Genomic DNA, 54720 nt, shown 5'->3' with positions numbered 1-54720 from the left:
CGCCGAGAACGCGGGATCGGCGCCCGTGAGGACGACGAGCCGGGTCTCCGCGTCGGCGTCGGCCGCCCGCACCGCCTCGATCAGCCCTCGGCGCATCGCGATCGTCATCGCGTTGCGCGCCTGTGGCCGGGCGAGTGTCAGCCACAGCACGCCGTCCGTCCAGTGACAGTCCAGTCCCTCGGCCCCGACCGCGATCATCGGCCGTCAGACCGTCAGGACCATGGCCGAGCCCATGCCGCCGCCCGCGCACATGGCCGCGACCGCCGTCCCGCCGCCCCGGCGGCGCAGCTCGTGCGCCAGGGTCACGACCATGCGGGTTCCGGTGGTCGCGATCGGGTGGCCGAGGCTGCACCCGCTGCCGAACGGGTTGACCCGCTCCGGGTCGAGGCCCAGTTCGCGGGTGGTGGCGACGGCCACCGCGGCGAAGGCCTCGTTGACCTCGAACAGGTCGACGTCGTCGATGCCGAGCCCGGCCCTGGTCAGCGCCTTGCGGATCGCGGCGATCGGCGCGAGTCCCGTCTCGACGGGGTCGACGCCCACGCTCGCCCAGGACCGCACGGTCGCCAGCGGACGTAGTCCGTGCGCGGCGGCCACGTCCGAGCCGGCGACCACCACCGCCGCCGCGCCGTCGTTCACCCCGCTGGAGTTGCCGGCCGTGATGGAGAAGCCCTCGATCTCGGGGTGCAGCACCTTCAGCGCCGCCAGTTTCTCCATGGTGGTGTCGCGCCGGGGATGCTCGTCGGTGTGGAAGACCGAGGTCGCTCCGTCCCGGCCGATGACCTTCACGGGCACGATCTCGTCGGCGAACCGGCCTTCGTCGGTGGCGCGTACGGCCCGCTCGTGGGAACGCAGTGCCCAGGCGTCCATCTCCTCGCGGGTGAGGCCGGCCAGCCGGGCCGTGTTCCAGCCGACGAGGACCCCCATGTCGTTGTTGGGGGCCTCGGGCGTCGGGACATGGGTCGGCGCCATCCAGGGGTCCTGCCAGTCGTCGGTGCCCGGAATCCGCCGCCGGGCCACCGGCGCCGTGGACGACGAGTGCGTCCCGCCCGCGATGACCACCCGGTCCATTCCGGCCCGTACGCTCCCGGCGGCGGTCGCCACGCTGGCCAGCCCGGAGGCGCAGTGCCGGTTGTGCGCCAGTCCCGGGGCGTGGGTCAGCCCGGCCTGAAGCGCCGCGTACCGGGCGATGTCCCCGCCTCCGGCGAGGGATTCACCGAGGACGACGTCATCGATCGACTCCAGGGGCAGACCGCTGCGGTACGCGGCCTCGCGCACGACGAGGGTGGCGAGATCGAAAGCGCTGGTGTCCCGCAGGGTGCCGCGTCGGGCGGTTCCGATCGCGGTGCGGCACGCGGAGAGAAGTACGGCATCAACCATGCAATTAAGAGTACTTAAATAGGCAGGAGTTCGACAGGATTCCGCGATATCCGCCGATCATCTCGACCTGATCCAGAATAGAGGATACCTTGTTCGGGTGAACTTCGAGCTCAGCGAGGAGCAGGGCATGTTGCGCGAGGCCTCGCGCGACCTGCTGTCGGACCGGGCCCCGATCGCGCATGTACGGGCGTGGATGGAACGCGACGAGGATGTCGACCCGGAGGTGTGGCGGCTGACCGCCGACCTCGGCTGGCCGGGCCTCGGTCTGCCCGAGGAGTACGGCGGCAGTGGCCAGGGCCTGGTGGAACTCGCGCTCGTCGCCGAGGAGATGGGGCGCGCGCTCGGACGGGGTCCGTTCGCGCCCACCGCGATCGTCGGCCGGGCACTCGCCGACGCGGGCTCGCCAGGACTGCGGGCCGAGGTGCTGCCCGCCCTGGCCGCCGGATCCTCCTGGGCCACCTGGGCGTTCGCCGAACCGCGGGCCCCCTGGTCCCTCGACGGCGTCCGCGCCGCCGCCCGCGCCGACGGGGACGCATTCGTCCTCGACGGGGTGAAGACGGCGGTGCAGGATGCCGGCGGCGCCCGCTGGCTGCTCGTCACGGCACGGCAGGACGGCGTACCGGCATCCTTCGTAGTCGACCGCGACGCCTCCGGGGTCACCGTCCGGCGTCAGCGCGTCCTCGATCCGACCCGCGCGTTCCACGAGGTCCTCCTCGACGGCGTACGCGTCCCGCACGACCGGCGCCTCGCCGCCGGGCCCGAGGAGATCCAGCGGCTGCTCGACGACGCGTCGGTGCTGCGGTGCGCCGACGCGCTCGGGGCGATGCGACGCATGCTGGAGCTGACGGTCGAACACACCACGACCCGCGTGCAGTTCGGGCAGCCGATCGGCACCTTCCAGGCCGTCAAACACGCGGCCGCCGACATGGCGCTCCTCGTCCACGGCACCCACGCGGCCACCTCCTACGCGGCGATGGCCGCCGACGCGGGCGCCGACGACGCGGCCCGGGCGGCCTGTGCCGCTGCCTCGTACGTCGCGGCGGGGGCCGGCGAGGTCGCGGGCCGGGCGCTCCAGCTGCACGGCGGTGTCGGTTTCACCTGGGAGCACGACCTGCACCTCTACCTGCGCCGCGCCAGGGCGGACAGCGTGCTGTACGGCGACGCCGCCGTCCACCGCGACCGGCTGTGCACCCTCCTGCGGTCCTCCCCCGCGTCCGCCTGAGTCACCCCACGTTCCGAAAGGTTCCCCATGGAGATCAAGGGCAAGAAGGCCGTGGTGTTCGGCGGCGCCTCCGGCATGGGCCGGGCCACCGCCGAGCTGCTCGCGGCGCGCGGCGCCGAGGTCGCCGTACTCGACCGTCCCGCTTCGGCGGGAGCCGAGATCGCCACGGCGATCGGCGGCAGCTTCCACCCTGTCGACGTGACCGACTTCGAGGCGACTCAGAGCGCGCTGGCCGCCGCCGTGGACGCCCTCGGCGGACTGCATGTGTCGGTCACCACGGCGGGCGGCGGCAGCGTACGGCGCACGCTCGGCAGGGACGGGCCGCACGACCTGGAGACCTTCCGCCGGATCCTCGACCTCAACGCCGTCGCCACCTTCAACGTCAGCCGGCTGGCCGCCGCGCACATGAGCCGCAACGAGCCCGAGGACCCCGAGTCCACCGGCGAACGCGGCGTCATCATCAACACCTCGTCGAGCGCCGCCTTCGAGGGACAGATCGGCCAGGTCGCCTATTCGGCCGCCAAGGCCGCCATCGCCGGGATGTGCCTCACCATGGCGCGCGACCTCGGCTCCCTCGGCATCCGCGTCCTCGCCATCGCCCCCAGCCTGTTCGAGACGGGCGCCACCGAGAAGATCCCCGCCGACGTACGGGCCGCGCTCGTCAAGGACGCCGCGTTCCCCCGGCGCCTGGGCCGCCCGGAGGAGTACGCCAAGCTCGCCCTCGCCATCGTCGACAACCCCATGCTGAACGGCCAGTGCCTCCGTCTGGACGCCGGCCAGCGATTCGCACCGAAGTGAGTGAGGTTCTGATGCCGGACCACGCACAGCAGAGCAGCGAGTACGAGGGCAGGGTGGCGCTCGTCACCGGAGGCGGGCGCGGCTTCGGCAAGGCGTTCGGGGCGGCGCTGTCGGCCCGCGGCGCACACGTCGTGCTCGCCGACATCGACGGCGCCGCGGCGGCCGAGGCCGCGGCGGAGCTCACGGCCCTGGGCCGAGGTGCGACCGGGGTCGCCTGCGACGTGGCCGACGAGGACGCGGTCGGCGCGGTGGTGGACGCGGTCGCCGAACGCCACGGCGGACTCGACATCCTCGTCAACAACGCGGGCCTGCACGCCGCCTACAACAAGCCGTTCACCGAACTGGGCCTCGCCGCCGTACGGCGGGTGCTCGACGTCAACGTCATGGGCGTCGTCATCTGCTCACTCGCCGCCCGGGAGGCCATGAAGGGCCGCCCCGGTGCCTCCATCGTCAACATCTCGTCGTCGGCGGCCTACGCGAACCGCAGCATCTACGGCGTCTCCAAGCTCGCCGTGCGAGGCCTGACCGTGTCGTTCGCGCGCGAGTTCGCCGCCGACGGCATCCGGGTCAACGCGATCGCGCCGGGCCTGATCTTCACCGACGCCGTACGGGCCCAGCTGTCCCGCGCCGAGGCGGAGCGCGTCCTCGGGGAGCAGATCCTCGGCCAGGAGGGCACGGAGCAGGACATCGTCGAGGCGCTGCTCTACCTGGCCTCGTCGAAGGCCTCCTTCGTCACCGGCGAGACGCTGCGCGTGACGGGCGGGTTCGCACTCTCGGTCTAGCCGTCCAGCCGCCGAGGAGAGGACAAACACAGCTGTGGCCCCGCGACTTTCGTCCTGGGGCCACAGCTGTTCCGGCGGTCCTACACGGTCACGGGTTCGTTCGCCGGCTTGTCGGCCAGCTCCTTCTCCTCGTTCGTGATCGCCTTCAGCAGCACGTACGGCGTGGCGATCTTCCACAGGGCGTACGCGACCGAGGGGATGATGTTCGCGAGAAGCCCGTTCCAGGCGAGCGGCCCGTCCTGGTTGAGGAAGACGAAGGCGCCCGGGATGAGCGTCACTCCCAGCACGATGCTGAGCCAGCCGTACCAGCGCGGGAAGAGCGGCTTCTCCCGGGTGTGGTCGATGAACGCGGCGTATCCGATCGACCAGACCTGGAGGACGAAGATGCAGGCGTTGCCCACGAACATGAGCCAGAAGGTGTCGACCATCGCGGTCAGGACGTCGACGGAGTGGAGCTCCGGCCGGTAGGCCGCGGCGGCGAGGATCGCGAGCGGGAAGAAGAACCCGAGCGGGGCCACCACGCCCGTGGTGAGCTGGATCATGGACAGCAGCCCCCAGCCGCCCTCGACCCGGCGCAGCTGCATGCTCGTCACGACCACGTACGGGTACTCGAACGGGACGAGCAGAACCATCAGGGCGACACAGGTGAGGATTCCCGTGCGGTTGTCCTTGAGGAACGCGACGACGTCCTCGGGGCTTTCCGTCGGGCTCATCGGCGGGGTGAGGTGCCCCACGGCGAACGCGGCGAGGAATCCCACGAAGAGGAGGACGCCACACCACGCCGACACTCTTTGCAGTCTTATGTAAAGGTCCTTCTTCACTGCGGCTCCTTTGTCGCTTGCTGCTATCGACCGATCTCGTCCCAGCCGACGAGCCTGTCGAGCAGCAGCGCCGCACTCGACAGGTAGTCGCCGTATCCACCCCTGAAGAACAGCAGCGGGGTCTTCATCGACTCGACGAGCAGGCCGTGGACCCGCCCGACGACGAGCAGGTGGTCACCGATCTCCACGATCTGCTCCACCGTGCAGTCCACCCACGCGACGATTCCGTCCAGAACCGGGTTGCCCAGCGGGGATGTCTGCCAGGGCGTGTCCGCGAACCGCTGCCGGGCCGGGCCGGTGGCCAGCTTCCGGGACAGCCGTTCCTGGTTGCCCGCGAGCGCGTTGGCGCAGAAGCGGCCGGCGGTCCTGATCGTCCCCAGGGTCGTGGAGGAGCGGCCGACCAGGAAGGACACCAGGGGCGGGTCCAGGGACACGGACGTGAAGGTGCCGACGATCATCCCGTGCGGCCGCTCCTCGGCGTCCGTGGTGGTGATCGCGACCACGCTCGTGGGGAAGTTGCCCAGTACGTCACGGAATTGACGCCCGTCGATCGCGTCCGTCGTCCGGGGACACGCCACGCCGTCGCTCATACGGCCTCCCAGCCTCTCCAACCTCGCCGACCGCTCCTCACCGACGCCGCGTCAGATCAAAATGCGCATGGCCTCGGGCAGTTCGAGCCCCATCTGGGCCAGGGCGTTCGCGTGGTACGCCGAGCCGGGGACGTGGATCATGTGTCCCAGCCCCGCGTGCGCGTCCCGCCAGAACCGCTGCATCGGGTTGCTGCGCCGCATCGCGTTCCCGCCGGACCGCGCGAAGATCTCGTCCAGCGCGGAGACGGCCCGCCACGCGCAACGGACCTGGTTGCGCCGTACGTTGGCCCGGTCCTCGATGCTGATGGGCTTGCCGGCCTCGACCTGGTCGTACAACCGGCTGATGCCGTCGATCAGTTGGACCCGGGAGGCGGCGATCTCCGCCGCGGCCTCGCCGGCGGCGTAGAGGACGTACGGGTCGTCGCGCACCTGGACGCCGGTCACGGCGACCCGGTCGCGCTGCTGGGACAGGTGAAGGGCTAGCGCGCCCTCGCAGATGCCGATGACCGCGGAGGTGATCCCGAGCGGGAACATCGAACTGAAGGGCAGCTTGTACAGGGTGTCGGTGAGCCCGACGGCCTCGGCGGCGGCGCCGTCCTGGACCGCTTCCTGCCGGATGACGCGGTGTTCGGGGATGAACGCCTTGTCGACGACGACGTCCTTGCTGCCGGTGCCCGAGAGCCCGACCACGTCCCAGGTGCCGTCGACGATCTCGTAGTCCGAGCGGGGCAGTACGACGTGCAGCACCGTGATGGGACCGGCGGGCTTGCCCTTGCCGTCCCCGAGGAGCGCGCCGAGGAAGTCCCAGCCGCAGTGGTCGCTGCCCGAGGAGAACGGCCAGCGCCCGCTGAGGACATAGCCGCCCTCCACCGGGTCGGCGATGCCGTTGGGCATGTAGGGCGAGGCGATCCAGGTGTCCGGGTTGTCGTCCCACACCTCGTGTGCGAGCCGGGGGTCCATCTGGGCCAGCTCCCAGGGGTGCACCCCGACGACTCCGCACACCCAGCCGGCGGCCCCGTCGTGCCGGGCGACCTCCATCACCGCTTCCGCGAAGTCCCTGGGATGAGCACCGAATCCGCCGAACTCCTTGGGCTGCAGAAGGCGGATGACCCCTGCGGAGCGGAGCAGTTCGACGGTCCGGTCACTCAGCTTGCCGAGTGACTCGTTCTCGTCGGCGAGGGCGGCCAGTTCGGCACCCAGCTCCTCGACACGGCCGACCACTTCATGCGTCACGCCGCACACCTCCTGGTGACTGATCCATCGCATGTGCCGCGCGTCGCCGGCGGCGGGATGACCTCAGTGTCATGACCCGGTTCGACGCCCGCTGAGCGCTTTCCGCTGACCGGGACAGGACGGCGTCAGCGCGTGACGCGGGGCCGCAGCGCGGCGGTGGAGCGGCCCTTGAGGGCGGAGAACCACACGCCGGCCCCGTAGGCGAGGTCGTCGAGACGGCGGGCGACTCCGTAGCGGAGGGGATCGAGCGAGTCGTCACCACGCCGGTACTCAAGTGCGATGTCGGCCAAAGCGGCGACGGCCACGGCCCGGCGCATCCGGCGGGACACCGTGCAGCCGACGGCCGCGAGCGGCCACCAGTGCCGGGTCAGCAGCGCGGAGCTCTGCGCCAGGGTGGCGACGGCCCCGTTGCCCGCGAGTGGCACGGCCAGCCGGTACGGGTGCCGAGTGCCGTCGAACTTACGGGCGATCCGCACGGTGACGACCCCGAGGACGCTTCCCGCGACCGGCACCGACCAGCGCCGCTGGGCGAGCAGCGCGGCGGCGAACACCGTGCTCCACGGGGCGAACACGGCCGGTGCGATGTACTCGGGGTGCCGCAGGGCGAGCGGATGCGCCCCGGTCCCGTACACGGCCTTGCGCAGGAACCAGTCGCCCATCCGCGTCCGGTGCTCGTGGGCGGCCCGGACGGCGGGCTCGTACCGCACCCGCAGCCCCGCCCCGACCAGCCGCCAGCACAGGTCGACGTCCTCCCCCACCCGCATCCCCTCGTCGAACCCGTGCCCGTCCCGCAGAGCGTCCACCCGTGCCACCGCACAGGCCGTCGGCGCCCAGGAGACAGGCGTGCCGGGGCGCACCGGCGCCGGGTGGGCGCCGAGGTCGAGGGAGGACCGGGTGTTCTCGTACCGCTCGATCCAGGTCGGGGCGGCACCGGTCAGTCCGGTGATGCGGGGTACGGCCATGGCGACCCAGGGGTCGGCGAAGTGCCGGAGCAGGGTCGGGACCGTGTCGGGGTCCAGCACGATGTCGGAGTCGGCGAAGACCACGTACGGCGTGGTGACGAGGCGCAGCCCGGCGTTGCGCGCGCCGCCGGGGCCGGTGTTCGTGTCGAGGGCGACCAGTCGGGCGCCGTGCCGGTCGGCGACGGCCGCCACGGCCGCCGGGCGGTGCGAGGCGTCGTCGACCACGATCACGGGCGGGCCGGTGCCGATGCTGCGCAGCAGCCGGTCCAGTTGCCGTGGGCGGTCGCGGACCGGGATCACCACCGTGTACCGGGAGTCGGGCGGTGCCGGGAGCGAGGCGACGACGGGATGGGCCATGCCGCAAGCGAGCAGCCGGTCAGCGAGGAGCGCGCTCGCCGCGTCCCGCACGGGAACCGTCCGGCCGACGAGGAGCTTCCGGGCTCGCGGGGTCAGCCGCAGCAGCCGGGTCGGGAACCCGCCGACGAGGGCGCGGCCTCCGTCGACGACCCGGGTGTGCCGGTCGAACTCGACGACGATGCCGGCACCGACGGGAAGCGTCATCGGCGTGCGGTCCCGGGTCGGCGGGCCGGGGCCGAGGCCATCACGCGCATCGTCGTCGGAAAACCACCGACCAGGACACCCCGTCCGTCGATCATCCCGGTCTGCGTGTCAAACGCGACAACCGTGCTGGCGGGAAGCGTCATTGGTGCACCGGCCCAGGCCGCCGGGCCGGATCTACGAGGCGGCCCCGGCTGTCGACCGTCCACGCGGTGATCCGGCGGACCGTGGCCGACACCATCGCGTCCAGCGTCCGCCGGCCCTCCTCGGCCGAGGCCCCGGCGGGGTCGCCGAGGACACCGGAGGGCGAGACCGCGCGCACTCCGTGGGCCATCAGGTCCGGCAGAAGGGCGGCCAGGGGGCGCGTGTCACCGGCGACGGCCGCGTCGAGCCGTACCCGCTCCGGTGTCAGGTGCAGCAGCAGGGAGGTTTCCGTGCGGCCGGCGTGCGCGTCGCCGCCGGGTGCCTCGCAGCCGGTCCAGGCGATGTCGTGGCCCTCGGCGCGGAGTTGGCCGAGGGCCGTGTCGAGGGTGGCGGTGTTGCCGCCGTGGCCGTTGACGAACGCGATGCGGCCCGCCCACAAGGAGAGGGAGCGGGTCAGCTCCACGATCACCGCGCACAGCGCCTCGTGGCCGATCGAGACGGTTCCCGGGAAGTGCGCGTGTTCGCCGCTGGCGCCGTACGCGAGCGCTGGTGCCACCCACGACGCGGGCAGGGCGTCCGCCGTGCGCTGTGCGACGGCGCGGGCGACGACGGTGTCGGTGTCGAGCGGCAGATGCGGGCCGTGCTGCTCGGTGGACCCGACCGGGACGAGGACCAGCGCATCGGACGGTACGGCCGGCCAGACGGCGTCGGCCAGGACGCGCGCCGCCACGGTCAGGCGACCGGGTCGGGACGGGTCGCCGGGATGTCCCCGCCGCCCAGGGTGAGCGGGAAGCCGGGCGGTATCACCAGGTCCTCGGGCGACAGTTCATGGACAGAGGAGTGGCCGAGGCCCAGTACGGCCGAGTCGAGCCCGCCGCGCAGGATGTCCAGCACGTTCTCGACGCCGGCCTGCCCGTTGGCTGCCAGGCCCCACAGATAGGCACGCCCGATCAGGACGGCACGGGCGCCGAGGGCGAGGGCCTTCGCCACGTCGCTGCCGCGCCGGACGCCTCCGTCCAGGAGGACTTCGATCTGGTCGCCGACCGCGTGGGCGATGGAGGGGAGCACCCGGATCGTGGCCGGGGTGGTGTCCAGGTTGTTCCCGCCGTGGTTGGACACGGACAGGGCCGACACCCCGGCGTCGACCGCCCGCCTCGCGTCGTCGACCCGGGTCACCCCCTTGAGCAGGAAGGGGCCACCCCACTCCCCGCGCAGCCACTTGACGTCCTCCCAGGTCGGCGGCGCGGTCTGCATCCACTCGCCGTAGGCGCCGAAGAAGGTGGGCGCCGCGCCGCCGGGTGCCGTCAGGTTGGGCACGGTGAGGTCGGGGATGCCACCGGATCTGGCGTACCGCCACAGCCAACCGGGCCGGGGCAGCACGTCGGGGGCGAACTTCAGCATGGCCCTCAGGTCCAGCTTCTCCGGGATCGAGGGGCTGCCCCAGTCGCGGCCGTGGGAGAAGGACCAGTCGAGGGTGACGATGAGCGCCTTGGCGCCGGCCGCCCTGGCCCGGTCCATGCGCTGGACCATCGTGTCGCGCGTGCCGCTCCAGTACAGCTGGTAGAAGAAGTCCGGCTGGGCGTCAGCGACCTCCTCGACCGGCTTGCCGGCGAACGAGCTGAGGCCCATGATGACGCCCCGGTTCGCGGCGGCCCGGGCGACGGCCACCTCCCCGTCCGGGTCGACCGCCTGCACCCCGGTCGGTGAGATGAGCGCGGGAAACGCGGTGGGCACGCCCAGGACCGTCGTGGACAGGTCGCGCTGTGCGTGGTGGCCGACGACGCGTGGGGCGAAGCCCAGTTCGGAGAAGGCCGCGAGGTTGTCGTCGATGGTGCGACCGCGCTCGGAACCCGCGACGAGCGCGCCGTACACCGAACTCGGCAGCCGCCTCTTCGCCCGGCGCTGGGCCTCGGCGACCGTCTCGAACCAGGGGTTCCTAGGCATGTGTCGCGTCCTTCGTTCCGGTGGGCGTCAGGTCGAGCCCGGCCAGCGGGTGTTCGTCGCAGTCACTGACAGGTGGCCTCACCGGTGGCCCGACCGGTTCTCGACGGGTGAGGACAAGGTCCACCGTCGTCCTGGTCGTCCTGGTCGTACTGGTCGTCCTGCGGGAGTGGTCCCCGGACGGTTTGGGCACCCCGGTTCCGTCGCGGCGGGCCAGCAGTTCCTCGCCGTATCCCTGGACGCATTCGGGGTCGGGGCCGTCCAGCGGCAGCCCGGTGAAGAACTTCGCGGCCATGCAGCCGCCCTTGCAGGTGTCGTAGAACGCGCAGGACGCGCAGGCTCCGCCGTGCTGCGGGGCCCTCAGCCGCCGGAACAACTCGGAATCGCGCCACACCCCACGGAAGCCGCCCGGTTCACGGACGTTGCCCGCGAGGAACTCGTCGTGGATGGCGAACGGGCAGGCGTACACATCGCCGACCGGGTCGATCAGGCAGACGACACGTCCGGCACCGCACAGGTTGAGGCCGGGCAGTGCCTCGCCGTACGCGGAGAGGTGGAAGAAGGAGTCCCCGGTCAGCACGTTGTCGCCGTGGGCCAACAGCCAGTCGTACAGCTCGCGTTGCTGCCCGGCCGTCGGATGCAGCTCGTCCCAGACGTCGGCGCCGCGTCCGGAGGGTCGCAGCCGGGTCAGGCGCAGTTGGGCGCCGAAGCGGTCGGCGAGTGCCTTGAAGTCGTCCAGCTGCGGGATGTTGTGCCGGGTGCAGACCACGGAGATCTTGAAGTTCCGCATCCCGGCGGCGGCGAGGTTCTCCAGCGCCCGCAGAGCTGTGGCGAACGAACCCGCCCCGCGCACCGCGTCGTTGACCTCGGCGGTCGCACCGTCGAGGGAGATCTGGACGTCCACGTAGTCGTTGCCGGCCAGTCGCGCGGCGGCGTCGGGGGTGATGCGGACGCCGTTGGTGGAGAACTTCACGCCCACGTGATGTGCCGTGGCGTAGTCGAGGAGTTCCCAGAAGTCGGCGCGGACGGTGGGTTCGCCGCCGCCGATGTTGACGTAGAAGACCTGCATGGCCTCCAGTTCGTCGATGACGGCCTTGGCCTCCTCGGTGCTCAGCTCACGGGGGTCGCGCCGCCCGGAGCTGGACAGACAGTGGGAGCAGGCCAGGTTGCAGGCGTACGTCAGCTCCCAGGTGAGGCAGATCGGCGCGTCGAGCCCGAGCTCGAACAGGTCGACCAGCCGTGACGGGGCAGTGACGGCAGCGGTCATGGAGCCGGTCATGGGGTCCTTCCGACGACCATCGACGACTGGACGAGAACGGCCAACGCCCGCCCGTAGCGCGGGAGTTCGTCATCACCGAGGCCCGCGGCCCGGCAGGCCGCGCGGGCCGTGGGCGCGTCGGCGAGGGCCTGGACGACGGCCAGCAGGCGGCGGTCCTTGAGGAACGAGAGCTTGCGGGTCCCGAAGTGGTAGAGCAGCGCGCCGAAGGGTTCCGGGCGCACGGAGACCTGCGGATGGAGGTCCCAGGCCTGGTCGAGGTCCATCGGGCGGCCTAGTAGACGCCGCACATGCCGTCGATGGAGACCTCTTCGACCAGGTCGTCGGCCTCGATCAGCGACTCCAGCGACTCCTCGACGGGGGTCTCCCCGTGCCGGATCTCGCTGGCCGGGACGGGCTGGGTGACGTGCGGCTCGTTCATGCGACTCTCCCTTGGCATCGCTCCCACAGGACATCCGGAGAATAATGGCACCGGGTGCCGAAAGTGAAGAGGCCCGACGGTACGAGAACTGCGAGGAACCTAGGAGAAGGTCAACTCCCCATGAACCAGGCGCACATGAGGCCCGATGTCATCGTCATAGGGGCCGGCGGCAGCGGCGCGGTGCTCGCGGCCCGCCTGACCGAGAACCCCGATCGGACCGTGCTGGTACTGGAGTCGGGGCCGGTGCCACGCCAACTCTCGGCGTTCCCGCCGGAGTTGCTGGACGCGCGGCTCGTGCCCGGCGCGCAGCCCGGGAACCCCGCCGTCCACCCGTACCCGGCGCACCTCACACCGCGGCGGCCGTACACGGTCGTCCGGGGGCGTTTCCTCGGCGGCTCGACCACCGTCAACGGCGGGTACTTCGTCCGGGCCCGGCGCGAGGACTTCGAACGGTGGTCGGCGGCGGGCGGTGCCGTCTGGTCGTACGACGGAGTGCTGCCGTTTTTGCGGGCCCTGGAGACGGACCTCGACCACGGCGCCGACCACGTGCACGGGACAGCGGGCCCGGTCCGGCTCCGGCGCACCGACCTGCGGCACCCCGCCGCCACCGCGTTCCGGGAGGCGGCGTACCACCTGGGCTTTCCCCCGGAGCCCGACAAGAACGCCCAACAGGCACCGGGGTTCGGGCCGGTCCCGTGCAACACGGTCGACGGAGTGCGCCTGAACACCGGAGTCAGCTATCTGCTGCCCGCGCTCGACCGGCCCAACCTGACGGTGAGGGGCGGTAGTACGGTCCACCGGATCATCGTCGAGCACGGTCGCGCGACCGGCGTGGTCGTCGAGCGCGACGGCCACCGCGAGACCCTGGAGTGCGGCGAAGTCGTCCTGTCCGCAGGGGCGTTGCACTCGCCCCACCTGCTGCACCTGTCGGGCATCGGACCGCGCGACGACCTGCACCGGCTCGGCATCCCGCTCGTCCGGGACGCTCCCGCCGTCGGCGTCCGCTTCAGCGACCACCCCCAGGTCGTACTGGAGTGGACACCCCGCTCACCGCCGCCCGCATCGACCGGCTCCTGGCTCGGCGGCGCGCTCCATCTGCCGTCGTCGGACGGCGCCCACCCCGGCGGCGACCTGGAGATCCTTCAGTCACTCGTCCCCCTGGCCGGCCTGGCCGCCGGGACGGTGACCGTCCCCGGCGCGCCCCTCCCGTTCCTGGTGTCCGACCAGTCACCGCACCTCCGGGGCCGTATGCACACCCGGTCCGCCGACCCCGCCGTACCCCCGGATCTCGACTACGGCTACCTCAAGACGCCCGAGGACAGACGCCGGATGCGCGAGGCGATCCGGACCACCGCCGCACTGCTCGCCGACCCAGCCTACGACGAGGTGTCCGGCGGTCTCATCGAGCCCGGCCCCAAGACCCTGAACGACGACCGGTCCCTCGACGCGTGGATCCACGCCCACCTCGGCACCTCCCACCACACCTGCGCGACGGTCCCCATGGGCCCCGCCGTCGACCCCTACGGCAGGGTCCACGGCATCCACGCCCTACGCGTCGCGGACACCTCGATCCTCCCGACGGCCCCCTTGCGCGGCCCGGCGGCAACCGCCGTCCTCATCGGCGAGCTGATCGCCGACGCGATGCGGTGAGCTCCGCCGGTTGCGCGGTTCGTTGTCTACAGGCCTGTGGGGGTTGGTCGCGCAGTTCCCCGCGCCCCTTTGGGGCGCTTCCGAACCCCGGTGCAGTACAGCGCCCCGATAGGGGCGCGGGGAACTGCGCGACAAGCCACGACGGCGGAGCAGCAGAAAACCCAGCGCACCCGGGTCATGAACCGAGCGTTCCGACTCCGTCAAACCCCACCGCAATCTGCCGCATCGCCTGATCCAACAACGCGCCGATGCTCGCGTCCTCGTCCGTCAGCCAGTGCTCGTACGCCGCGATGCACGCCGCCAGTGCAGCGTGGCCGACCAGCCGCGGCAGCATGTCGGACACCGACCGCCCCGTGCGCCTCGCGGCGAACTCCGTCACGTGCGCCCGCCACGTGGTGTACCGCACCGTCGAGTCGGCCTGCAGCGTCGGCACCCGCAGGATGAGCGTCATCCGCTGCCGGTGCCAGGGCACCACCGCCGGGTCGAACCGGTTGAACTCGACCACCGCGCCCCGCAGCGCGTCCATCATCGGGGCGGCCGGATCGGTCGCCGCCAGCAGGTCCTCCAGCCTCAGCAACTGGTCTTCGAAGTCGCCCCACACCAAGTCGTTCTTGGACGCGAAATAGCGGAAGAAGGTACGTCGGCCGATGCCGGCGGCGGCCGCGATGTCGTCGACCGTCGTGGCGTCGAAGCCCTGTCGGGCGAACAGTTCGAAACCCAGCCGTTCGAGCGCGGCCCGCGAGGTCACCCTCGGCCGCCCTGTCCGGTTCGGCCCCTCCTGGGTGTCGGCGCCCGGCCGGTACTCCGCCGACCGAACCCCCGCCGCTCCACCCGCCACGCTCTCTCGCCGTCCCACGTCAGCCACCACACCGCACATCATGCATCGGTCCGCGAGGAATCACCGCGCCCCGTCCGCTGTTGTCCCGCACAGCAGCCTGCTCGAACCCCAAGGAGCCCGACCATGTACGGCGATCCGGACACGATCCGCAAGATCCTCACCCAGAGCGGCGACACCTGGGCGGTCGTCGGCCTGTCGTCGAACCCGAAGCGCGCCGCATACAGAGTCGCCGATGTCCTCCAGCGCTACGGCAAGCGGGTCGTCCCCGTCCATCCCAAGGCCGAGACGGTCCACGGCGAGCAGGGCTACGCCTCCCTGGCCGACATCCCCTTCGACGTCGACGTCGTGGACGTCTTCGTGAACAGCGACCTCGCCGGTCCGGTCGCCGACGAGGCCACCGCCATCGGCGCCAAAGCCGTCTGGTTCCAGCTCGACGTCATCGACGAGGCCGCATACGACCGGACCCGCGCCGCCGGGCTCGACATGGTCATGGACTACTGCCCGGCCATCGAGTTCCCCCTGCTCGGCTGACCCCGAGCGGCGCCCTCAGTGTGCCGCGCCCCCGGACCGCCCGCGTCGGCGCAGCAGCAGGAGCCCGCCCGCGAGCGCGGTGACACCGGTCGCGGCGGTCCAGGCGACGACGTCCGTCGTACCGGTCGCGGCCAGGTCCTCTTCCTTGCCGCCCTGGGGAGTCGCACCGGCTGCCGGTGACGCGCCCGCCCCACTGGCACTCTCACTCGGGCTGACACTCTCACTGGGACTCGGACTGGAACTCGAACTCGGACTCGCGCTCACACTCGCCCTGTCCCGCGTGAACGCGAGGGTGCCGAAGCCGAGTTGGTCGTATCCACCGCTGTTGGGGCCGTAGTCCCCGCCGCCGCCCTCGGGGGACGCCTGGGCGGCGATGCGGGTCAGGTAGGTCGCCGACAGGCCACGGCGCTTGGTGTAGTGGTTGGCGATCATGGCCCAGATCGGGCGCGTCATCGCCGGGTCCACGGCGGCGGCCTCGGTCGCGGTCTCCTTCCCCGACCAGCCGTTGATCGCGCCCTTCTGGCGGGTGTTCGCCGTGTAGGGCACCTCGCCACCCATGCTCCACCTGGCCACGTACTGGGCGCCCTTGAGGAAGCGGCTGTCGTCGTAGCCGTACAGGTCGATGCCCTGGTTCCACGCCATCTCGCAGATCGTGCCCATCAGGCCCACGCCGAGCAGCGCGTGCCCCTGGTCCCGGCCGGCCTCGACCCATTCGGCGAGGCCTTCGCCCTCGTGGACGACCGGGATGGCGTTCTTGACGGAGCCCATGCCGGCGCCGTGCTTGAAGTACTCGACGGCCCGGTCGATCTTGGCGCGGTCGTCACAGAGGATGCCGACGGCCAGGACGCAGGCGATGGCTGTCAGGTCCCAGTTGGCCCAGTAGTTGGTGATGACGGCGCCGTTGTGGTTCGCCAGGAAGTCCTCGCTGAGCGGGTGGAAGACGTCCAGCATCATCTTCTGGAAGCGGGCGAGGTCGAAGTCGGCGTGGTCGCGGACGAGTTCGGCCGCGTTGGCGAACTGGTAGCCGTACAGTCCGGCCGCGAGGAACCGGTCGGCGGAGCCCGCCAGCTCGGTCAGCTTCGCCGACCAGGCGTTCAGGATCGCGACGGCGGTGTCCCCGTAGGCGCTCTCACCGGTGACATGCCAGCGCAGGGCGTTCTGGTAGGCGGCGTGGATGTCGTTGTAGAGGATCGCGTAGTTCTGCGGCGAGCCCGCACCCCGGTAGACCGTGGCCTGCGGGTTGGCCGTCCAGCCGCTCTGCGCATGGCGGTTGGCGGTCAGCCGCGTGAAGCCCGCCGTGTACGGCGCCGCGTTGGCCTTCACCTGCTTCGCCATCCGGTCCAGATCCGTCCGGGTGTGCAGCAGGCCCGGGTGTACGAGACTCGCGCCGACCGCCGCGGCCTGCGGGGCGGCGAGGGACGTACCGATGGCGACGGCACCCGCCGTCGCGCCGGTGAACTTCAGCATGCCGCGACGGCTGATCTGTGTGTTCAAAGCTGCGGTCCTTGAGTCTGGGGGGTGAGGTGCATACGGACGCGACAGGCGCGTACGAAGGCGTTCGGAGAGGAGACGCGGCCCAGGACCGCCGATAACGAAAAGTGATGCGCGGTCGCCATAATGCTCGGGTGACCTTCGCCTCCCCTCCCCCCGGCTCCGCGCCCAACTCCCCTTCCGTGCAGCACTTCCCGGTCGTGATCGTGGGCGCCGGACCCGCCGGACTCACCGTGGGGAACATCCTGCGGGCCGCCGGCATCGACTGTGTGGTGCTGGAGACCGAGAGCCGGGAGTTCATCGAGCAGCATCCCCGGGCGGGGTTCATCGAGGAGTGGGCGGTACGCGGGCTCCAACAGCGGGGCCTGGCCGACACGTTGCTGGAGCGGGCCGGTACGCACACGCGGTGCGAGTTCCGGTTCGGCGGTATACGGCATCGCTTCGAGTACGCCGAGCTGTCCGGCCACCGCCACTTCGCCTATCCCCAGCCGCTGTTGGTGACGGACCTGGTGCGCGAGTACGCGGACGTACGCGGCGGCGACATCCGGTTCGGCGTACGGGACGTACTGGTGCACGACCTCGACACCGACCGTCCCGCGGTGTCCTACGTCTCCCCGGAGACAGGCCAACGGGAGTATGTGCAGGGCGAGTTCGTCGCCGGATGCGACGGTGCACGCGGGGTGACCCGGACGGCGATTCCGTCGGAGCACACGCGCGTCGCGCGGCACGACTACGGCATCGGCTGGCTGGCGCTGCTCGCCGAGGCGCCGCCGTCCAACGACTGCGTGATGTTCGGCATCCATCCACGTGGCTTCGCCGGGCACATGGCCCGTGGCCCCGAGGTCACCCGCTACTACCTCGAATGCCCGCCCGGCGACGACCCGGAGAACTGGCCGGACGACCGCGTCTGGGCCGAACTGCACGAACGGCTGGGCGCATTGGGGGCGCCGCCGCTCAACGAGGGCCGCCTGATAGAGAAGCGTGTGCTCGACATGCACAACTACGTGGTGGAACCCATGCAGTTCGGGCGGCTGTTCCTGGCCGGCGACGCGGCCCATCTCACCGCGCCCATCGCCGCCAAGGGCATGAACCTCGCCCTGCACGACGCCTTCCTGCTCGGCGACGGACTCGTCGACTACCTCACGAAGGGCGACCCCGACGCCCTGAACGGCTACTCACAGGCGTGTCTGCGGCGCGTCTGGCAGTACCAGGAGTTCTCCCTGTGGCTGTCGGACATCTACCACGGGGCGTCGTCGGGCGATCCCTTCCGCTCCGGCACGACCCTGGCCCGCCTGCGCCGCATCCTCAACTCCCCTGCCGCAGCAGCCGCGTTCGCCGACGTGTACATCGGCAGGGACGCCGACCACTGAGACAGATCAGCCGACGCCCAGCCCCCTGAACCGGGCGGCTCAGCTCACCCCCGGCACCGACACCGACATCATCATCTCCAGCGGTACGGCGCCGTCATTGCCGTACGTATGGGGGACGTTGGCCTCGAAGGTGGCGCTCGCGCCCGTCGGGACACGGTGTTCGACCCCGTCGACGGTGAGCGTCAGTTCGCCCGCCGTGACGTGGAGAATCTCGAAGGTGCCCGTGGGATGCGGGTCGGACGGACTGCTGTCGCCGGGCATGAGGTGCCAGTCCCACAACTCCAGCGGGCCCGGCGCCTCGGTGCCCGCGAGGAGCCGGTTGAAGCTGCCGGCGTCGGTGTGCCACAGCCGTACGGCCTGGTCGGCGGGGACGATACGGACCTTCGGGCCCTGCTCCTGGTCGAGCAGGGTGGTGATGCTGACGCCGAGCGCGTCACCGATCTTCACGACCGTGCCGAGGCTGGGGTTGGTACGGGCCTGCTCGATCTGGATGAGCATCCCGCGGCTGACGCCGGCACGGGCGGCGAGCGTCTCCAGGGTGAAGCCGCGCTCGGCACGCCAGCGTTTGACGCTGCGCGCCAGCGACTGGGTCAGCAGGTCGAGATCCGACAACGTTCCACCCTGAGGACAAGATTCCGAGGTGCCAAGATACCGAGTGCAAAATACCGAATGACAGAGTTCACTCCACTGCACTACGGTGTGGTGAACCGAATCGTTCACTCCACTGTACTGCGAGGCGTCCCGATGACCGCATTCTTCGCCCTGGCCACCAGCCTCCTCTGGGGGCTGGCCGACTTCGGCGGCGGACTGCTGACCCGGCGCATGTCCGCGTTGACGGTGGTCGTGGTCTCGCAGTCGATCGCGGCGGTCGTGCTCGGCGCGATCGTGATCCTCACCGGCGGCTGGAGCGAAGCCGGTCCCCGGCTGTGGTTCGCGCTCGCCGCAGGCCTCGTCGGACCGGTGGCCCTGCTCTCCTTCTACAAGGCGCTCGCCCTGGGTCCGATGGGCGTCGTCTCCCCGCTCGGCTCCCTCGGCGTGGCCGTCCCCATCAGCGTCGGGCTGTTCCTCGGTGAACGTCCCGGGCTGATCCAGTTCGCGGGGATCGCGGTCGCCGTCTTCGGGGTCGTCCTCGCGGGCGGACCCCAGCTCAGGGGCGCGCCCGTGCAACGGCAGGCGATCCTCCTCACCCTGCTCGCGGCGTTCGGCTTCGGCACGGTGTTCGCCCTGATCGCGGAAGCGTCGACCACCCTCACCGGCCTGTTCCTCGCGCTCTTCGTGCAGCGCGTGACGAACGTCGCCGTCGGAGGCGCCGCACTGTACGTCTCGGTCCGCCGGGGCGGCGCGGCCCTCCCGCCGGGCGGCTTCCCCTGGCGCATGCTCCCGGCACTCGGCTTCGTCGGCCTCGCCGATGTCGCCGCCAACGGCACCTACTCGATCGCGGCCCAACACGGCCCGGTCACAGTGGCCGCCGTACTCGCGTCCCTCTACCCGGTGGTCACCGCCCTGGCGGCACGCGGCTTCCTGAGCGAACGCCTACGCGCGATCCAGGCATCGGGCGCGGCCCTGGCCCTGGTGGGAACACTCATGCTGGCAACGGGCTGAACAGGCGCCCCTGGAGAGGCAGCCCTGCAGGAGCGCCTCTCCAGGGGCGCGGGGAACTGCGCGACCAGCCCCCACCGAACCCGCAGCTTCACACCGGACCGAGTCAGTACTCCCCGGCATCCAGCTCCGCAAGCCGCGCCGCCGCCCCCGCATCGAGTTCCGCCAACGCCCGCAACTGCTCCGGAGTGATCCCGTCAGGAATCGGAATCGGCGCCGGCGTCCGCAACGGCGGCCGCCAGCCACCGTCGGGTGTCCACCGGCGTACGATCTTGGCCGGAGCCCCCGCCACCACCGCGTGATCCGGCACCGTCCCGCGCACCACCGCACCGGCCGCCACCACCACGTTCCGCCCGATCCGCGCCCCCGGCAGGATCACCGCGCCGGTTCCGATCCAGCAGCCCGGACCGATCTCCACCGGTTCCATACGCGGCCACTGCTTGCCGATGGGCTCGTGCGGATCGTCGTACGAATGGTTGGTGGACGTCACATACACATAGGGCCCGAAGTAACAGTCGCTGCCGATGGTCACCGTCGTGTCGGCGATGACATGGCTGCCGCGGCCGAGGACGACACCGTCGCCGATCCTCAGTATGGGATCGGGCCCCATGTCGAGGCCGGGCATCAGTCCCGCCGTCAGGGTCACCTGCTCACCGACGATGCAGTGCGAGCCCATCTCGATCCAGGGTTCACCGAAGACCGTGCCCAGCGGGAAGGCGAGCCTGGTACCTGTTCCCATCGCCCTGAAGTTCAGCCGCCCGGGGTTCTCGACGGTGACGGAACCCGTGCGCTGCACCCAGGCCCAGCCCGCGTGCACCGCGCGCTGCGCCAGCCGACGCCGCCATGACGAGAACGTGTTCTTGGGCTTGGACACCCGCACACCGTACTCACGGCGGGGCGGGCCGGCATGCCGTACACCTGTGATCTTCGCCCCACAGAGGTGGCGTACGGTCTGGGTATCCAGGACCCAGGAGGCGAGATGACGCACAAGGCGTTGATCACCGGCATCGGCGGCAGGGAACCGAAGGTGGACGAGGAGGCGTTCGTGGCGCCCACGTCCTCGGTGATCGGGGACGTGACCCTTCAGGCCGGTGCGAGCGTCTGGTACGGCGCGGTGCTGCGCGGCGACGTCGAGCGGATCTCCGTCGGCGCCCGGAGCAACATCCAGGACAACTGCACCCTGCACGCCGACCCTGGCTTCCCCGTGACCATCGGCGAGCGCGTCTCCGTCGGCCACAACGCGGTGGTGCACGGCGCGACGGTGGAGGACGACTGCCTCATCGGCATGGGCGCGACGGTCCTGAACGGCGCGGTGATCGGCGCGGGATCCCTGGTGGCGGCCCAGGCACTGGTACCGCAGGGCATGCAGATCCCGCCGGGCTCACTGGTCGCAGGCGTACCGGCAAAGGTACGCCGGGAGCTGACGGAGGAAGAACGCCAGGGCGTCACGCTAAACGGCACGCACTACGCGGAACTGGCGAAGGCCCACCAGCAAATCCACGGTTAGAGCAGCCCACCCAGGGGCGCGGGGCTGTGTCAATTTGCGGCTCCGCCGCGTGGGCGCGACAAGCCACGCACGGCCCGCGCCCAAACTCACTCCCCAGCCCCTACGGTCTCCACCTCACGCACAGCACCCTGCGACTTCTTGGCCTTGCGCTTCAACACCAGCATCGACCCCACACCGAACAGCACCGCCAACACCAGCCCCAGCCAAGAGAACCGCTTCAGCCACGACTCCGCGACGACACCCACGTAGTAGATGACCGCCGTCGTACCGCCCGCCCAGAGAATCCCGCCCAGCACGTTGGCGATCAGGAACTTCCAGTAGGGCATCTGCAGCACACCCGCCAACGGCCCCGCGAAGATCCGCAGCAGCGCGACGAAGCGGCCGAAGAAGACGGCCCACATGCCCCACTTCTCGAAGGACCGCTCGGCGGTCGCGATATGTCCCTCACCGAAGTGCTTGGGGAACTTCCCGCCGAGCCAGGCCAGCAGTGGCCGACCGCCCTTGCGGCCGATGGCGTATCCGATGGAGTCACCGATGATCGCGCCGGCGGTCGCGCAGGCGCCGAGGATGAACGGGTCGATCTCACCGTGCTGGGAGGCGAGCAGCGCGGCCGAGACCAGAATGATCTCGCCCGGCAGCGGAATGCCGAGACTCTCCAGCCCGATGACCAGTCCCACCAGTGCGTAGATACTGACCGCGGGGACCGTCTCCAGCCATTCCTGCACGTGCAACGCCGGTTTCCTTCCGATCTCGCCGTACGCCCGGTACGTCTGCGTTCCCGGCGTGCGCCCGGCCCCGGGCGCACGCCGGGAAGCCTACCGGGTCACGGTGACACCGAGGATGCCTCCGAGCCCCACAGGTCGCACTGGTGTTCGTGCCCGGTGGATGCGCTCAGGGCGTTCCCGCCCGCGGACCGGGTCCGCAGCGACAGCACCAGGCCGGGGCGGTCGGGCATCGCGGGCTGCCCGTCGGCGCGCGGGACGCCACCGTGCAGGAACGACCCCCAGTACTCGACCATCTGCCGGGACAGGACCCGCTGCTCGGCGTCGAGCGGTGACGTCAGACCGAAGTGCTCGAAGAGGTACTGCACCTCGTTCACATGGGTCGCCCCGAAGTCGAAGTCCGTGTCCAGATTCCGCAGCGAGGCGAAGGGCGGCGAGGTGCGGTCGGCGAACTCGTACGCGTAGACCGGACCGCGCGCCGCGAGCACCGTGTCGAGCCGCAGCGCGGGACAGGCGAACCGCTGGTCGCCCTGGGCGGTGCCGTACGCGACGGTCGGCGAGGGGTACGCAGACAGCGGGTAGCGCGCCAGGACACGGTCGCCGTAGGCCGCCCGCATCACCGAGGGGTACTGCTCGGCGGTGAGCGGAGTGCCGTTCACGTCGAACGCGGCGAAGGCGAAGAGCCTGCCCTCGTCCTGGTTGGCGCCGTTGAGCACCGGGACGTTTGCGGCGGCGCCGTTCTCGAACGCCTCGAAGGGCTGCACGGGCAGGAAGGCACCGCCGGTCACCGGGCCCCACTCGAAGCCGCTCTGGGCGGCCAGGATCTCGGCGGCGGACCTGCTCCGCAGGCAGCCGACACGGTCGGCACCGGTGCAGCCGAGCTTCTCGACGAAGGCCGCGCCCTGGGCCGTCGCCGACGCGTGCGTGCGGGCCGAGCAGTTGTTGTACGCGCCGCTCTGCACGATTCCCGCCCGGTACAGGCCCGTTGAGGTCGGCGAGGCCAGCTGCGTGCACACCGAACGGCCACCGGCGGACTCGCCCGCGATGGTCACCCGGCCCGGATCGCCCCCGAACCGGCCGATGTTGGCACGCACCCAGCGCAGTGCCGCCTGCTGGTCGAGCATGCCGAAGTTGCCGGAGACCCCGTCGCGCGCCTCGCCGTCGAGGGCGTCCGTGGCGAGGAATCCCATGGCTCCGAGGCGGTAGTTGACGGTCACGACGACCGCGCCGGTACGTCGGGCGAAGGTGTCCGGCACCACATCCTCACCGGCGCCCGCGGTGAGCCCGCCGCCGTGCAGCCAGACCAGCACCGGACCGCGTACGGCGCCCTGCGGGACGTACACATTGAGGTCGAGGCAGTCCTCGGTGTGGCTCGGCTGCTCGTATCCGGGGTCCCAACTCGACGTCTGTACACAGCGGTTGCCGAACTCCCCTGCCGTACGCGCCCCTTGCCAGGGCTCGACAGGCCGCGGGTTCTTCCAGCGGAGGGCGCCGACGGGCGGCTGGGCGTACGGGATACCGAGGAACTGCCGCCCCTCGGCGGTGACTTCACCGCGTACCCAGCCCGCGTCGGTACGGACGAGGGTTCCGTCCTGTGCGGCCTGCGCCGCCGGAACAGGGGCCACGAGCAGGGCGGCGACGGACAGGAGACCGACCACTAACCGGCGTAACACGCGACCACCTCCTCCCCGTCCGTCCCGGGGGCGGAAACTGATCTCCGGTGATCGACATCGGTCATGGTCGTCACTCCTTCGGTGGGGGGTGATCCGCGCCGGGGAAACTAGAGCCGCCAGTGACTCGTGTCAATCACCTGGGCACCGATGAACACAGATGACCAAAGATGAGTACTGAGCGGCGACGGAACGGCGGAAGGTCGGTCGGCACAGGCGTGCCGACACCTTCCGCCTGTCATCCCGCAGTCATCCCACAGCTATCCCACGACGAGTGAACCGACGGCCCCCGTGATCGAGCCGACCGCCTGCACCACCGAGCCGATGACCGGCTCCGTCACGTCCAGCGGCTGCGGCGGTACGGCCACCGCCGGGACGACGGGCGCGGGCTCCTCGCAGCAGTCGGCCTCGACGTACCGCTTCTCGAACTGCCCGCCAGAAGTGGGCTCGGGCGAGGGCGCGGGCGAACCGGTGGAGCCCGGAGTTCCGTCGCCGGTCCCGGACTTCGGATTCTGCCCGGTACCGCCCTGGTCGCCTTCCTCCCCCTGCTTTCCGGACTGCCCGTCCTGCGCGCCCTTGTCGTCCTTGCCGCCCTCGTTGCCCTGCGCGCCTCCGTTCCCGGGCTGTTCGCCCTTCTCGGTGGCGTCTTCGGATGCGGACGGCTCGGAAACGAGCGTCCAGGTCTCCTCCGCGGACCCGGACCTCGTCCTCACCACGACATCCGCGCCGGCGCGGAGCGATACGGGCGCGACGACCAGTTCCTCGCGCCAGCGGGGCAGCAGTTCACCCTGGACGGTGAGGTCGTAGCGGACCTCGTCGGCATCTGCCGCGGTGGCCCCGACGCAGCCGGCGAGGGCGATGCCTCCGTCGGCGGTGTGGGAGTCCAGGCACAGGCTGGGATCGGCGAGGCTGCGCAGGAGACCGTCGTACTCGTAGGACCACCGCTGGGTCACGGCATGCGAGCACGTGGCGAGTTGGGTCCCGGCGCCGGCCTCGGCCCGGCCACCTTGGATGTCCAGGCACAGGCCCGTCGCGAGGTGGCGCAGCCTGCCGCGTTCCGCCAGGCCGGGATAGCCGGCGGGGCTGGCCGCCGGCGAGTCGGCGGCCTGCGGCGGGGCGACCGAGCCAGGGTCGGGAGAGCCCGGAGAGGCGGAACCCGGGTCGGCCGAGTAGCCGCTCGCCGCGCCCCAGGTGGCCATCGGCAGGGTGTTCTCGTCCGACCAGCCGCGGGCGGCGAGCACGGACGCGAGCAGTACGAAGGACATGACACCGATCCCGACGGCCACGCTCCGCGTGCGCGACCTCGGAACGGTGAACCGCTCGTCGGGCAGCGGGAGATGGGCCATAAAACGGTGACGGCCACCGCTGCCGGGGCGTCCGCCGCTCCGGCCGGCCGGCTTGTGGACGAAGGCGCCGGGACCGCCACGGCCCGGACGGGAGTCGTGATAGCGGCGGGCACCCCAGCCGAGCACCGCCTCGGCGAGCAGCGGGCCGAGTCCGCCTTCGAAATGGCTGAGCTGTTCGGCGGCGTAACGGCAGTGGCGGCACGCCAGCAGATGCTGTTCGACATCGGGCAGCAGGGCGCCACCGCGTCGGATCGGGACGTCGAGGAGGCGGTTGTAGAAGCGGCATTCCTTGCTCGGCGCGAGTTCACGATGGGCGCGTACACAGCCGGCCCGGAATTGCTCACGCGCCTGATCCAGCGCCGTCGAAGCGCTTCCGGGGTCGACCCCCAGGAGATCGGCCGGTACGGAAATGGGCTCGGCCTCGACCTCGGTGTGCCAGAGCAGACACTGGGCCGCTCTCGGCAGGGTGGCGAATGACCGCTCGGCGAGTTGCCGCTTTTCGGATGTCCGGGCCCTTGCCGCGCGTAGACCACGGGCACCGGTGGGTTTGCGGAGTTCCGGGAGCAGCACCGAAATACCGTCCTCGGCGGACCACTCCCGGATCGTTTCCCTTACTGCCACGAGGAGTTGGGGCCGCAGCGCCTGATTCGACTCGCCGCGCTCCAACTGGCCGAGCACCCGGTGAAAGGCCGAAGTGGCCGCCATGGCGGCGAGATCCCCCGCCGTGGCGAGACAGATGGCCGCGTAGTCGTACGCCGCCTGCCAGTGGCGTGCCAGTAGCAGTGCGACGGCGTACGCGCTCTCGCTCTCCACCCGGCCGCGCAGTTGCGCGGCGAGGTTCATGTCGGATTCACCGGGGCTCGCACCAGGACGCGGCGGGTAGGGCGGGCGCGGTGGGTGAGGGGATTGCACAGAACCAATTCCTTCCAAGCCGCAGGACGGCATGAGTGAAATGCTCGTCCACCGGAAAGCCGGTGCCTGATTGGTGTGTACCTACGACTCGTCAGCCACGACAGCTCGGGTCGGTCGATACGGAATCCCCGAGCGGGAAAGGGGGTCTGACCTTTACCTCCGCGCGGGGAGGCTCACACTCGCACACACGTCTCACAGGAAACAAGGAGTTCGAGTGACCGATGTTCAAAACGAAGGGAATTCAGATGTGTTACCAGCGGTATCCGTACCGGCATTCGAAATCACGCGTCGAACGGACGCCAAGTTGTGTGCATGGGCACCCGGATGGCACACACAATCTCCAACTTTTGGTTCTGGCCGGGCGGGGGCTCAGGATCTGCGCACCGTCGTCGTCCGCCCGGTCTGCGACCGGTCGGACCTGGGGCCCGAATTCGCGTCCTGACTCAAGGAGTTGACCGCAGGGCCCGACGACGGGAGTGCACAGGTGGCCGACGACGACGGCAGCCGTCGGATCGCGGCCCGAGAGGCCGGGGACCGACTCAGACGGACCGTGCGACGCGGAAGCCGACGTCATCGATACGGAAGGTCGGGTGGCTTCGGCGGCGTACCGAGGCCCGGCAGCTCCAGTGCTCGTCGAACCATCCGCCCCCGCGCAGCACCCGGTAGGTGCCGTAGACCTCGGGGTCGTAGAGGTCCCAGCACCATTCCCACACGTTGCCCAGCATGTCGTACAGGCCCCACGCGTTGGCCTGCTTGCCGCCCACCGCGCGCATCCGCCCGTCCGAGTTGCCGCGATGCCAGGCGATGTCGTCGAGCGGCCCGTAGCGGGCGCCGTCCGTACCGGCCCGGCAGGCGTGTTCCCACTCGGCCTCGGTGGGCAGCCGATACCCGTCGGTGGAGGCGTCCCATACAACGTCGTCGGCGCTCAGCCGATAGGCGGGGGCCAGTCCCTCACTCCCGGAGAGCGCGTTGCAGAACCGGATCGCGTCCAGCCAGGAGACGCCCTCGACGGGCAGCCCGTCACCCGGTGCGGTGCCCGGCAGGCCGCCGGTGAACCGCTCGTACTGACTACGGGTGACCGGACAGACCGCGAGACGATAGGGGGCCAGATCCACCGGCCAGCTGCGCTGTGTGCGCCGGTCGGACAGGGTCACGCGTCCCGGTGGGACCGCGATCGTCTCGGGTTCCAGGCTGATGTCCATAAGCGGCCGATTCTACCAACGACCGCGCTGCGGGCGGCCTCTGAATGACCGTCAGGTATTCGGGCGCAGCGTCCAGATGACGGTCATCTCGCCGGTGACGGCGCCGTCCTCGCGCTGGATGGCGACGGTCACCGGGAACTCGGGGCGCTTGCCCTCGTCGAGTTCTGCGACGACCTCGGCGGCCGGACGGCCGAGGGTCGCGGTGGCCCTGACCGGGCCGAGCGCGATTTTCTTGAAGGCGATCTCGGCGGTGACGGGCAGCGGTACGGCGCGGGAGAGCTGGTCACCGAAGGCCGCGAGCACGATCGCGCCGCTGGCCGACTCCCCGAGCGTGAACATGGCTCCGGCGTGCGGTCCGCCGACATGGTTGCGGTACTCGCCCTGGTCAGGCAGAGCCAGCACGGCCCTTTCCGGGGTGGTCTCCAGGTACTCGAGGTTCAGGGTACGAACCATCGGCACCGAGGCGGTGAGAAGTTCGCCGATCGGCATCCGGTCTGCGCTCATGACCCATATGTTACCCACGGGTAGAAAGTTCTGACCATCCTCGGCCCGGCAACCGCCGTATCGTTACCGGCCATGTGGCCAGAACAGCAGCCGCCCGGGGGCGAGCAGAACCCGCAGGACCCGCAGAATCCGCAGGTCCCGCCGCACAATCCGTACCAGCAGCCGGGCTATCAGCAGCCAAATCCGTACCAGCAGCCGGGATACCAGCAGACCGGGTATCCGCAGCCCAACTCCTATCCCCAAGCCCCGCCTCAGCAACCACCGCAGCCGGGCTGGGGCACTCCGGCGCCGATGGGCGCGCCGCAGCCGCCGTCGGGCGGCGACGGAAACCGGACGAAGATCACCGCGATCGTCGCGGCCACCGCGGTAGTGGTCGCGGCCGGGGTGACCGGGTTCCTCGTCCTGGGCGGCGACAAGGACGAGGAGGCGAACGGGGGCGACAAGGGCAAGCAGACCGCCCAGTCGGCACCCGCCTCGCCATCCGCCCCGGCCTCCACCGACCCCAGCGACACACCCTCCGCGTCGGCGTCCGCCTCGGACGACAACCCGCGGGACTCCGCGGCCGAGCAGCCGACCGTCGCCGGCTGGAAGGTGGTCGTCAATCCGAAGTGGGGCACCGCCTTCGACGTACCGGCGGACTGGGAGGTGGAGACGCCGGGCACGCTGATCGGCTTCGAGGACGCCGACGCCAAGGCCGGCGCCAAGCCGCTCATCACCATGTCGGCGCCCGCGTACTTCAAGTCGAAGTGGTGCGTGTCCGACGACGACAAGGACGGCCGTACGTCCGACACCTCACTCGCCGCCGTGGGCACCAAGGGCGCGAGCGGCGCGAAGAACGCCGACGAGGTGGCCGTGAACCAGGTGCCCTGGTGGGTCTACGGCGGCTACACGCAGCCCGACAAGAAGAGCCTGATCTTCGACGAGAAGGCGACGCCGTACACGACGAAGTCCGGCATCGCGGGCAGCCTCGCCCGGGCCCACTCGAAGAACACGCCCCAGACGGGCAAGTGCGCGAGCGACGGCAAGGCCATCACCTTCGGTTTCAAGAACTCGGTGGGCGACTACGTGGCATGGAGCCTGTACGGCGCCACGGGCGTCACCGGAGAGGTCCCCGACAAGACGATCATGCAGATCCTGAGCACGGTACGACTGCACGGGGATCCGACGGGGGCGTGAAACCCGGACACTCAGACGCGGCCGGTCCGGACCGGCGGGGCGCCGATTGGCCCCACCGGACCGGACCGGCGGGCGTACCTGGCCGGGACCGGGTGCCTCGTCACCGGCGGGCCTCCCACGGCGGCGCGCCCGCCGGTTCCCGGCGGCACGGCCGGCCAGGAACCCGAGCGGCTGCGCCCGGCAGGTCCGGTCCGGCCGGTCCGGCGGGCGTGCCCGCTGAGGAACGGAGGGATCCGTGACCGGCGAGGCTCCCACCGGGGCGCAGCCGACGGGCCCCGGCGGCATCCCGGCAGCGACCCGAGCGGCTGCCACCGGCTGAGCCCACCAGGATCCCTACCCGCCGAAACCGGCGAGCGTGCCCGGCCCGAAGCAGAGGGCTCATCACCGGCGGCCCTCCCACCGGGGCGCAGCCGAGGGGGTCCCGGCGGCGTGACCGGCCGGGAACCGAGCGTCTGCCGCCGGCGAACCCCGGCAGAGTCCCGACCGGCGGAACCCGCGGGCCCACACGTGGGCGCAGCCGCTCGGGTCCCCGGCGGGCGTGTCCGGCCGGAAGCAGAGGGCTCATGGCCGGCGGTTCTCCCACCGGGGGCAGCCGACAGGGTCCCGGCGGCGTACCCGAGTGGCTGCCGCAGGGGAAGCCCGGCAGGGTTCCGATCCGCCGGACCGGCGGGCGTGTCCGGCTGGAAGCAGGCGGCTCGTGACCGGCGGGGCTCCCACGGCGGCGCGGCCGACGGGGTGCCGTTGGCGTGACCGGCCGGGAACTGGGCGGGGCGACCGGTGAAGCCCGGGCAGGGCGCGTGAGCCGTCGGGATCCGGACGGCTCTGGCCGGACCGCGCCCGGGAAACTGCAGCCGGTGCACTCGCCCGGGGCCTGTGCGGACAGGGCCCGGTTGTCGTGACCGGCTGAAAACGGTCGTGCCGGGGCGGCAAATGGATTGGCAAGTCGGCGGTGGGCCGCGATAGTCGCCCGGTGACCTCCGCCGACGCCCCCGCCGAACGCCCGCGCCGACCCTCCTGGGCCGGCCGCAACTACAGTCTGCTGACCGCCTCGGCGGTCGTGACGAACCTCGGCAGCAACGGGGCGCTGATCGCCGCCGCGTTCGCCGTGCTGGAGGCGGGCGGCGACGCCGGGGACGTGGGGCTGGTGGCGGCGGCGCGGACGCTGCCGCTGGTGCTCTTCCTGCTGATCGGCGGCGCGGTCGCCGACCGGTTGCCCCGGCACCATGTGATGGTCGCCGCCAACGCCCTCAACTGCGTCTCGCAGGGGGCGTTCGCGGTGCTCGTACTGGCCGGGGAGCCACTGCTGTGGCAGATGATGCTCCTGACGGCGCTCGGCGGCACCGGGCAGGCGTTCTTCGGCCCGGCCTCCGAGGGCATGCTGCTGTCCTCGGTCGACGGCGAACAGGCCGCCCGCGCCTTCGCGGTGTTCCGGATGGCGATGCAGAGCGCGGCGCTGGGCGGCGCGGCCGTGGGCGGCGCGATGGTCGCCGTACTCGGGCCCGGCTGGGTCCTCGCGGTCGACGCGGTGGCGTTCGCGGTCGCCGGGGCGCTGCGCGCCTTCCTCGACGTGAGCCACATCCCGGTGCGCAAACCGGGCGGCGGGATGCTCGCCGACCTGCGGGAGGGCTGGCAGGAGTTCGCCGGGCGGACCTGGCTGTGGGTGATCGTCATCCAGTTCGCCGTCGCCAACGCGGTGATCGGTGCCGCCCAGTCGGTCTACGGCCCGCTCGTGGCCCGCGACCACCTCGGCGGGGCGGGGCCCTGGGGACTGGCGCTGGCCGTGTTCGGGGCCGGCACGGTCGCCGGCGCCGTGCTGATGATGCGCTGGAAACCACGCCGGCTGCTCCTCGCCGGCACGCTCTGCGTGTTCCCGCTCGCCCTGCCCGCCGCCGCGCTCGCCGTACCGGTACCGATGGCCACCCTCTGTGCGGTGATGTTCGTGACCGGCGTGACGATCGAGGTGTTCGGCGTGAGCTGGATGACCGCGCTGCATCAGGAGATCCCCGAGGAGAAGCTCTCCCGCGTGGCCGCCTACGACTGGTTCGGCTCGGTCGCGATACTCCCGCTCGCCATGGCACTCGCGGGCCCGGCGGAACACACCTTCGGCCGCACACCGGCCCTGTGGGGCTGCGCGGTCCTGGTCGTCGTGGTCACGGCGGGCGCCCTGTGTGTACCGGCCGTACGCAACCTCACCCGGCGCACGAAGAAGGTGGCCCAGGACACTCCTCAGGGGACGCCGGTGAACGGCGAGTTGGAGAGTTCCGGCGGGTGATCACCCCTCATCCGGCGCTCACTTGGTCCTCACCCGATACCGAACGCCCCCTCCGGCGGCTCCGGCGACGGCACCGCCTCCGCGTCCCGTACGGGCGCGGCATCCCCGATGAAGTCCCGTAGCGCGGGCCCGTGTTCGAGACGCGCCGGGAAGGCGTCGGACGCGACCCGGCGGGCGAGGGCGGCCGTGTCCAGGGGGCGGTGCGCGGCGACGAGGACCGCGTTGCCGAAGCGGCGGCCCCGCAGGACGCCCGGTTCGGCGATCAGCGCCAGTTCCTCGAACGCCCTGGCAAACGTGGCGAGTTGGGAGCGCAGAAAGGCGAAAGGCGCGGAGTCGGCCAGATTGGCGAGGTAGACGCCGTCGCCGCGCAGCACCCGGTCGGCCTCACCGGCGTACGTCAGGGATGTCAGGTGCGCCGGGACCCGTGAGCCGCCGAACACGTCCGCGACGAGCACGTCGGCGGAGTCGGCCGGGGCGGCTTCGAGCCAGGCGCGGGCATCAGCGGTGTGCAGGGCGATGCCCGCGCCGGCGGGAAGCGGAAGGTGTTCGACGACCAGGTCGAGCAGCCCGCGGTCGGCCTCGACAACGTCCTGCCGGGAACCGGGCCGGGTCGCGGCGAGGTACCTGGGCAGGGTGAGCGCGCCGCCACCGAGGTGCAGCACGTCCAACGGGCGTCCGGCCGGAGCGACCGTGTCCAGGACGTGCCCGAGCCGACGCGCGTACTCGAACTCCAGATACTCGGGCTCGTCCAGGTCGACGTACGACTGGGGCGCCCCGTCGACGGTGAGCAGCCAGGCGCGCTCACGGTCGACATCGGGCATCAGTTTGGCGAACCCATGATCGACGGCACGGGCAACGGGTATGGACTCGGTCACCTTGTCATTGTGCCTGTACTGCAGCGCCCCAAAGGGCCGCGGGGAACTGCGCGACCAGCCACAACGGCCGCGCAGTCCCCCACACACACCAGCCCCCCTCACTCGACGGCAGTCACGGTCCCCGCCCCCACGGTCCGCCCACCCTCACGGATGGCGAACCCGAGCCCCGGCTCCAGAGGCACCTCGCGCCCGAGTTCCACGGTCATGGAAACCCGCTCCCCCGGCCGCGCGACGGCGACCTCCCCCAGGTCCACGTCCCCGACCACATCCGCCGTACGGATGTAGAACTGCGGCCGGTATCCGGTGGAGACGGGCGTCGACCGCCCGCCCTCCCGGGTGGACAGCACGTACACCTGCGCCGAGAACCGCCGTCGCGGCACCACACTCCCCGGCGCCGCCACGACGTGCCCGCGGCGGACCGCGTCGCGCGGCACCCCACGCAACAGCAGCGCCACGCTGTCCCCGGCCTGCGCCTCCTCCATGGGCTTGCCGAAGGTCTCCACGCCGGTGACGACCGTGTCCACGGCCGCGCCCAGCACTTCGACCCGGTCGCCCACCCGAACCGTGCCACGCTCGACCGCGCCCGTGACCACCGTCCCCCGGCCGGTGATCGTGAGGACGTTCTCGACCGACAACAGGAACGGCGCGTCCAGATACCGCTCGGGCATGGGCACATACGTGTCCACCGCGTCGAGCAGCGCCTCGATCGACGCCGTCCAACGAGGGTCCCCCTCAAGGGCCTTGAGGCCGGACACCCGTACGACGGGTACCGCGTCGCCGCCGTAACCGTGCGCGGTGAGCAGTTCGCGGACCTCCAGCTCGACGAGGTCGGTGAGCACGGTGTCCTCGCCGTCGTCCACGGCGTCGGCCTTGTTGAGGGCGACCACGATGTGGTCGACGCCCACCTGCCGGGCCAGCAGGACGTGTTCGGCGGTCTGCGGCATGATCCCGTCGAGCGCCGAGACGACGAGGATCGCCCCGTCGAGCTGGGCGGCGCCGGTGACCATGTTCTTGACGTAGTCGGCGTGGCCCGGCATGTCCACGTGCGCGTAGTGCCGGGTGTCGGTCTCGTACTCGACATGCGCGATGTTGATGGTGATGCCCCGCGCGGCCTCCTCCGGAGCACGGTCGATCCGGTCGAACGGAACGAACGTGCCGGAGCCGCGCTCGGCGAGCACCTTGGTGATGGCCGCGGTCAGGGTGGTCTTGCCGTGGTCGACGTGGCCCATCGTGCCGATGTTGAGATGCGGTTTCGTGCGGACGTATGCCGTCTTGGACATGGCGGTACCTCGAAGCCTCTTCAGCGGTACTGAGTGAAGGTCCCGGTGCGGAGAACGCGGCCGGGACGGGGACCCCGAGGAAGTTCGCCGACCCTCCCCCTGCGGGGTCCGCCGGACGATCCGGGAAGGGTCAGCTTCGGGCGCCGTCGACGGCTGCCACGATGATCGGAACGGCAGCCTTCGGGGCATCCGCGACTGCGGATGCTGCGAGGAGGAAGGCGTACCGGAACATGACGCCGATCATTGCCGACGCGTCGCCGCACGTCGAATGGTTTTTCGCGCACGGGGACTTCGTGGGACGTGGGGGGCAGGAGCTTCGAAGGGTGCGGTTTCCGGGGAAACGGGGGCGCCAGTGGCGCATGTCACGACGGGCCGTTTCCGCAGGGTGTCGGCTCGCGCGTCACGCAGCGCACCGGGTGTTCGCCTGCTTGTGACCCCGTTGGGACGATCCATACGGCGATCACACATACTCCTCGGTTAGTGTCGCCGGATGCTCGATGCCACCACCCGCTCTGGGGGCACCGCCACGGCCACTCCCCGGGCCATCGCCACGGAGCTCTCCCCGGCCGTGCTCCTCGTCGCCCCGCCCAGCGGCCTCGCCGCGCGCTGCACAAGAGCCCTGCTCTCGCCGTGGTCGCGGCTGTCGCTCCTGGTCGTCCTGCTCGCCACCGCCGCATCGGGCGTCCTGCTCTTCGAACCCCAGCGACTGCTCGCCGACGGCTGGCCACCCCAGCTCGGCGGTGCCGCGGCGGCGGTGGCCTTCGGGGCGGCGTACGGGCTGTGCACCGTGGCGTTCGTGCCGCGACCGCTGCTGAACCTCGCGGCGGGCGCGCTGTTCGGTTCCCAGATGGGCCTCGCCGCAGCTCTCGCGGGCACGGTCCTGGGGGCCGGTATCGCCTTCGGCCTGGGCCGCATGCTGGGTCAGGACGCGCTCCGCCCGCTGCTGCGCGCCCGCTGGCTCCAGGCGGCGGACGGCCAGCTCAGCCGGCACGGCTTCCGCTCGATGATGGCGGCGAGGCTGTTCCCCGGGGTGCCGTTCTGGGCCGCCAACTACTGCGCGTCCGTCTCCCGCATGGGCTGGCTGCCGTTCCTGGCCGCGACGGCGCTCGGGTCCATCCCCAACACGGCCGCGTACGTCGTCGCGGGCGCCCGTGCCTCGTCGCCGACCTCGCCCGCCTTCCTGATCGCGATGGCCTTCATCGCCGTACCGGCCGTGGTGGGCGCCGTGGTGGCCTGGCGCAAGCGGCATCACCTGCGCGGCCACTGAGCAGTCCAGCGCGGCGCTCGCCCACAGCAGCCCGGGCACACTCCCTAAGAGGTGCCCTTGTACACGTCGTACACGTCCAGTCGCCCGCACATCCCGAACTTCCCGTGCGCCGAAGGCTGTTCGGCTTGTACGACGGCACCCGCGAGGTGCGACGCGTCGCCCCGTTCGAGACGGTCGAGCTGGTCGCCCGTCGCGCCGGCCGCCGCCTCGGCGCCGCGCCGCCAGCGCTCACGCCAGTCGGCGAGCCGGGGCCGCACCAGAGCCGCCGCCGCATTGTGGAAGGCGGCCAGCGCGTCCGGCCCGTCCGCGTCCCGCAGCGCCCGGTACCCGTCAAGGGCGAGGTCGCGCCGGGCCCGCGCGATCCGCTCCTGCTCGGGCACCGGCACGTCGGCCGGGATCACGGTCGCGGCGGCGTAGGTCTCCGGGTCGGTCAGGTACTCCGGCGGCAGCGTGAGCACGGCGTCCCCCGCCTCCGGCAGCCCGCTGTTCTGCATGAGGACGGTGATGCGCAACTCGTCCTCGTTGACCAGCCGGTGGATGGTGCCCGGCGTGAACCAGGCGACCGTACCGGGGGCGAGGGGTGTCACCTCGTACCCGGACGTCGTGAGCGTCTGCACCGCGCCCCGCCCGCCCGTGACGACGTACGCCTCCGAACAGGTCAGATGCATATGGGGAGTTCCGCCGCACACACCGTCGACGGCAGGCCAGTCGTAGACGGCGAGATGCGAGACCGCGACACCACCGGGCAGTCCGGCGAAGACCGTCACCCCGTCCGCCGCGCTCACCACGGGTGCTCGTCCAGGTACTTGGCGACGCCCTCGCGCTCCCACTCCCCGTCGGCGACGACGACCCGGTAGCGGCGGGTGAGCGTGTCGCCGGGCGCGAGCTCCAGTTCGTCGTGGAAGGCCCAGGAGGGGGCGACGGCGGCGAACGGCTCGTTGCGCACGAACCAGTGGGCGGGATGGGCGCCCTCGGCCCCCAAGTGGTCGTTCTCGGGGGCATGTTCGAAGACCAGGGTGGCATGCCCGTCGGCGCCGTCGAACTCGCCGGAGTAGGCGAGCCACGGTGCCTGCTCGCCCATCAGCTCGGGCCCCTCGGCGTCGGGGCCGAGGACACGACCGTCCCGGAAGGCGCGCGGCCCGCGCCAGAACAGGCCGGTGTAGCCCGCCGCTTCACGCCCGGCGGTGGTCGGGCTGCCGAAGAGCAGCGGCTCGTCACGCCGGTTGGTGATCGCGCTCGTCCAGGTCAGCGCCCAGGACCCGGCCGCGGGATCGACGTCGTGCACCTCGACCCGCCGCTCCTCGTCGGCCCAGAGTTCCCCGCTGTACGGGTGCCAGGTGAGCCGCTCCGCGATGACGACCCGGCCCGCGCTCGATGCGACCTCGTCGAAGCCGACGTGCGCCATCGAGCCGACTCGCTCGGGAAGGGCGAGATACCCCTCGCCGTGCACATAGGTGTTGCCGCCCCACAGGTTCGACCCCGACAGGTGCGAGGCCGTCAGCTGGAGGCCCTTGTGCCAGCGGTGGTCGTTGGGCCGGTAGTCGGTGACAACGTTTCCGGCGAGCGTCCGAATCGGATGCAGATACGGCTTCGGCGCCTCCCAGGCCGCCTCGGCCCCGTACACGTAGCTGAACAGCTCGACCCCGGTGACGGGTTCGGTGACGGTGATGCGGTCGCCGTGCGCGTGGACGATGCGCAGGTCGTTGGACGTGGTCAAGCGGACGCCTCCTCGGTAGCGGATGCGGAAACATCGCCGTCGTCATCATCGTCGTGCGTGGGCGCCCAGCCGGGCGCACCGCCGTGCAGCGCGGCGTAATAGGGGTCGCCGGGGCCGATGTCGCCGGCCCTGACGGTCGCGTCCGTGAAGGCGGACTTGTACAGCGCGGTGATCAGTTCCAGGCTGGTCCGCCCGTCCGCCCCGCTGCTGCGCGGCCGTTCACCGGCGCGCATGCTCGCGACCAGCTCACGCAACTGCGCGAGGTGCGAACTCGGCACGTCCGTACCGAAGTCCCGCCACGCGGTCACCTCCGCCTCCGACACGTCCGGCGCCGGGGTGATGGTCCAGTCGGCGTTGCTGTGCCCGTACAGATGGGTGAGTTCGACGGTGGCGCGCTCGCAGTCGATGCGGATACGGCTCACCTCGTCGGGACTGAGCACACTGTTGACGACGGTCGCCATGGTGCCGTTCGCGAACCGGACGAGCGCGGTGGAGACGTCCTCGGTCTCGACGTCGTGCACGAGCCGCCCGGCCATGCCCCGGACCTCGCTCCACGGCCCGAGCAGATCGAGCAGCAGATCCATCTGGTGGATCCCGTGCCCCATGGCGGGCCCGCCGCCCTCCGTCTCCCAACGCCCGCGCCAGGGCACGGCGTAGTAGGCGGTGTCGCGGTACCAGGTGGTCTGGCAGTGCGCGACGAGCGGCCGTCCCAGGGCTCCGTCGGCGAGCAGCCGCCGCACATGGGTGGAGGCGGAGCCGAAGCGGTGCTGGAAGACGATCGAGGCGTACGGACCGCCCCCGATCCCTTCCTCCGCCTCGATGGCGTCGAAGTCGGCGAGCGTCGGCACCGGCGGCTTCTCGCACCACACCCAGGCCCCGGCGCGCAGCGCGGCCACGGTCTGTTCGCGGTGCAGCGTGGGCGGCGTACAGATGGTCACCAGGTCGGGCCGCTGTTCCCGGAGCATCTCCTCCAGGTCGGTGTACGCGTGCGGAATCCCGCTCTCCGCGCAGAACGCCTTCACCGCGTCGGCATTGATGTCGACCGCGGCGACGACCTCCGTTTCACCCTCGTCGGCCAGCTGGGCGAGCGCCGGCAGGTGGGACCCGCGCCCGATGGCGCCCGCCCCGATGACGGCGGCCCGGATACGACGGCCGGTGAGCGGAGCGAGGGGCGTGCGGGAGAGCAGGTCGGCGGGCGGGTCGACCGGGGGGTGACTCGGCGAGGCTGGGAAGGTGTCGGGGCTGGTTGCGGGTGTGGCCATGGTCGTGATCAGCACTCCATCGGACGCGATGTCTGACGTGGGCCAACGCGTGACGACTCCGGACTCCCCGGGGGCAGCAAGCGCTTTCCCTTCACTCGCAAACTATGTTCCGTCCGAGCGGTCGGTCAACACCACGGCCAGGGTGTCCACGGGGTGGATGCTGCTGCGCGGGCCACAGCGGCACCCGCCCTTTGCCACCCCTTGACCCCGGCCCCTGTGCTCGGCCTGTCATCGGGGGCCGCTAGGCTGCCCCCAACGCACCTGATCTCCGCCGACCTTCGCGCGTTCGCGCACGGTGGCCCGGGGCGTCCGTCGGCCCTTCCACGATCAGCGCTTGGACCACGTAACTTCATGTCTTGGTTTGAATCCCTCATCCTCGGACTCGTCCAGGGGCTGACCGAATTCCTCCCCGTCTCCTCCAGCGCGCATCTGCGCCTGACGGCCGCGTTCTCCGGCTGGGAAGACCCGGGAGCGGCCTTCACCGCGATCACCCAGCTGGGTACGGAAGCGGCGGTGCTGATCTACTTCCGCAAGGACGTCGGACGCATCCTCTCGGCGTGGTTCCGCTCGCTCACCAACAAGGCGATGCGCAGCGATCACGACGCGCAGATGGGCTGGCTGGTGATCGTCGGCTCGATTCCGATCGGTGTGCTCGGGGTGACGCTCAAGGACCAGATCGAGGGGCCGTTCCGGGATCTGCGGATCACCGCGACGATGCTGATCGTGATGGGCATCGTCATCGGCATCGCCGACCGCCTCGCGGCGCGCGACGAGACCGGCGGCAAGCACCGGGCGGCCAGGGAGCGCAAGGGCCTGAAGGACCTGAACGTACGGGACGGTCTGATCTACGGCCTGTGCCAGGCGATGGCGCTGGTCCCCGGCGTCTCCCGGTCCGGCGCGACCATCAGCGGCGGCCTGTTCATGGGCTACTCCCGTGAGGCGGCGGCCCGTTACTCCTTCCTGCTGGCCATGCCGGCCGTGCTCGCCTCGGGCGTGTTCGAGCTCAAGGACGCGTCGGAGGGTGGCCATGTCTCCTGGGGCCCGACGGCCTTCGCGACGGTGATCGCCTTCGCGGTCGGATATGCCGTAATCGCGTGGTTCATGAAGTTCATCAGCACCAAGTCGTTCATGCCGTTCGTCTACTACCGCATCGCCCTCGGCATCGTGATCATCGCCCTGGTGGCGACGGGCGCCCTGAGCCCGCACGCGGCGGAGTCGGCGAACTGACGCCCGCCTTGGAGCGCCCCTGACAGGCTCACGGGGCGGACTGCCGGGCGGACTCACGAGGCGATCAAGTCGACCGTGACCAACCACATACCGTGTGAGTAGCCACGTGGTAGCGCAGTGTCAGTCCTTGCCCCTACGCTGGTGCGCATGTCCCCCGATTACGTGGCCCCTGGTTCCGTGCGGTCTGCTGCCGCGCTGAACGAGCAGATCCGTGCACTCTGGCTCCGCGCGAACGGCTCTCTCTCCACCCAAGAGCGGGAGGAGTACGAGTTGTTGGTGGTCAAGTGGGCCGCGGCGATACGCGGCGAGGTCATCGAGGCCGCCTGACCATCGCGGTGCACAACAGGGCCGCCGGACACCTGTCGACGGCGCGACTTGCCCGGCCCGACGAGCCCTTGAACCCCCTCCTGCCATCACCCAGCGTCACCGTCCGCCCGACACCCGCAGCACCGCACCCGTCGTGTACGAGGCTTCCGGAGACATCAACCAGGCGATGGCAACGGCGACTTCCTCCGCCAGCCCCGGCCGGCGGAGCGGAATCGCTGCGGACGCGCGTTTCGCCCGATCCGGGTCGCCCATCGCCGCATGCATCTCGGTGTCGATGATGCCCGGGGCCACCGCATTGACGCGGATGCCGTCCGGTCCCAGTTCCTTCGCCAGCCCCACAGTCAGCGCGTCGACGGCCGCCTTGGTCGCCGCGTAGTGGACGTAGTCACCGGGGCTGCCGAGGGTGGCCGCCGCCGAGGACACGTTCACGATCACGCCGGTCCCCCGCGCCGTCATGGCCCGCGCGGCCCGACGCGAACACAGCAGCGTGCCCAGCAGGTTGACCTCCACCACGCGCCGCAGATCGGCGGGGTCCGCGTCGGCGAGCCTGCCCAGCGGGCCGGTCACCCCGGCGTTGTTCACCAGCCCCGTGACCGGTCCGAGCCGCTCCTCCACCGTGTCGAAGAGCCGGTCCACGTCCGCCTCGACCGAGGTGTCCACCGGCACGGTCACGGAGCGCGCCCCTGTCGCCCGCACCTCCGCCGCGACCGACTCGGCGGCCCTGACGTCCCGCACGTACCCCACGGCGACATCGTGCCCGTCCGCCGCGAGCCGCAGACAGGTCGCGGCACCGATCCCCCGACTCCCACCGGTGACCACCGTGACAGACGACCCGCTCATGGACGTACCTCCGTGTTTCGCACGCGCCCTACGATCGCAGGAACGCGACCGCGTCCGCGCCGAGCGGACAGGACCACTCCACGGGCAACAGCCCAGCCGCACGGGCCAGTTCACCTACCCGTACGAGCCCGTGGATCTCGACGGTCGGCAGGGCCACCTGCGTCTTCAGCCACTGTTGCTCCCACCACCGCAACTGGAGGCAAAGCCCGATCCTGCGTCCGAGTCGCACCCGGAACCGGAGTCGGATCCGGTGTCGGCGGAATTGTCCAGGGCCTTACCCATACGGATCAGAGCCCGGCCCAGACCGGACGGGAGCGGCCGCGCGCTGACGACGCCGCGTCGGACCAGGCCGTCCGGGAGGACAGCGGGACCGCCGAAGACGTAGTCCGGCAGACCCTCGCCCCGTTCGGCCGCCCGCAGTTGCCGTCGGCCCGACCGGGTCAGCCGGCGCCGCGACCCCGACACCAGGTTCCGCGCAGCCAGTCGGCGGGCGATCTTCTGCACCTCCGAAGAGCGTCGCAGGGCGGCGAGTACAGAGGCGGCGCTCCTGTGGTGCGGGCAGGAGGCGAACAGGGCACACTCGACCGGGTGTTCAGGCAGCACCTCACCCACCGCACGCACTCGTGAACCGCTGAGCTTCAGCAGCCCGCGCTCGACCAGCGCGATCACCGCGCTGTCCACCACCCGCTGGGCCCCGCCTGCCAGGAAGGCCACCTCATAGACGTCCAGGGCCTCGGGCCCCTCTATCGCCGAGACAGGCCGCCGAAACGCAACTCCCATGTCGATTCCCCCCATCGGACACCTTGTTCCTGGAGTGTCACCCGGCAGGAAATCGCACAACCCTGTCCCCCGCCCTTTCAGAGCAACAGTTGAGCTTTCCGGTCGGGGCACGTAGCACTTGAGGACAGCCAGGGCCATCAGCAAGCAGTGCTCACAGACCCCTTGAGGTACCGCTCTCCCGGGCTTCAAGAAGCTCGTCACCGTGCTCGGTCGCCCAGCGGCCGAGCGCCGTCATCGGGCCCTCGACCAGGCTCTGTCCCAAGCGGGTCAGGGCGTACTCGACGCGAGGCGGAGCCTCGCGGTGTGCGTGGCGTTCGAGCAGTCCGGCGGCGAGCAGGCGGCGCAGGGAATCGGTGAGAACCTTGTCGCTGACGCCCCCGATCACCGTGCGCAGCTCGCGGCGCCGGCGCGGTCCCTCGCGAAGAGCCGCCAGTACGACGGGATCCCAGGTGTGGGTGAACAGATCAGTGGCCGCGCGCAGGCGGCAGTCGGCGACAAAGGCGTGGCAGTGGGCGTCGTGATCAGTCATCTCGCCGCCCATCGTCCTGTGTTGGTCACGCACCGATCAGTGCGTAACGCCTTTCATACCGTGCCTACCCAACCAATCACTGTTCGAGAGGCAGCGACGATGCGCATCGGAATCCTGGGAACAGGGACACTTGCGGCGGCCCTGGGCGAGGGCTGGGCACGTGCGGGGCATGAGGTGGTGATCGGCGGGCGGTCGCAGGTGAAGGCCGAGAGGCTTGCCGATCGGCTCGGGCACGGCGCGCTCGCCATGGCGCCGCGTGAGGTGGCCGTCGGGCGCGATGCGGTACTGCTCGCCGTGACATGGGACGGCGTCGAGGACACGCTGGAATCGGTGGGCGCGTCAGACGGCGTACTCGACGGAACGCCGTTGATCGATCCCACGAACGCTGTCGCCCATGGTGTCGGCACTCTGCTCACCGGATACGGGGAGTCGATGGCCGGGCGGATCGCCGGGCTCGCTCCAGGAGCCCGGGTCGTGAAGGCGTTCCATCTTTTTCCCGCCGGGCAGTGGACGAGCCCGCCCGGTGGCGGCCGGTCCCGGGTGACGGTGGCGATGTGCGGCGACGACACGACGGCCCTGCATGTCGTCGGCGCACTGGTCCGTGACGTCGGTGGGACCCCGGCGACTCTGGGGGCGTTGGATCGCGCCCGCCAGTTGGAGGAGGTGGCGGGTTTCGTCATCGGCTTGGCTTTCGCGGGCTTCGACCCCCACTCCGCCGTCCCCCAGGTGCCCTCGGACGACAGACGCAGCAGCTCCCAGGGGTAGCCGTGCCGGTGCACGCGGCCGACCGGCAGCGGAGTCGGACACGCCCGGGAGGCACCGAATTTCCGCGCGATATCAGCGATTCCCTTGGCTCCGCCCGCCCCGTGCCCAACACTGAGCCGATGACGCAGCGTGTAGAGCTCGCGACCGTGATGGACCGGCTTTCCCTCGACGGAATCGTCACCGAGTACGCGGTGGCAGTGGACGACGGTGACTGGGAGGCGTACGTAGGACTGTTCGCGCCGGACGGGCGGGCCGACTACCGCTCGGCCGGCGGTATCGAGGGGGATGCCGGGCAGGTCGCCGGGTGGCTCGCGGGGAGCATGGAGCTGTTTCCGATGCGGCAGCATCTGATCGTCAACCGGCGGGTGCGCTTCGACCTCCTGGAGCAGGACACCGGCGACACGGCCCGCGTCCAGGCCGACTACGTCAATCCCATGCGCCTCGCGGACCGTGACGGCGAGGGCGGGTCCACCGCACCGGACTTCGTGTGCGGCGGCCGGTACTCCTTCGGGCTGATCCGTACGCCGGACGGCTGGAGGTTTCGCGAAGTGGTCGTCCAGGAGAAATGGCGCCGCGCGCCGAAGCAGTACCAGCAACCGGCCGCCGACTGAGCGACGGCGACTGGCGGCCGGCGGCCTACAGCCACGTGCGCCCTCTCCGTCTCTCCCGTCCCGCGAACGATCCGCCGTACGAGGAATGCGCCACCCCTGTCCCAAGTCCTGCTGGCCCGAGATCGTCCCCACCGCGCACACTGGACCCACCGGCTGGGTGACCGACCGGGTGCTGACTGGGTACTGATCGGGGAACCGACTGGTAGGAGGCGCCGTATGAAACTGCCTGGCCATTGGCTCGCCTCCCCGTGGCGGCGTTCCGCGGTCGCGGCGCTGGCCGGGGCTCTGCCGATGTTCGCCTTCCCGGCGCCGTCCCTGTGGTGGTTCGCGTACGTCGCACTCGTGCCCTGGATTCTGCTCGTCCGGTCCGCGCCGACCTGGAAACGGGCGGCGTACGACGGCTGGTTCGGCGGCTTCGGCTTCATCCTGGCCGTGCATCACTGGCTGTTGCCGAGCCTGCATGTGTTCACGCTCGTCATCGCGGCGCTGATGGGTGTGCTGTGGGTGCCCTGGGGCCTGCTCGTACGCCGGTTCCTTGCGGGCCGGCCCTCGGCCGGGCAGGTCGCCGCCGGGCTCGTCGTACTGCCGTCGGGGTGGCTCATGGTGGAGCTCATCCGTTCGTGGCAGGGGCTGGGCGGGCCGTGGGGCATGATCGGTTCCAGCCAGTGGCAGGTGGCGCCCGCGCTGCGGCTGGCCTCGGTCGGCGGGGTGTGGCTGCTCAGCTTCCTGGTGGTGGCCGTGAACGTCGGGGTCGCCGTCCTGGTCGCGGTGCGTGAGTCCCGCGTCCCGGCCGTGGCCGGTCTGGTCGCCGCCGCCGCTGTGACCTCCGCGGCCTGGGTCTGGTCGCCGCGTCCGGAGGCGGACGGCCGGGTGCGGATCGCTCTCGTACAGCCGGGGATCATCGGCGGATCCGGCAGCGTCGAGAAGCGTTTCGCACGCGAGGAAGCGCTGACGCGTCAGCTGGCCGGCGAGGACATCGACCTGGTCGTCTGGGGCGAGAGCAGCGTCGGTTTCGACCTCGCCGGCCGGCCCGACCTGGCGAAACGGCTTGCCTCGCTCTCGCGCACCACCGGCACCGACATCCTCGTCAACGTGGACGCCAGACGCTCCGACCGGCCCGGCATCTACAAGAGTTCGGTGCTCGTGGGACCCGACGGCCCGACCGGTGACCGGTACGACAAGATGCGGCTCGTGCCGTTCGGTGAGTACATTCCGGCGCGTTCGCTGCTGAGCTGGGCCACCTCCGTCGGCAAGGCCGCGAGCGAGGACCGCAGGCGCGGCAGCGAGCAGGTGGTGATGACCATCGGGGGCGGGCTGCGTATCGGCCCCATGGTCTGCTTCGAGTCCGCGTTCCCGGACATGAGCCGCCATCTCGCCCAGGACGGCGCCGACGTACTGATCGCCCAGTCGTCGACCTCCACGTTCCAGCACAGCTGGGCCCCCGAGCAGCACGCCTCGATCGCGGCCCTGCGCGCGGCCGAGACCGGCCGGCCCATGGTGCACGCCACGCTGACCGGCGTCTCCGCCGTCTACGGCCCGAGCGGCGAGCGCGTCGGCTCATGGCTCGGCACCGACGCGAGCACCGCGGCGGTGTACGACGTACCGCTGGCCCGGGGAGTCACGCCGTACGTCCGCTTCGGCGACTGGGCGGTGCACGGCGCCGTGCTCGTCCTTCTCGTCCTGGGCGGCGTCGAGGGCGCCCGCGTGCTCAGGCGGCGTCGATCTGCTCCCGCACCGCACCTACCACCCGTTCGCACAGTTCGTGAGTCGCCAGTGCGTCCCGGGCGCTGAGCACCTTGCCCGCGCGGACGGCGTCGAGGAACGCGAGCACGGCCTGTTCGATACCGCGCTGCCGCGCCACCGGCACCCAGTCGCCGCGCCGCCGTACGGTCGGCTGTCCCTTGTGGTCGATCACCTCGGCGAGGTTGACCACCTGACGCTTGGTGTCCTGCCCGGACACTTCGAGGATCTCCTCGGCGGAGCCGCTGAGCCGGTTCATCACCCCGAGCGCGGTGAATCCGTCCCCGGCGAGCTGGAGCACCACGTGGTGCAGCAGACCGCCCTCCGTGCGGGCGCGCACGGTCACGTCGTCGACGGGGCCCGGCACCAGGAACCGCAACGTGTCCACGACATGGATGAAGTCGTCGAGGATCATCGCCCGGGGTTCCTCGGGCAGGCCGATGCGGTTCTTCTGCATCAGGATCAGCTCGCGCGGGTGGTCGGCGCACTGGGTGTAGCCGGGCGCGAAGCGCCGGTTGAACCCGACGGCGAGCGAGACCTCGTGCTCCTCCGCCAGCCTCACCAGCCGATCGGAGTCGGCGAGTTCGTACGCGAGCGGCTTGTCGACGTACGTCGGTACGCCGGCCTCCAGCAGCCGGGTGACGATCTGCGGGTGCACGACCGTGGGCGCGTGCACGAAGGCCGCGTCGAGGCCCTGGGCGATCAGCGCGTCGAGGTCGGCGTGACGCTGCCCGGGCGGCAGTCGCAGGCCGTCGGCGACGCGGGCGAGCGTCGCGGGCGTCCGCGTGTGCAGATGCAGCTCGATCCCCGGCCGTGCGCCCAGCACCGGCAGATACGCCTTCTGCGCGATGTCACCGAGTCCGACACAGCCGACCTTCACACGGATCTCCACTCGTCACATCGCGCTTGCCTGCACTTTTGTCGGTCGGGCCGCTGGTGAGCCCTTGGCTCCTGGCGGCCCCCCGCGCCTACTCGGCAGGATACGGCGGCCGCCGTGGCCGTCCGTCGGCGACGGTCGTCGAAAACTCCGCAGGAGGAGGGCGGGTCGCGGCTCCTATATTGACTGGCCGGTGTGCGGGCGGCTGGGCCAGGATTCGAACATGACGACGACTCAGCGCAACGAACCCGCTCCGAACGACAGCGAACGACCCATGCTGGAGGGCTGGTTGAACTACCACCGGCAGACGCTCGCATGGAAGTGCGAGGGCCTGACCGGCGCCCAGCTCAGAACCGCCTCGGTGGAACCGTCCGAACTCTCGCTGATGGGCCTGGTGCGGCACATGGCGGAGGTCGAGCGTTTCTGGTTCCGCAAGATCCTCGTGGACGAGGACACAGGGCCGATCTACGGCACCAAGGAGGATCCCGACGCCGAGTTCCATCTGACCGATGCGGACACCTGGGAGGAGGCGTACGGCACCTGGCAGGCCGAGATCGGGATCGCCGGGCGCCATGCCGGCGGCTTCGGGCTCGACGACCTCTCCAAGGGCAGAAGCAAGTACAACGACGAGCCCTTCAGCCTGCGCTGGATCCTGACCCACATGATCGAGGAATACGCCCGCCACAACGGTCACGCCGACCTGGTCCGCGAACGGCTCGACGGAGTGACGGGGGACTGAGCCCGGCCGGCGGACAGGTACGCCGTCGGGACGGTTCGAGACAGGGACGGCCGTCAGCCGGGGTTGTCGCACACCCTCCGTACGGGGCCGGAGATCACCCGTGCGGGGCATCCTGCGCTGGACCACCGTTCCGGAAGGGGCCGGACCCAGCAGAGTGGCGCGGATGCATCGAACGACGACCACCGCAACGCTTCTGGTCACCGTGGCTGTCTCGGCCCTCTCCGGCTGTGTCACGATCCAGCACCCACCCGCTCCCGGCCCATCCCCGGCGCCGTCGGTGCCGTCGGTGCCGTCCCGGCCGTCGGTGCCCCTGCCCGGTGGGCGGGCCGAGCCGCAGATCGTGCAGGCGCCCGCCCTGGAGGCGCTGGAGCTCATCGGCCCCGACCGCAGGCCCCCGAAGGCCCCGAGCGAGCCGCACCGCCCGGCTGCCTCGGCGCCTCCGGCCCCGTCGACCGCCGCTCCGGAGCCCTCGCCCCGCCGCAACCGGCCGAAGCAGCGCCCGCCGAAACCGGAACGCCGCCACACCCCGCCCCGCGTCGAGCTCCCCGAGGTGTCCCGCCCGGTACGCGAGAACACGGACGTGTGCGCCCTCGGCGAGAAGTACGGCGGCTGGGGCAAGGACAGTCCGCAGACGGTCATCTGCAAGGAGACGTACGGGCGTTGAGCGTGTACGGGCCCGCCGTGGCACGGTCGGCGAGGCCACCGCCGGGAGCGGCAGGGGACGGCACCCTCCAGGGCCGCACAGGGCCGCACAGGGCCCTCCAGGTCGGCTCAGGGCCGCGGCCGGGACGGCCCCCAGGAATCCCCTCCCGGCCCGCCGGAGGAGTCCCCCTCCCCCAGCCGCAGCTCCAGCCGTCCGATGGCCGCCCTGATCCCGTCGCCGTAACTGTCGTCGCCCAACGCGTCGGCCGCGCCGCGGGCCCGGCGGAGGTGGGTGCGGGCGGCCTCGGGGCGGTCCAGTTTCACGTAGTCGGCGGCGAGGTTCAGGTGCAGCGAGGGGTACAGGCCGCGCACCGCGAGCGCGCCCTCGTGCCGGACCACCTCCGCCACCCGGTCGTCCGACAGCTCCTCCGCCGCCGACAACGCCCGGAGGTCCCACGCCAGTTCGTCCAAGGGGTCGTCCTGCGTGTCGGCCATGTAGTGCGCCAGCGTGCAGCGGTGCAACGGGTCGCCGTCCTCGCCGATCTCCGCCCACAGCCCCAGGAAGCGCCCCCGTGCCTCCTCACGGTCACCGCCGTGATGCAACATGACGGTCTGTCCGATCCGGGTCATCATGGCGTCCGGCACCACCTGTTCCTGCCGCTCCGTCACCGAGCACTCCGCCCTTGTCCGCGCCCTGTCCGCTGTCCCTCACGACGCTAACGGCAGCCACTGACAATCCCGGTCAGGCGACCCGGTGCGGCGCCGGCCCGGCCCCGTGACGGACGGGAACCGGACCAGCGACGCGACTCACCGCCGCCGGATCAGCCGAGGTCGGGAATCGTCCAGTCGATCGGCTCGTGCCCCTGACCGGCCACCGCCTCGTTGATCTGCGTGAACGGACGCGAGCCGAAGAACTTCTTCGCAGAGAGCGGAGACGGGTGCGCGCCCTTCACCACCACGTGCCGCTCCTCGTCGATCAGCGGGAGCTTCTTCTGCGCGTAGTTGCCCCACAGGACGAAGACCGCCGGGTCGGGACGGTCGGCCACGGACCGGATCACGGCGTCCGTGAACTTCTCCCAGCCCTTCCCCTTGTGCGAGTTGGCCTCGCCGGAGCGGACCGTGAGCACGGCGTTGAGCAGCAGCACGCCCTGCTGGGCCCACGGCATCAGATAGCCGTTGTCGGGGACGGGCGTGCCCAGCTCCTCCTTCATCTCCTTGTAGATGTTGCGGAGCGAGGGCGGGGTCTTCACCCCTGGCCGGACCGAGAAGCACAGGCCATGGCCCTGCCCCTCGCCGTGGTAGGGGTCCTGACCGAGGATCAGGACCTTCACCTGGTCGTACGGCGTCGCGGCGAGCGCGGCGAACACCTCTTCGCGCGGAGGAAAGACAGGACCCTTCGCCCGCTCCTCCTCGACGAACTCGGTCAGCTCCTTGAAGTAGGGCTGCTGCAGCTCGTCACCCAGGACGCCGCGCCAGGACTCGGGCAGCATGGCGATGTCGGTCACGTGAACTTCCTCCGGTGTGCGGTGTGTTCCACTCACCGAAGAACCTACCGGCGCCCACTGACAACAGGGCGCCGGTTCCGTCCGTCTGCTCCGCTACCGGTCCGCTACCAGCTGGTCTTCCAGTACAGCTCCCACATCACCATCATCGTCGCCGGGTCGATGGCCACCTCGGTACCGCCGACCTCCTCGTTCGCCGCCACGTGCTGCTTGCCCTGCCACAGCGGCAGCAGCCTGGCGTCGTCCAGGAGGATCTGCTGGGCTTCCTCGAACTCCTCGGACACGGCCCCGCGGTCGCTCTCCTTGCGTGACGCGGGCAGCAGCTCACCGGTGATCTCGGGTGACGTGTACGGCGTACCGAGCGCGTTCTGCTCGCCCACGAAGGGGGCGATGAAGTTGTCGGCGTCGGGGAAGTCGGGGAACCAGCCACGCCCGAACACCGGGTACTCGCCCTTCTGGTAGCCGTCCACATAGGTCTTCCAGGGGCGGCTCTGGAGCGTGACGGTGAACAGGCCGGAGGCGTCCAGCTGGCGCTTCAGTTCCTCGAAGGCCGGCTTGGTCTGGGAGCCGTAGCGGTCGCTCGTGTACCAGAGGGTGAGCGGGACCCGCTCGGTGATGCCGTCCTCCAGGAGGATCTGCCTGGCCTTGGAGGAACTGGGATTCCCGAAGCTGTCGAAGAAGCCCGTGGTGTGGCCGACCAGCCCCTGGGGGATCATGGAGTACAGCGGCTCGACGGTGTCCTTGTAGATGTTGTGCGCGAGCGCCGGGCGGTCGACGATCTGGGCGATCGCCTGGCGGACCGAGAGCTTGTTGGACCAGGGGTCCTTGGGGTTGAACACCAGGTAGCTGATCTCGGTGGTGGCGTTCTCGACGAGCTGGAGTCCGTGCTCCTTCTCGTTGTCCTGGATGTCCACGATGTCCTCCGCGCTGAGGCCGCGGTAGATGACATCGATCTTCTTGTCCCTGAGAGCGTCGGCCACGTCGGCCGACTGCTGGAAGTAGCGGATGGTGACGGCGTCGTTCTTCGGATCCGCGATGCCCTTGTAGCTCTCGTTCTTGACGAGTTCGGCCCTGTCGCCCTCTTTGTAGGACTCCAGGGTGTACGGCCCCGAGCCACCGATCTCGCCGTCCTCGCGGAGCGACTTCGCGGGGTACTCATCGGGATCCACGATCGACATGGCAGGCGTGGAGAGCACGAAGGGGAACGTCGCGTCGGGCTGGTTCAGGTGGAAGACGATCTCGCGCTCGCCCTTCAGCTCGATCCGGTCGAGGCTGGTCAACAGGCCGGCGGGGCCACCGTTGACGTTGATCGCCTTGATGCGGTCGATGGAGTACTTGACGGCCTTCGTGTCCAGCGCGTGTCCGTCCGAGAACTGGAGCCCCTCGCGCAGCTCACAGCTGTACACCGTGCTGGAGCTGTCGGTGAACTCGCAGCTCTTGGCGGCGTCGGGCTTGGGCTCGGAGCCGCCCGTCTCGAAGTTGAGCAGCGTCTGGTGGACGTTGCGGAACAGCTCCCACGAGTTGTCCCAGGAGGCCGCCGGATCCAGTGTGCTGGGCTCGCTGGTCGTTCCGACCGCGATCGGCTTCCCCTCGCCGGAGGAGTCGGAGGAGAAGACTCCACATCCGGCGACCATGGATATGGACGCGGCTGTTGCCAGCTGCCGCAGGCCCCGGTTCCGGTTGAACACGTGCACGCTCCTCGATCTGCCATACCAAGCCAACGGTCGGCAGACCATACCGCAGCGCCCCACCGGGTGGTCCAGCTCCCTGGTAGGCCACTTGATCAGCTCGTATCCGCCGGCGCCACTATCGGACTGTGTGACCTCGTACGTCGACACCGGAGCATTTTCTGTCAGGCAGGGCGCATATGTTTGCACCAGTCGACATAGAGACTTCCGACCGCGCATCTTCCGGTGGATGCCGGTGGAGACATAAAAACCGACAACGAGGCAGGGCGGGCGCTCCCTCGTCGGTGAACGCCCACCCCGATTCGTACCCCTTGGGGGGTCTACGTCAGCTGTTGCCCGCCTTGAGGAAGATCCCGCCGTCGACCACGAGCGTCTGGCCGGTGATCCAGTCGGCCTGGGCCGAGGTCAGGAACGCGGCGGCGCCGCCGATGTCGGAGGGTACGCCGAGCCGGCCGAGCGGGTAGGCGGCAGCCGCCTCCTCCTCGCGGCCCTCGTACAGCGCCTGGGCGAACTTCGTCTTCACGACGGCCGGCGCGATCGAGTTGACCCGCACCCGGGGCGCGTACTCGTGCGCCAGTTGCCGCGTCAGGTTGTCCATCGCGGCCTTGCTGATGCCGTACGCGCCGATGAACGGCGAGGCCGAGAGGCCGGCGACGGACGTGATGTTGACGATCGCGCCGCCGTTCTCCTTCTGCCAGGCGTGCCAGGTCTTCTGGGCGAAACCGAGCGCCGAGACGACGTTGGTCTCGAAGACCTTGCGTGCCACATTGAGGTCGAGGTCGGCGATCGGCCCGAACACCGGGTTCGTACCGGCGTTGTTGACGAGGAAATCGACGCGTCCGAACGCCTCCATGGTGCGCTCGACGGCGACGGCCTGGTGGGCCTCGTCGTGGGCCTTGCCGGCCACGCCGATGACCCGGTCGGCGCCGAGGGTCTCGACGGCCTCTTTGAGCGCGTCCTCGTTGCGTCCGGTGATGCACACGCGGTCACCGCGCGCGATCAGCGCCTCGGCGATGCCGTAGCCGATGCCCCGGCTGGCGCCCGTGATGAGCGCGACCTTGCCCGAAAGTTCCGTGGTCGTCATGTCTGTGTCCCCCGGCCCTAGTCGAGCGGTCCGCCGGCGACGTACAGGACCTGGCCGGAGACGAATCCGGCCGCCTCGCCCGCGAAGAAGGCGATCGCGTTGGAGATGTCGTCCGGGTTGCCCACGCGCTGCACGGGGATCTGGGTCGCGGCGGCGGCCTGGAAGTCCTCGAAGCCCATGCCGACGCGCTCGGCGGTGGCGGCGGTCATGTCGGTGACGATGAAGCCGGGGGCGACGGCGTTCGCGGTGACGCCGAACTTGCCGAGTTCCAGGGCGAGGGTCTTGGTGAAGCCCTGGAGACCGGCCTTGGCGGCGGAGTAGTTGACCTGGCCGCGGTTGCCCTGGGCGGAGGACGAGGACAGGTTGACGATCCGTCCGAACTTGGCGTCCACCATGTACTTCTGACAGGCCCTCGACATCAGGAAGGCGCCGCGCAGGTGCACGTTCATGACCGTGTCCCAGTCGGACGCGCTCATCTTGAACAGCAGGTTGTCGCGGAGCACGCCCGCGTTGTTGACGAGGATCGTGGGACCGCCCAGTTCCGCGGCGATGCGCGTGACGGCGGCCTCGACCTGGGCCTCGTCGGAGACGTCGCAACCGACGGCGATCGCCTTGCCACCGGCGGCGGTGATCTTCTCGACGGTGTCCTTGCAGGCGGCCTCGTCGAGGTCGATCACGGCGACGGCGCGACCCTCCGCGGCCAGTCGTACGGCGGTGGCGGCGCCGATGCCTCGCGCACCGCCGGTGACCACGGCGACCCGCTGCTCAGTGGTGGACATTGCTGGTTCTCCTCGCCCTTGAAAAGCCTGCGGCCCACGGTACGCCCTCAGGTGAGCGACCGCTTAGTACCTTCAGTACACGTGACGCTAGAAGTCCTGACACCCGGTGTCAACGGCATGCCGTGCCGGTGTGATCCATTACCTGACCAGCAGGTCGAGCAGTCGCGCCGCCTCGGCCCGCGGATCGGCGGTGAGCCCCGTGTGCACGGGCCCCGGCTGGACGACCGTCGAGCGCGGCGCGATCAGCCAGCGAAACCGCCGCCCCGCATCGTCGAGCGCCGCCTGGCCTGCCGCCTCCCCGCCCGCACATACACCCTCGACGGCACGCAGCGCGGCCCGCACCCCGGCCACGTCGGCCTCGGGGTCCAGCGCCCGCAGCTTGCCCTCGTCCAGATGCGTGTGCGCCACGACGAAGGACCTGGCCCGGCAGTACACCAGCACGCCGGCGTTGAAGCACTCGCCGCGCTCGATCCGCGGTACGACCCGCAGCAGCGCGTACTCGAAGACGACCCGCTCGCTCACTCGGTCCCCCCGTCGGTGATCCGCTCGTGGATGACGGCGGCGCGCGCGAGGAGCGGCTCCGCGTAGGCCGACCGGAGCGCGTCCGGCGAGTCGAAGCCGGGTTCGTCCGCGAGCCACGCGTCGGGGATCTCGGCGGTCACCTCGGCGAGCAGGTCCTCGGTGACCAGCGGCGCCAGTTCGGCGGCGGCCGAGGCGATGTCCGGGCCGAACCGGGCGAGGGCGTGCTCGGAGACGTCGTACGGCTTGGCGGCGGAGGTCCGGGCGCCGGGCCAGTGGTGATGCCAGATCATGGTGGCGCCGTGGTCGATGAGCCACAACTCACCGCGCCACATCAGCAGGTTGGGGTTGCGCCAGGACCGGTCGACGTTGTTGACGAGCGCGTCGAACCACACCACCCGCCCGGCCTCCTCGGGGCTCACCCGGAAGGCGAGCGGATCGAAGCCGAGGGCCCCCGACAGGAAGTCCATGCCGAGGTTGGTGCCGCCGCTCGACCTGAGCAGCTCCTGCACCTCCTGCTCGGGTTCGCCGAGGCCCAGCACCGGGTCGAGGGCGACCGTCACGAGCCCTGGCACCCGCAGGCCCAGCCGCCGGGCCAGTTCACCGCAGACGACCTCGGCGACGAGTGTCTTGCGGCCCTGCCCCGCACCGGTGAACTTCATGACGTACGTCCCGAGGTCGTCGGCCTCGACGAGTCCCGGCAGCGAGCCGCCCTCACGCAGGGGCGTGATGTAGCGGGTCGCGATGACTTCCTTGAGCATCGCCCCAGGTTACTGGGGCGTTCACGGCCGGATGCCCGCGCCGCCTGAACGCGGCGTGCACGGGGTTCGTATCTCCGCACAGATCCAGGAAAACCCTGCGGAAGGAAACGCCAGCATGAGCAGCGCCCCGCTACAGCACGTTTCGGGACCGGCCCGTCGTACCGTCATGGCGGCAGCCGGCGCGGCAGGGCTCACCGTCGCGCTGACCGCGTGCGGGTCACAGGACGACTCGTCCGACTCCGCCACCGAGCAGGGCGCCGCCGCCGGCACGGCCCTCGCGAAGACCTCCGACATCCCCGAGGGCGGCGGCAAGATCTTCAAGGACCAGGGCGTGGTGGTCACACAGCCGACCGCGGGCACCTACAAGGCGTTCTCCTCGAAGTGCACGCACGCGGGCTGTGCGGTGACGGGCGTCGCCAACGGTGTCATCAGCTGCGCGTGCCACAACAGCGAGTTCTCGGTGACCGACGGCAGCGTGCAGAAGGGCCCCGCGACCGAGGCGCTGCCCGCCGAGGAGATCATCGTGTCCAGCGGCTCCATCACGCTCGCCTGAGCCATCACCGCCCGTCCCGGCGGGGCCGCTCGAAGCAGGCCAGCACCTCGTTGGTGGTCGCGATCGTGGCGACCAGCGCGAGGGTGTTGCGGATCATCGCGGAGGTGTACTCGGAGGGCACTCCCGCGATGGCGTCTCCCGGCACGACGACCGCGTATCCACGGTTCACGGCGTCGAACACGGCGTTGGGAATCGCGACGTTGGCCGAGACCCCGGTCACGATCAACGTGCGGCAGCCCAGGTTGCGCAGCAGGGCGTCGACGTCGGTGCCCTGGATCGGCGACAGGCCGTGCAGTCGCCGTACGACGAAGTCCTGGTCGGCGACCTCGACGGGCGGCGCGACGCGCACCGCGGTGGTGCCGGAGAGCTGCTGGACGGGGAGCCGTTCGGCGGCGCGGAACAGCCGGGCGTTGCGGTTCGCACCGCGTCCGTCGGGACGCCGTTCGGCGACCGCGTGGATCACCTGGACACGGGTCTCGTGCGCGGCGGCGACAAGCCGGGCGATCCGATGGAGCACGCCCGACGCCCTTGCCTCCTCGGCGAGCTCGGGCAGGGCGCTGTCCGGTCCGACGACGCCCTGCTGGCACTCCACGGTGAGCAGGACCGTGGTCGCGGGGTCGAGGAGTTCGCTGAGCTGTTCGTACGACGGCATGGCGCTCCCTGGCCGCGGACGGTACCGGTGGGCGGGCGAGAGTAACGCCCATTGCATGCGGGCGGAAGACGGCTCATTCTTTTCTGACGTGATGTCAGAGGATCTCCTCTGACACGACGTGGGAACAGAAGGGGGAACCGTATGACTGTCACTCAGCGCCGGGGCCGGAAGATCATGATGACCCCCGGCGAGCTGGACGAATTCCTGACGACCCAGCGCACCTGCCGGGTCGCCACCGTGTCGGCCGAGGGCGCTCCGCATGTGAGCACGCTCTGGTTCGCCTGGGACGGCACCTCGATGTGGCTGTACTCGGTGGTCCGCAGCAGGCGCTGGACCGACCTGCGCCGCGACCCACGGGTCGCGATCGTCGTCGACACGGGCGAGGACTACGACGAACTGCGTGGCGTCGAACTGTCCGGCGCCGTCGACTTCGTCGGCGAGTCCCCCCGCACCGGGGAACTGCGCGCCGAACTCGACGTCCCCGAAACCCTGTTCGCCCGCAAGAACTTCAACCTGGACGAAATGCCCCACGACGGCAGACACGCCTGGATACGCCTGACCCCGGAAAAAACCGTCTCCTGGGACTTCCGCAAACTACCGGCCCCCTGAGGCCCATTCAGCCTGTCCAGCGTTCGAGAACGAGGCCCAGCATCTTCAGCCCGTCCGGCGTTTGAGGACAAGGCCCGTCCAGCGCCACCTTCTCTGCCCCCCCCCCCCCCCCCCCCCCGCAACCCCCCCCCCCCCCCCCCCCCCCCCCCCCCCGCGGGGGGGGGCCCCGCCCCCGGACCG

General features: G+C 70.8%; 58 protein-coding genes (1 of these 58 only partly in view). 20 read left to right on the top strand and 38 right to left on the bottom strand.

Going from position 1 to position 54720, the window contains the following annotated elements; translation table 11 throughout:
* Positions 1-198, bottom strand: partial view of an enoyl-CoA hydratase-related protein gene (locus ACH4TV_RS30440; RefSeq protein ID WP_398403683.1) — the 5' portion only. The gene continues 567 nt to the left of window position 1, outside the view; the window shows 198 of its 765 coding nt (coding positions 1-198); it begins with the start codon at positions 196-198; the stop codon falls past the left edge of the window.
* Positions 199-204: 6 nt separating this feature from the next.
* Positions 205-1377 (bottom strand): thiolase family protein, encoded by a 1173-nt coding sequence (locus tag ACH4TV_RS30435; RefSeq protein WP_398403681.1) that lies wholly within the window; start codon positions 1375-1377, stop codon positions 205-207.
* Between the two features lie 97 nt (positions 1378-1474).
* Here ACH4TV_RS30435 and ACH4TV_RS30430 point away from each other — a divergent pair, with 97 nt between their 5' ends.
* The 3 genes from ACH4TV_RS30430 to ACH4TV_RS30420 are packed head-to-tail and all read left to right on the top strand — an operon-like array spanning position 1475 to position 4179.
* On the top strand, positions 1475-2599 hold the full coding sequence (locus ACH4TV_RS30430) for an acyl-CoA dehydrogenase family protein (protein ID WP_398403679.1): 1125 nt from the start codon (positions 1475-1477) through the stop codon (positions 2597-2599).
* A 27-nt stretch (positions 2600-2626) separates the two neighbouring features.
* On the top strand, positions 2627-3397 hold the full coding sequence (locus tag ACH4TV_RS30425) for an SDR family NAD(P)-dependent oxidoreductase (RefSeq protein WP_398403677.1): 771 nt from the start codon (positions 2627-2629) through the stop codon (positions 3395-3397).
* 11 nt (positions 3398-3408) lie between these two features.
* Positions 3409-4179, top strand: a complete 771-nt coding sequence (locus tag ACH4TV_RS30420; protein WP_398403675.1) for an SDR family NAD(P)-dependent oxidoreductase — start codon at positions 3409-3411, stop codon at positions 4177-4179.
* 80 nt (positions 4180-4259) lie between these two features.
* Here the strand turns inward: ACH4TV_RS30420 and ACH4TV_RS30415 are convergent, their stop codons facing one another.
* The 9 genes from ACH4TV_RS30415 to mftA form a co-directional block, all read right to left on the bottom strand.
* Positions 4260-5000, bottom strand: a complete 741-nt coding sequence (locus tag ACH4TV_RS30415; protein WP_398403673.1) for a hypothetical protein — start codon at positions 4998-5000, stop codon at positions 4260-4262.
* Positions 5001-5023: 23 nt separating this feature from the next.
* The gene (locus tag ACH4TV_RS30410; protein ID WP_398403671.1) at positions 5024-5590 is read right to left on the bottom strand and encodes a flavin reductase family protein; all 567 of its coding nucleotides are present in this window, start codon (positions 5588-5590) and stop codon (positions 5024-5026) included.
* A 51-nt stretch (positions 5591-5641) separates the two neighbouring features.
* Complete coding sequence (locus tag ACH4TV_RS30405) at positions 5642-6823, bottom strand: hydroxylase (protein ID WP_398403669.1); 1182 nt, start codon at positions 6821-6823, stop codon at positions 5642-5644.
* Between the two features lie 125 nt (positions 6824-6948).
* Positions 6949-8346: a mycofactocin biosynthesis glycosyltransferase MftF gene (gene mftF, locus ACH4TV_RS30400; RefSeq protein ID WP_398403667.1), complete on the bottom strand. Its 1398-nt coding sequence runs from the start codon at positions 8344-8346 to the stop codon at positions 6949-6951.
* A gap of 139 nt (positions 8347-8485) precedes the next feature.
* Positions 8486-9217 carry a mycofactocin biosynthesis peptidyl-dipeptidase MftE gene (gene mftE, locus ACH4TV_RS30395; protein ID WP_398403665.1) on the bottom strand — a complete coding sequence of 244 codons (732 nt, stop codon included), beginning with the start codon at positions 9215-9217 and terminating at the stop codon, positions 8486-8488.
* A gap of 2 nt (positions 9218-9219) precedes the next feature.
* Positions 9220-10431 (bottom strand): pre-mycofactocin synthase MftD, encoded by a 1212-nt coding sequence (gene mftD / locus ACH4TV_RS30390; RefSeq protein ID WP_398403663.1) that lies wholly within the window; start codon positions 10429-10431, stop codon positions 9220-9222.
* A complete protein-coding gene (gene mftC / locus ACH4TV_RS30385) occupies positions 10424-11707 on the bottom strand; it encodes a mycofactocin radical SAM maturase (protein WP_398403661.1) in 1284 nt (427 codons plus the stop codon). The genes mftD and mftC overlap by 8 nt, the downstream gene beginning before the upstream one ends.
* On the bottom strand, positions 11704-11970 hold the full coding sequence (mftB, locus tag ACH4TV_RS30380; RefSeq protein WP_398403659.1) for a mycofactocin biosynthesis chaperone MftB: 267 nt from the start codon (positions 11968-11970) through the stop codon (positions 11704-11706). The genes mftC and mftB overlap by 4 nt, the downstream gene beginning before the upstream one ends.
* Before the next feature lie 8 nt (positions 11971-11978).
* On the bottom strand, positions 11979-12125 hold the full coding sequence (mftA, locus tag ACH4TV_RS30375) for a mycofactocin precursor MftA (protein WP_398403657.1): 147 nt from the start codon (positions 12123-12125) through the stop codon (positions 11979-11981).
* Positions 12126-12245: 120 nt separating this feature from the next.
* On the opposite strand from mftA, the gene mftG reads away from it, so the two are divergent.
* Positions 12246-13775 carry a mycofactocin system GMC family oxidoreductase MftG gene (gene mftG, locus ACH4TV_RS30370; protein ID WP_398403655.1) on the top strand — a complete coding sequence of 510 codons (1530 nt, stop codon included), beginning with the start codon at positions 12246-12248 and terminating at the stop codon, positions 13773-13775.
* A gap of 175 nt (positions 13776-13950) precedes the next feature.
* Here mftG and mftR read toward each other — a convergent pair whose 3' ends face one another.
* The gene (mftR, locus tag ACH4TV_RS30365; RefSeq protein WP_398403653.1) at positions 13951-14643 is read right to left on the bottom strand and encodes a mycofactocin system transcriptional regulator; all 693 of its coding nucleotides are present in this window, start codon (positions 14641-14643) and stop codon (positions 13951-13953) included.
* A 93-nt stretch (positions 14644-14736) separates the two neighbouring features.
* On the opposite strand from mftR, the gene ACH4TV_RS30360 reads away from it, so the two are divergent.
* Positions 14737-15144 carry a CoA-binding protein gene (locus ACH4TV_RS30360; RefSeq protein WP_398403652.1) on the top strand — a complete coding sequence of 136 codons (408 nt, stop codon included), beginning with the start codon at positions 14737-14739 and terminating at the stop codon, positions 15142-15144.
* A 15-nt stretch (positions 15145-15159) separates the two neighbouring features.
* On the opposite strand, the gene ACH4TV_RS30355 is transcribed toward ACH4TV_RS30360, so the two are convergent.
* Positions 15160-16611, bottom strand: a complete 1452-nt coding sequence (locus ACH4TV_RS30355; protein WP_398404055.1) for an alginate lyase family protein — start codon at positions 16609-16611, stop codon at positions 15160-15162.
* Positions 16612-16769: 158 nt separating this feature from the next.
* On the opposite strand from ACH4TV_RS30355, the gene ACH4TV_RS30350 reads away from it, so the two are divergent.
* Entirely contained in the window at positions 16770-18005 is a 1236-nt protein-coding gene (locus ACH4TV_RS30350; protein WP_398403650.1) for a 4-hydroxybenzoate 3-monooxygenase, read from the top strand.
* Positions 18006-18044: 39 nt separating this feature from the next.
* Here ACH4TV_RS30350 and ACH4TV_RS30345 read toward each other — a convergent pair whose 3' ends face one another.
* Positions 18045-18617 (bottom strand): XRE family transcriptional regulator, encoded by a 573-nt coding sequence (locus tag ACH4TV_RS30345; RefSeq protein ID WP_398403648.1) that lies wholly within the window; start codon positions 18615-18617, stop codon positions 18045-18047.
* A gap of 132 nt (positions 18618-18749) precedes the next feature.
* On the opposite strand from ACH4TV_RS30345, the gene ACH4TV_RS30340 reads away from it, so the two are divergent.
* On the top strand, positions 18750-19607 hold the full coding sequence (locus tag ACH4TV_RS30340; RefSeq protein ID WP_398403646.1) for a DMT family transporter: 858 nt from the start codon (positions 18750-18752) through the stop codon (positions 19605-19607).
* A gap of 103 nt (positions 19608-19710) precedes the next feature.
* On the opposite strand, the gene ACH4TV_RS30335 is transcribed toward ACH4TV_RS30340, so the two are convergent.
* Positions 19711-20478: an acyltransferase gene (locus tag ACH4TV_RS30335; RefSeq protein WP_398403644.1), complete on the bottom strand. Its 768-nt coding sequence runs from the start codon at positions 20476-20478 to the stop codon at positions 19711-19713.
* Between the two features lie 105 nt (positions 20479-20583).
* Here ACH4TV_RS30335 and ACH4TV_RS30330 point away from each other — a divergent pair, with 105 nt between their 5' ends.
* Complete coding sequence (locus tag ACH4TV_RS30330) at positions 20584-21111, top strand: gamma carbonic anhydrase family protein (RefSeq protein ID WP_398403642.1); 528 nt, start codon at positions 20584-20586, stop codon at positions 21109-21111.
* 86 nt (positions 21112-21197) lie between these two features.
* Here the strand turns inward: ACH4TV_RS30330 and ACH4TV_RS30325 are convergent, their stop codons facing one another.
* The 5 genes from ACH4TV_RS30325 to ACH4TV_RS30305 all read right to left on the bottom strand — a co-directional run bounded on the left by ACH4TV_RS30325 (position 21198) and on the right by ACH4TV_RS30305 (position 27452).
* The gene (locus ACH4TV_RS30325) at positions 21198-21842 is read right to left on the bottom strand and encodes a DedA family protein (RefSeq protein ID WP_398403640.1); all 645 of its coding nucleotides are present in this window, start codon (positions 21840-21842) and stop codon (positions 21198-21200) included.
* Positions 21843-21934: 92 nt separating this feature from the next.
* Positions 21935-23506, bottom strand: a complete 1572-nt coding sequence (locus ACH4TV_RS30320) for a carboxylesterase/lipase family protein (RefSeq protein WP_398403638.1) — start codon at positions 23504-23506, stop codon at positions 21935-21937.
* A gap of 257 nt (positions 23507-23763) precedes the next feature.
* Positions 23764-25692: a ricin-type beta-trefoil lectin domain protein gene (locus ACH4TV_RS30315; RefSeq protein WP_398403636.1), complete on the bottom strand. Its 1929-nt coding sequence runs from the start codon at positions 25690-25692 to the stop codon at positions 23764-23766.
* Between the two features lie 608 nt (positions 25693-26300).
* Positions 26301-26963 carry a formylglycine-generating enzyme family protein gene (locus ACH4TV_RS30310; protein WP_398403634.1) on the bottom strand — a complete coding sequence of 221 codons (663 nt, stop codon included), beginning with the start codon at positions 26961-26963 and terminating at the stop codon, positions 26301-26303.
* Between the two features lie 51 nt (positions 26964-27014).
* Positions 27015-27452, bottom strand: a complete 438-nt coding sequence (locus ACH4TV_RS30305; RefSeq protein WP_398404053.1) for a DUF4442 domain-containing protein — start codon at positions 27450-27452, stop codon at positions 27015-27017.
* A gap of 87 nt (positions 27453-27539) precedes the next feature.
* On the opposite strand from ACH4TV_RS30305, the gene ACH4TV_RS30300 reads away from it, so the two are divergent.
* Together ACH4TV_RS30300 and ACH4TV_RS30295 are read left to right on the top strand one after the other, a co-directional pair.
* The gene (locus tag ACH4TV_RS30300; protein ID WP_398403633.1) at positions 27540-28643 is read left to right on the top strand and encodes a hypothetical protein; all 1104 of its coding nucleotides are present in this window, start codon (positions 27540-27542) and stop codon (positions 28641-28643) included.
* Positions 28644-29613: 970 nt separating this feature from the next.
* Complete coding sequence (locus ACH4TV_RS30295) at positions 29614-30915, top strand: MFS transporter (protein ID WP_398403631.1); 1302 nt, start codon at positions 29614-29616, stop codon at positions 30913-30915.
* 29 nt (positions 30916-30944) lie between these two features.
* On the opposite strand, the gene ACH4TV_RS30290 is transcribed toward ACH4TV_RS30295, so the two are convergent.
* Together ACH4TV_RS30290 and tuf are read right to left on the bottom strand one after the other, a co-directional pair.
* Positions 30945-31790 (bottom strand): spermidine synthase, encoded by an 846-nt coding sequence (locus tag ACH4TV_RS30290; RefSeq protein ID WP_398403629.1) that lies wholly within the window; start codon positions 31788-31790, stop codon positions 30945-30947.
* A gap of 98 nt (positions 31791-31888) precedes the next feature.
* Entirely contained in the window at positions 31889-33070 is a 1182-nt protein-coding gene (tuf, locus tag ACH4TV_RS30285) for an elongation factor Tu (RefSeq protein ID WP_398403627.1), read from the bottom strand.
* A 490-nt stretch (positions 33071-33560) separates the two neighbouring features.
* On the opposite strand from tuf, the gene ACH4TV_RS30280 reads away from it, so the two are divergent.
* The gene (locus ACH4TV_RS30280; protein ID WP_398403625.1) at positions 33561-34337 is read left to right on the top strand and encodes a TVP38/TMEM64 family protein; all 777 of its coding nucleotides are present in this window, start codon (positions 33561-33563) and stop codon (positions 34335-34337) included.
* A gap of 44 nt (positions 34338-34381) precedes the next feature.
* Here the strand turns inward: ACH4TV_RS30280 and ACH4TV_RS30275 are convergent, their stop codons facing one another.
* The 3 genes from ACH4TV_RS30275 to ACH4TV_RS30265 are packed head-to-tail and all read right to left on the bottom strand — an operon-like array spanning position 34382 to position 37316.
* Positions 34382-35122, bottom strand: a complete 741-nt coding sequence (locus ACH4TV_RS30275) for a cupin domain-containing protein (RefSeq protein ID WP_398403623.1) — start codon at positions 35120-35122, stop codon at positions 34382-34384.
* Positions 35119-36054 carry a PmoA family protein gene (locus tag ACH4TV_RS30270; RefSeq protein WP_398403621.1) on the bottom strand — a complete coding sequence of 312 codons (936 nt, stop codon included), beginning with the start codon at positions 36052-36054 and terminating at the stop codon, positions 35119-35121. Before ACH4TV_RS30270 ends, ACH4TV_RS30275 begins: the two co-directional genes overlap by 4 nt.
* On the bottom strand, positions 36051-37316 hold the full coding sequence (locus ACH4TV_RS30265; protein WP_398403619.1) for a Gfo/Idh/MocA family protein: 1266 nt from the start codon (positions 37314-37316) through the stop codon (positions 36051-36053). The genes ACH4TV_RS30270 and ACH4TV_RS30265 overlap by 4 nt, the downstream gene beginning before the upstream one ends.
* Before the next feature lie 351 nt (positions 37317-37667).
* Between ACH4TV_RS30265 and ACH4TV_RS30260 the strand changes: the two genes are divergently transcribed.
* Positions 37668-38543, top strand: coding sequence for an undecaprenyl-diphosphate phosphatase (locus ACH4TV_RS30260; protein WP_398403617.1), 876 nt, complete (start codon positions 37668-37670; stop codon positions 38541-38543).
* 147 nt (positions 38544-38690) lie between these two features.
* Positions 38691-38870, top strand: coding sequence for a hypothetical protein (locus ACH4TV_RS30255; protein ID WP_398403615.1), 180 nt, complete (start codon positions 38691-38693; stop codon positions 38868-38870).
* Between the two features lie 96 nt (positions 38871-38966).
* On the opposite strand, the gene ACH4TV_RS30250 is transcribed toward ACH4TV_RS30255, so the two are convergent.
* The 4 genes from ACH4TV_RS30250 to ACH4TV_RS30235 all read right to left on the bottom strand — a co-directional run bounded on the left by ACH4TV_RS30250 (position 38967) and on the right by ACH4TV_RS30235 (position 41019).
* Entirely contained in the window at positions 38967-39710 is a 744-nt protein-coding gene (locus tag ACH4TV_RS30250) for an SDR family oxidoreductase (RefSeq protein WP_398403613.1), read from the bottom strand.
* 28 nt (positions 39711-39738) lie between these two features.
* On the bottom strand, positions 39739-39867 hold the full coding sequence (locus tag ACH4TV_RS30245) for a hypothetical protein (RefSeq protein WP_398403611.1): 129 nt from the start codon (positions 39865-39867) through the stop codon (positions 39739-39741).
* A gap of 8 nt (positions 39868-39875) precedes the next feature.
* Positions 39876-40490 (bottom strand): TIGR04222 domain-containing membrane protein, encoded by a 615-nt coding sequence (locus tag ACH4TV_RS30240; RefSeq protein WP_398403609.1) that lies wholly within the window; start codon positions 40488-40490, stop codon positions 39876-39878.
* Positions 40491-40641: 151 nt separating this feature from the next.
* Positions 40642-41019 carry a winged helix-turn-helix transcriptional regulator gene (locus ACH4TV_RS30235; RefSeq protein ID WP_398404051.1) on the bottom strand — a complete coding sequence of 126 codons (378 nt, stop codon included), beginning with the start codon at positions 41017-41019 and terminating at the stop codon, positions 40642-40644.
* Positions 41020-41118: 99 nt separating this feature from the next.
* Between ACH4TV_RS30235 and ACH4TV_RS30230 the strand changes: the two genes are divergently transcribed.
* The 3 genes from ACH4TV_RS30230 (at position 41119) to lnt (ending at position 44186) form a co-directional block, all read left to right on the top strand.
* Positions 41119-41784, top strand: coding sequence for an NADPH-dependent F420 reductase (locus tag ACH4TV_RS30230; RefSeq protein WP_398403607.1), 666 nt, complete (start codon positions 41119-41121; stop codon positions 41782-41784).
* Between the two features lie 119 nt (positions 41785-41903).
* Positions 41904-42395, top strand: a complete 492-nt coding sequence (locus ACH4TV_RS30225) for a nuclear transport factor 2 family protein (RefSeq protein ID WP_398403605.1) — start codon at positions 41904-41906, stop codon at positions 42393-42395.
* A 216-nt stretch (positions 42396-42611) separates the two neighbouring features.
* Positions 42612-44186, top strand: a complete 1575-nt coding sequence (lnt, locus tag ACH4TV_RS30220; protein WP_398403603.1) for an apolipoprotein N-acyltransferase — start codon at positions 42612-42614, stop codon at positions 44184-44186.
* Here the strand turns inward: lnt and ACH4TV_RS30215 are convergent.
* Positions 44104-45015 carry a Gfo/Idh/MocA family protein gene (locus ACH4TV_RS30215; RefSeq protein WP_398404049.1) on the bottom strand — a complete coding sequence of 304 codons (912 nt, stop codon included), beginning with the start codon at positions 45013-45015 and terminating at the stop codon, positions 44104-44106. The two genes, lnt and ACH4TV_RS30215, sit on opposite strands and share 83 nt — an antisense overlap.
* Positions 45016-45235: 220 nt before the next feature.
* On the opposite strand from ACH4TV_RS30215, the gene ACH4TV_RS30210 reads away from it, so the two are divergent.
* Together ACH4TV_RS30210 and ACH4TV_RS30205 are read left to right on the top strand one after the other, a co-directional pair.
* Positions 45236-45751: a DinB family protein gene (locus ACH4TV_RS30210; protein ID WP_398403601.1), complete on the top strand. Its 516-nt coding sequence runs from the start codon at positions 45236-45238 to the stop codon at positions 45749-45751.
* Positions 45752-45914: 163 nt separating this feature from the next.
* Complete coding sequence (locus ACH4TV_RS30205) at positions 45915-46415, top strand: hypothetical protein (protein ID WP_398403599.1); 501 nt, start codon at positions 45915-45917, stop codon at positions 46413-46415.
* A 107-nt stretch (positions 46416-46522) separates the two neighbouring features.
* Here ACH4TV_RS30205 and ACH4TV_RS30200 read toward each other — a convergent pair whose 3' ends face one another.
* The 7 genes from ACH4TV_RS30200 to ACH4TV_RS30170 all read right to left on the bottom strand — a co-directional run bounded on the left by ACH4TV_RS30200 (position 46523) and on the right by ACH4TV_RS30170 (position 52726).
* A complete protein-coding gene (locus tag ACH4TV_RS30200) occupies positions 46523-47062 on the bottom strand; it encodes a hypothetical protein (RefSeq protein WP_398403597.1) in 540 nt (179 codons plus the stop codon).
* Positions 47063-47214: 152 nt separating this feature from the next.
* Positions 47215-47898 carry a uracil-DNA glycosylase gene (locus tag ACH4TV_RS30195; RefSeq protein WP_398403595.1) on the bottom strand — a complete coding sequence of 228 codons (684 nt, stop codon included), beginning with the start codon at positions 47896-47898 and terminating at the stop codon, positions 47215-47217.
* Positions 47899-48002: 104 nt separating this feature from the next.
* Positions 48003-49583 (bottom strand): ABC transporter substrate-binding protein, encoded by a 1581-nt coding sequence (locus ACH4TV_RS30190; RefSeq protein WP_398403593.1) that lies wholly within the window; start codon positions 49581-49583, stop codon positions 48003-48005.
* A 325-nt stretch (positions 49584-49908) separates the two neighbouring features.
* Positions 49909-50667: an SDR family oxidoreductase gene (locus tag ACH4TV_RS30185; RefSeq protein WP_398403591.1), complete on the bottom strand. Its 759-nt coding sequence runs from the start codon at positions 50665-50667 to the stop codon at positions 49909-49911.
* 17 nt (positions 50668-50684) lie between these two features.
* Positions 50685-51446 carry a 3-oxoacyl-ACP reductase FabG gene (fabG, locus tag ACH4TV_RS30180; protein WP_398403589.1) on the bottom strand — a complete coding sequence of 254 codons (762 nt, stop codon included), beginning with the start codon at positions 51444-51446 and terminating at the stop codon, positions 50685-50687.
* A gap of 138 nt (positions 51447-51584) precedes the next feature.
* A complete protein-coding gene (locus tag ACH4TV_RS30175) occupies positions 51585-51968 on the bottom strand; it encodes a DUF3037 domain-containing protein (RefSeq protein WP_398403587.1) in 384 nt (127 codons plus the stop codon).
* Positions 51965-52726 carry a HipA family kinase gene (locus ACH4TV_RS30170; RefSeq protein WP_398403585.1) on the bottom strand — a complete coding sequence of 254 codons (762 nt, stop codon included), beginning with the start codon at positions 52724-52726 and terminating at the stop codon, positions 51965-51967. Before ACH4TV_RS30170 ends, ACH4TV_RS30175 begins: the two co-directional genes overlap by 4 nt.
* A 115-nt stretch (positions 52727-52841) precedes the next feature.
* Here ACH4TV_RS30170 and ACH4TV_RS30165 point away from each other — a divergent pair, with 115 nt between their 5' ends.
* Positions 52842-53279 carry a Rieske 2Fe-2S domain-containing protein gene (locus tag ACH4TV_RS30165; protein ID WP_398403583.1) on the top strand — a complete coding sequence of 146 codons (438 nt, stop codon included), beginning with the start codon at positions 52842-52844 and terminating at the stop codon, positions 53277-53279.
* Between the two features lie 4 nt (positions 53280-53283).
* On the opposite strand, the gene ACH4TV_RS30160 is transcribed toward ACH4TV_RS30165, so the two are convergent.
* Positions 53284-53931 (bottom strand): cysteine hydrolase, encoded by a 648-nt coding sequence (locus tag ACH4TV_RS30160; protein WP_398403581.1) that lies wholly within the window; start codon positions 53929-53931, stop codon positions 53284-53286.
* 141 nt (positions 53932-54072) lie between these two features.
* Between ACH4TV_RS30160 and ACH4TV_RS30155 the strand changes: the two genes are divergently transcribed.
* Positions 54073-54540, top strand: a complete 468-nt coding sequence (locus ACH4TV_RS30155) for a pyridoxamine 5'-phosphate oxidase family protein (protein ID WP_398403579.1) — start codon at positions 54073-54075, stop codon at positions 54538-54540.
* Positions 54541-54720 lie beyond the last annotated feature (180 nt).

This window comes from Streptomyces sp. NPDC020898, assembly GCF_044333925.1.
Taxonomy (GTDB): Bacteria; Actinomycetota; Actinomycetes; order Streptomycetales; family Streptomycetaceae; genus Streptomyces.
This window is presented reverse-complemented; position numbering and strand designations above follow the sequence as displayed.

Bases quoted from the DNA above. Each gene is read 5' to 3' on its own strand.
- ACH4TV_RS30435 (WP_398403681.1), bottom strand. From the start codon at position 1,377: ATGGTTGATGCCGTACTTCTCTCCGCGTGCCGCACCGCGATCGGAACC.
- ACH4TV_RS30425 (WP_398403677.1), top strand. From the start codon at position 2,627: ATGGAGATCAAGGGCAAGAAGGCCGTGGTGTTCGGCGGCGCCTCCGGC.
- ACH4TV_RS30420 (WP_398403675.1), top strand. From the start codon at position 3,409: ATGCCGGACCACGCACAGCAGAGCAGCGAGTACGAGGGCAGGGTGGCG.
- ACH4TV_RS30410 (WP_398403671.1), bottom strand. From the start codon at position 5,590: ATGAGCGACGGCGTGGCGTGTCCCCGGACGACGGACGCGATCGACGGG.
- mftF (WP_398403667.1), bottom strand. From the start codon at position 8,346: ATGACGCTTCCCGTCGGTGCCGGCATCGTCGTCGAGTTCGACCGGCAC.
- mftD (WP_398403663.1), bottom strand. From the start codon at position 10,431: ATGCCTAGGAACCCCTGGTTCGAGACGGTCGCCGAGGCCCAGCGCCGG.
- mftC (WP_398403661.1), bottom strand. From the start codon at position 11,707: ATGACCGGCTCCATGACCGCTGCCGTCACTGCCCCGTCACGGCTGGTC.
- mftB (WP_398403659.1), bottom strand. From the start codon at position 11,970: ATGGACCTCGACCAGGCCTGGGACCTCCATCCGCAGGTCTCCGTGCGC.
- mftA (WP_398403657.1), bottom strand. From the start codon at position 12,125: ATGAACGAGCCGCACGTCACCCAGCCCGTCCCGGCCAGCGAGATCCGG.
- mftG (WP_398403655.1), top strand. From the start codon at position 12,246: ATGAACCAGGCGCACATGAGGCCCGATGTCATCGTCATAGGGGCCGGC.
- ACH4TV_RS30360 (WP_398403652.1), top strand. From the start codon at position 14,737: ATGTACGGCGATCCGGACACGATCCGCAAGATCCTCACCCAGAGCGGC.
- ACH4TV_RS30355 (WP_398404055.1), bottom strand. From the start codon at position 16,611: ATGCTGAAGTTCACCGGCGCGACGGCGGGTGCCGTCGCCATCGGTACG.
- ACH4TV_RS30340 (WP_398403646.1), top strand. From the start codon at position 18,750: ATGACCGCATTCTTCGCCCTGGCCACCAGCCTCCTCTGGGGGCTGGCC.
- ACH4TV_RS30330 (WP_398403642.1), top strand. From the start codon at position 20,584: ATGACGCACAAGGCGTTGATCACCGGCATCGGCGGCAGGGAACCGAAG.
- ACH4TV_RS30315 (WP_398403636.1), bottom strand. From the start codon at position 25,692: ATGAACCTCGCCGCGCAACTGCGCGGCCGGGTGGAGAGCGAGAGCGCG.
- ACH4TV_RS30310 (WP_398403634.1), bottom strand. From the start codon at position 26,963: ATGGACATCAGCCTGGAACCCGAGACGATCGCGGTCCCACCGGGACGC.
- ACH4TV_RS30305 (WP_398404053.1), bottom strand. From the start codon at position 27,452: ATGCCGATCGGCGAACTTCTCACCGCCTCGGTGCCGATGGTTCGTACC.
- ACH4TV_RS30300 (WP_398403633.1), top strand. From the start codon at position 27,540: ATGTGGCCAGAACAGCAGCCGCCCGGGGGCGAGCAGAACCCGCAGGAC.
- tuf (WP_398403627.1), bottom strand. From the start codon at position 33,070: ATGTCCAAGACGGCATACGTCCGCACGAAACCGCATCTCAACATCGGC.
- ACH4TV_RS30280 (WP_398403625.1), top strand. From the start codon at position 33,561: ATGCTCGATGCCACCACCCGCTCTGGGGGCACCGCCACGGCCACTCCC.
- ACH4TV_RS30265 (WP_398403619.1), bottom strand. From the start codon at position 37,316: ATGGCCACACCCGCAACCAGCCCCGACACCTTCCCAGCCTCGCCGAGT.
- ACH4TV_RS30260 (WP_398403617.1), top strand. From the start codon at position 37,668: ATGTCTTGGTTTGAATCCCTCATCCTCGGACTCGTCCAGGGGCTGACC.
- ACH4TV_RS30255 (WP_398403615.1), top strand. From the start codon at position 38,691: ATGTCCCCCGATTACGTGGCCCCTGGTTCCGTGCGGTCTGCTGCCGCG.
- ACH4TV_RS30250 (WP_398403613.1), bottom strand. From the start codon at position 39,710: ATGAGCGGGTCGTCTGTCACGGTGGTCACCGGTGGGAGTCGGGGGATC.
- ACH4TV_RS30240 (WP_398403609.1), bottom strand. From the start codon at position 40,490: ATGGGAGTTGCGTTTCGGCGGCCTGTCTCGGCGATAGAGGGGCCCGAG.
- ACH4TV_RS30235 (WP_398404051.1), bottom strand. From the start codon at position 41,019: ATGACTGATCACGACGCCCACTGCCACGCCTTTGTCGCCGACTGCCGC.
- ACH4TV_RS30230 (WP_398403607.1), top strand. From the start codon at position 41,119: ATGCGCATCGGAATCCTGGGAACAGGGACACTTGCGGCGGCCCTGGGC.
- ACH4TV_RS30225 (WP_398403605.1), top strand. From the start codon at position 41,904: ATGACGCAGCGTGTAGAGCTCGCGACCGTGATGGACCGGCTTTCCCTC.
- lnt (WP_398403603.1), top strand. From the start codon at position 42,612: ATGAAACTGCCTGGCCATTGGCTCGCCTCCCCGTGGCGGCGTTCCGCG.
- ACH4TV_RS30210 (WP_398403601.1), top strand. From the start codon at position 45,236: ATGACGACGACTCAGCGCAACGAACCCGCTCCGAACGACAGCGAACGA.
- ACH4TV_RS30205 (WP_398403599.1), top strand. From the start codon at position 45,915: ATGCATCGAACGACGACCACCGCAACGCTTCTGGTCACCGTGGCTGTC.
- ACH4TV_RS30185 (WP_398403591.1), bottom strand. From the start codon at position 50,667: ATGACGACCACGGAACTTTCGGGCAAGGTCGCGCTCATCACGGGCGCC.
- fabG (WP_398403589.1), bottom strand. From the start codon at position 51,446: ATGTCCACCACTGAGCAGCGGGTCGCCGTGGTCACCGGCGGTGCGCGA.
- ACH4TV_RS30170 (WP_398403585.1), bottom strand. From the start codon at position 52,726: ATGCTCAAGGAAGTCATCGCGACCCGCTACATCACGCCCCTGCGTGAG.
- ACH4TV_RS30165 (WP_398403583.1), top strand. From the start codon at position 52,842: ATGAGCAGCGCCCCGCTACAGCACGTTTCGGGACCGGCCCGTCGTACC.
- ACH4TV_RS30160 (WP_398403581.1), bottom strand. From the start codon at position 53,931: ATGCCGTCGTACGAACAGCTCAGCGAACTCCTCGACCCCGCGACCACG.
- ACH4TV_RS30155 (WP_398403579.1), top strand. From the start codon at position 54,073: ATGACTGTCACTCAGCGCCGGGGCCGGAAGATCATGATGACCCCCGGC.